The 54532-nt window shown below is 73.0% G+C and carries 55 protein-coding genes and 3 pseudogenes (1 of these 58 running past the window's edge); 27 read left to right on the forward strand and 31 right to left on the reverse strand.

Annotated elements, in window-relative coordinates; all coding sequences use genetic code 11:
- Positions 1–1111, reverse strand: partial view of an alpha/beta hydrolase gene (locus CG719_RS26645; protein WP_100571228.1) — the 5' portion only. It extends 497 nt beyond the left edge of the window; 1111 of the gene's 1608 nt are visible here — the first part of the coding sequence; the start codon lies at positions 1109–1111; its stop codon lies off the left edge, out of view.
- Between the two features lie 272 nt (positions 1112–1383).
- Here CG719_RS26645 and CG719_RS37435 point away from each other — a divergent pair, with 272 nt between their 5' ends.
- Positions 1384–2049 (forward strand): chaplin family protein, encoded by a 666-nt coding sequence (locus CG719_RS37435; RefSeq protein WP_100571229.1) that lies wholly within the window; start codon positions 1384–1386, stop codon positions 2047–2049.
- Between the two features lie 134 nt (positions 2050–2183).
- Positions 2184–2960, forward strand: coding sequence for a GNAT family N-acetyltransferase (locus tag CG719_RS26655; RefSeq protein ID WP_100571230.1), 777 nt, complete (start codon positions 2184–2186; stop codon positions 2958–2960).
- Between the two features lie 40 nt (positions 2961–3000).
- Here the strand turns inward: CG719_RS26655 and CG719_RS26660 are convergent, their stop codons facing one another.
- The 4 genes from CG719_RS26660 to CG719_RS26675 all read right to left on the reverse strand — a co-directional run bounded on the left by CG719_RS26660 (position 3001) and on the right by CG719_RS26675 (position 7120).
- Positions 3001–3267 carry a GlsB/YeaQ/YmgE family stress response membrane protein gene (locus tag CG719_RS26660; RefSeq protein WP_100571231.1) on the reverse strand — a complete coding sequence of 89 codons (267 nt, stop codon included), beginning with the start codon at positions 3265–3267 and terminating at the stop codon, positions 3001–3003.
- Positions 3268–3369: 102 nt separating this feature from the next.
- Positions 3370–3942: a sigma-70 family RNA polymerase sigma factor gene (locus CG719_RS26665; protein ID WP_100571232.1), complete on the reverse strand. Its 573-nt coding sequence runs from the start codon at positions 3940–3942 to the stop codon at positions 3370–3372.
- A gap of 124 nt (positions 3943–4066) precedes the next feature.
- Positions 4067–5440, reverse strand: a complete 1374-nt coding sequence (locus CG719_RS26670; protein WP_100571233.1) for a cryptochrome/photolyase family protein — start codon at positions 5438–5440, stop codon at positions 4067–4069.
- A gap of 147 nt (positions 5441–5587) precedes the next feature.
- Positions 5588–7120, reverse strand: coding sequence for an SDR family oxidoreductase (locus tag CG719_RS26675; protein WP_100571234.1), 1533 nt, complete (start codon positions 7118–7120; stop codon positions 5588–5590).
- A gap of 265 nt (positions 7121–7385) precedes the next feature.
- Here CG719_RS26675 and CG719_RS26680 point away from each other — a divergent pair, with 265 nt between their 5' ends.
- From CG719_RS26680 to CG719_RS26690, 3 genes are all read left to right on the forward strand, one after another.
- Complete coding sequence (locus CG719_RS26680) at positions 7386–7742, forward strand: YciI family protein (protein WP_100571235.1); 357 nt, start codon at positions 7386–7388, stop codon at positions 7740–7742.
- Positions 7743–8070: 328 nt separating this feature from the next.
- Complete coding sequence (locus tag CG719_RS26685) at positions 8071–9447, forward strand: RICIN domain-containing protein (protein WP_100571236.1); 1377 nt, start codon at positions 8071–8073, stop codon at positions 9445–9447.
- Between the two features lie 55 nt (positions 9448–9502).
- The gene (locus CG719_RS26690) at positions 9503–10435 is read left to right on the forward strand and encodes an oxidoreductase (RefSeq protein ID WP_199836788.1); all 933 of its coding nucleotides are present in this window, start codon (positions 9503–9505) and stop codon (positions 10433–10435) included.
- A gap of 63 nt (positions 10436–10498) precedes the next feature.
- Here the strand turns inward: CG719_RS26690 and CG719_RS26695 are convergent, their stop codons facing one another.
- Complete coding sequence (locus CG719_RS26695; RefSeq protein WP_100571238.1) at positions 10499–11206, reverse strand: dienelactone hydrolase family protein; 708 nt, start codon at positions 11204–11206, stop codon at positions 10499–10501.
- A gap of 335 nt (positions 11207–11541) precedes the next feature.
- Here CG719_RS26695 and CG719_RS26700 point away from each other — a divergent pair, with 335 nt between their 5' ends.
- The 4 genes from CG719_RS26700 (at position 11542) to CG719_RS26715 (ending at position 14477) form a co-directional block, all read left to right on the forward strand.
- A complete protein-coding gene (locus CG719_RS26700) occupies positions 11542–11916 on the forward strand; it encodes a BlaI/MecI/CopY family transcriptional regulator (protein WP_100571239.1) in 375 nt (124 codons plus the stop codon).
- Positions 11913–12848 carry a M48 family metalloprotease gene (locus CG719_RS26705; RefSeq protein ID WP_100571240.1) on the forward strand — a complete coding sequence of 312 codons (936 nt, stop codon included), beginning with the start codon at positions 11913–11915 and terminating at the stop codon, positions 12846–12848. Before CG719_RS26700 ends, CG719_RS26705 begins: the two co-directional genes overlap by 4 nt.
- Before the next feature lie 101 nt (positions 12849–12949).
- On the forward strand, positions 12950–13348 hold the full coding sequence (locus tag CG719_RS26710; RefSeq protein WP_100571241.1) for a VOC family protein: 399 nt from the start codon (positions 12950–12952) through the stop codon (positions 13346–13348).
- A gap of 58 nt (positions 13349–13406) precedes the next feature.
- Positions 13407–14477, forward strand: a complete 1071-nt coding sequence (locus tag CG719_RS26715; RefSeq protein ID WP_100571242.1) for an adenosine deaminase — start codon at positions 13407–13409, stop codon at positions 14475–14477.
- Here CG719_RS26715 and CG719_RS26720 read toward each other — a convergent pair.
- On the reverse strand, positions 14459–14974 hold the full coding sequence (locus tag CG719_RS26720; protein ID WP_100571243.1) for a mycothiol transferase: 516 nt from the start codon (positions 14972–14974) through the stop codon (positions 14459–14461). The genes CG719_RS26715 and CG719_RS26720 overlap by 19 nt on opposite strands.
- Positions 14975–15026: 52 nt before the next feature.
- A complete protein-coding gene (locus CG719_RS26725; protein ID WP_100571244.1) occupies positions 15027–15920 on the reverse strand; it encodes a LysR substrate-binding domain-containing protein in 894 nt (297 codons plus the stop codon).
- Between the two features lie 130 nt (positions 15921–16050).
- On the opposite strand from CG719_RS26725, the gene mgrA reads away from it, so the two are divergent.
- Complete coding sequence (gene mgrA / locus CG719_RS26730; protein WP_100571245.1) at positions 16051–17043, forward strand: L-glyceraldehyde 3-phosphate reductase; 993 nt, start codon at positions 16051–16053, stop codon at positions 17041–17043.
- 129 nt (positions 17044–17172) lie between these two features.
- Here mgrA and CG719_RS26735 read toward each other — a convergent pair whose 3' ends face one another.
- A complete protein-coding gene (locus CG719_RS26735) occupies positions 17173–17556 on the reverse strand; it encodes a nuclear transport factor 2 family protein (RefSeq protein ID WP_100571246.1) in 384 nt (127 codons plus the stop codon).
- A gap of 303 nt (positions 17557–17859) precedes the next feature.
- Here CG719_RS26735 and CG719_RS26740 point away from each other — a divergent pair, with 303 nt between their 5' ends.
- Positions 17860–18270: a hypothetical protein gene (locus tag CG719_RS26740; protein ID WP_100571247.1), complete on the forward strand. Its 411-nt coding sequence runs from the start codon at positions 17860–17862 to the stop codon at positions 18268–18270.
- Here the strand turns inward: CG719_RS26740 and CG719_RS26745 are convergent.
- Entirely contained in the window at positions 18254–19435 is a 1182-nt protein-coding gene (locus CG719_RS26745; RefSeq protein ID WP_234375779.1) for a streptophobe family protein, read from the reverse strand. The two genes, CG719_RS26740 and CG719_RS26745, sit on opposite strands and share 17 nt — an antisense overlap.
- 268 nt (positions 19436–19703) lie before the next feature.
- On the opposite strand from CG719_RS26745, the gene CG719_RS26750 reads away from it, so the two are divergent.
- On the forward strand, positions 19704–20159 hold the full coding sequence (locus CG719_RS26750; RefSeq protein WP_100571248.1) for an ATP-binding protein: 456 nt from the start codon (positions 19704–19706) through the stop codon (positions 20157–20159).
- Positions 20160–20185: 26 nt separating this feature from the next.
- Here the strand turns inward: CG719_RS26750 and CG719_RS26755 are convergent, their stop codons facing one another.
- The gene (locus tag CG719_RS26755) at positions 20186–21070 is read right to left on the reverse strand and encodes an RNA polymerase sigma factor SigF (RefSeq protein WP_100571249.1); all 885 of its coding nucleotides are present in this window, start codon (positions 21068–21070) and stop codon (positions 20186–20188) included.
- A gap of 346 nt (positions 21071–21416) precedes the next feature.
- On the opposite strand from CG719_RS26755, the gene CG719_RS26760 reads away from it, so the two are divergent.
- A complete protein-coding gene (locus tag CG719_RS26760) occupies positions 21417–21845 on the forward strand; it encodes a helix-turn-helix domain-containing protein (RefSeq protein WP_100571250.1) in 429 nt (142 codons plus the stop codon).
- Positions 21846–21930: 85 nt separating this feature from the next.
- Here the strand turns inward: CG719_RS26760 and CG719_RS26765 are convergent.
- From CG719_RS26765 to CG719_RS26775, 3 genes and pseudogenes are all read right to left on the reverse strand, one after another.
- Positions 21931–22501: pseudogene (locus CG719_RS26765) on the reverse strand (ClpP family protease).
- 1 nt (position 22502) lies between these two features.
- Positions 22503–23159 carry a ClpP family protease gene (locus CG719_RS26770; RefSeq protein WP_100571251.1) on the reverse strand — a complete coding sequence of 219 codons (657 nt, stop codon included), beginning with the start codon at positions 23157–23159 and terminating at the stop codon, positions 22503–22505.
- 111 nt (positions 23160–23270) lie between these two features.
- Complete coding sequence (locus CG719_RS26775; RefSeq protein WP_100571252.1) at positions 23271–24473, reverse strand: epoxide hydrolase family protein; 1203 nt, start codon at positions 24471–24473, stop codon at positions 23271–23273.
- A gap of 121 nt (positions 24474–24594) precedes the next feature.
- On the opposite strand from CG719_RS26775, the gene CG719_RS26780 reads away from it, so the two are divergent.
- Entirely contained in the window at positions 24595–25077 is a 483-nt protein-coding gene (locus tag CG719_RS26780) for a VOC family protein (protein WP_100571253.1), read from the forward strand.
- Between the two features lie 84 nt (positions 25078–25161).
- On the opposite strand, the gene CG719_RS26785 is transcribed toward CG719_RS26780, so the two are convergent.
- Positions 25162–26169, reverse strand: coding sequence for a zinc-binding alcohol dehydrogenase family protein (locus tag CG719_RS26785; RefSeq protein ID WP_199836793.1), 1008 nt, complete (start codon positions 26167–26169; stop codon positions 25162–25164).
- A 158-nt stretch (positions 26170–26327) separates the two neighbouring features.
- On the opposite strand from CG719_RS26785, the gene CG719_RS26790 reads away from it, so the two are divergent.
- From CG719_RS26790 to CG719_RS26800, 3 genes are all read left to right on the forward strand, one after another.
- Complete coding sequence (locus CG719_RS26790; RefSeq protein ID WP_100571255.1) at positions 26328–27125, forward strand: VOC family protein; 798 nt, start codon at positions 26328–26330, stop codon at positions 27123–27125.
- Between the two features lie 44 nt (positions 27126–27169).
- On the forward strand, positions 27170–27874 hold the full coding sequence (locus CG719_RS26795) for a ribonuclease H family protein (protein ID WP_100571256.1): 705 nt from the start codon (positions 27170–27172) through the stop codon (positions 27872–27874).
- 81 nt (positions 27875–27955) lie between these two features.
- Positions 27956–28939: an aldo/keto reductase gene (locus tag CG719_RS26800; protein ID WP_100571257.1), complete on the forward strand. Its 984-nt coding sequence runs from the start codon at positions 27956–27958 to the stop codon at positions 28937–28939.
- Positions 28940–29068: 129 nt separating this feature from the next.
- Here CG719_RS26800 and CG719_RS26805 read toward each other — a convergent pair whose 3' ends face one another.
- The 7 genes from CG719_RS26805 to CG719_RS26835 form a co-directional block, all read right to left on the reverse strand.
- Positions 29069–29494: an SsgA family sporulation/cell division regulator gene (locus CG719_RS26805; RefSeq protein ID WP_100571258.1), complete on the reverse strand. Its 426-nt coding sequence runs from the start codon at positions 29492–29494 to the stop codon at positions 29069–29071.
- A 122-nt stretch (positions 29495–29616) separates the two neighbouring features.
- A complete protein-coding gene (locus tag CG719_RS26810; protein ID WP_100571259.1) occupies positions 29617–30576 on the reverse strand; it encodes a threonine/serine dehydratase in 960 nt (319 codons plus the stop codon).
- A 116-nt stretch (positions 30577–30692) separates the two neighbouring features.
- Positions 30693–31370 (reverse strand): AIM24 family protein, encoded by a 678-nt coding sequence (locus CG719_RS26815; protein ID WP_100571312.1) that lies wholly within the window; start codon positions 31368–31370, stop codon positions 30693–30695.
- 38 nt (positions 31371–31408) lie between these two features.
- Entirely contained in the window at positions 31409–32641 is a 1233-nt protein-coding gene (locus tag CG719_RS26820; RefSeq protein ID WP_100571260.1) for a serine hydrolase domain-containing protein, read from the reverse strand.
- A gap of 251 nt (positions 32642–32892) precedes the next feature.
- Complete coding sequence (locus CG719_RS26825) at positions 32893–33243, reverse strand: UBP-type zinc finger domain-containing protein (protein ID WP_100571261.1); 351 nt, start codon at positions 33241–33243, stop codon at positions 32893–32895.
- Complete coding sequence (locus CG719_RS26830) at positions 33240–34727, reverse strand: ATP-binding protein (protein ID WP_376492056.1); 1488 nt, start codon at positions 34725–34727, stop codon at positions 33240–33242. The genes CG719_RS26825 and CG719_RS26830 overlap by 4 nt, the downstream gene beginning before the upstream one ends.
- A gap of 11 nt (positions 34728–34738) precedes the next feature.
- Complete coding sequence (locus tag CG719_RS26835) at positions 34739–36415, reverse strand: FAD-dependent oxidoreductase (RefSeq protein ID WP_100571263.1); 1677 nt, start codon at positions 36413–36415, stop codon at positions 34739–34741.
- 469 nt (positions 36416–36884) lie between these two features.
- Here CG719_RS26835 and CG719_RS26840 point away from each other — a divergent pair, with 469 nt between their 5' ends.
- On the forward strand, positions 36885–38849 hold the full coding sequence (locus tag CG719_RS26840) for a HelD family protein (RefSeq protein ID WP_100571264.1): 1965 nt from the start codon (positions 36885–36887) through the stop codon (positions 38847–38849).
- 182 nt (positions 38850–39031) lie between these two features.
- A complete protein-coding gene (locus CG719_RS26845; protein ID WP_100571265.1) occupies positions 39032–39904 on the forward strand; it encodes a universal stress protein in 873 nt (290 codons plus the stop codon).
- Between the two features lies 1 nt (position 39905).
- Here the strand turns inward: CG719_RS26845 and CG719_RS26850 are convergent, their stop codons facing one another.
- The 3 genes from CG719_RS26850 to CG719_RS26860 all read right to left on the reverse strand — a co-directional run bounded on the left by CG719_RS26850 (position 39906) and on the right by CG719_RS26860 (position 42258).
- Complete coding sequence (locus tag CG719_RS26850) at positions 39906–41144, reverse strand: DUF4032 domain-containing protein (protein WP_100571266.1); 1239 nt, start codon at positions 41142–41144, stop codon at positions 39906–39908.
- A 10-nt stretch (positions 41145–41154) separates the two neighbouring features.
- The gene (locus tag CG719_RS26855) at positions 41155–41901 is read right to left on the reverse strand and encodes an MBL fold metallo-hydrolase (protein WP_100571267.1); all 747 of its coding nucleotides are present in this window, start codon (positions 41899–41901) and stop codon (positions 41155–41157) included.
- A gap of 99 nt (positions 41902–42000) precedes the next feature.
- Positions 42001–42258, reverse strand: a complete 258-nt coding sequence (locus CG719_RS26860; RefSeq protein ID WP_159024963.1) for a hypothetical protein — start codon at positions 42256–42258, stop codon at positions 42001–42003.
- On the opposite strand from CG719_RS26860, the gene CG719_RS26865 reads away from it, so the two are divergent.
- From CG719_RS26865 to CG719_RS26875, 3 genes are all read left to right on the forward strand, one after another.
- Positions 42251–42817: an LCP family protein gene (locus CG719_RS26865; protein WP_159024964.1), complete on the forward strand. Its 567-nt coding sequence runs from the start codon at positions 42251–42253 to the stop codon at positions 42815–42817. The genes CG719_RS26860 and CG719_RS26865 overlap by 8 nt on opposite strands.
- A gap of 188 nt (positions 42818–43005) precedes the next feature.
- Entirely contained in the window at positions 43006–44373 is a 1368-nt protein-coding gene (locus tag CG719_RS26870) for a hypothetical protein (protein WP_100571270.1), read from the forward strand.
- Positions 44374–44452: 79 nt separating this feature from the next.
- Complete coding sequence (locus CG719_RS26875) at positions 44453–44719, forward strand: hypothetical protein (RefSeq protein WP_100571271.1); 267 nt, start codon at positions 44453–44455, stop codon at positions 44717–44719.
- A gap of 125 nt (positions 44720–44844) precedes the next feature.
- On the opposite strand, the gene CG719_RS26880 is transcribed toward CG719_RS26875, so the two are convergent.
- Entirely contained in the window at positions 44845–45297 is a 453-nt protein-coding gene (locus CG719_RS26880) for a hypothetical protein (RefSeq protein ID WP_100571272.1), read from the reverse strand.
- Positions 45298–45590: 293 nt separating this feature from the next.
- Between CG719_RS26880 and CG719_RS26885 the strand changes: the two are divergent.
- Positions 45591–45698, forward strand: a pseudogene (locus CG719_RS26885) (LLM class F420-dependent oxidoreductase); the annotation flags it as partial.
- A gap of 31 nt (positions 45699–45729) precedes the next feature.
- On the opposite strand, the gene CG719_RS37440 reads toward CG719_RS26885, so the two are convergent.
- The gene (locus CG719_RS37440) at positions 45730–46854 is read right to left on the reverse strand and encodes a glycoside hydrolase family 15 protein (protein ID WP_324838728.1); all 1125 of its coding nucleotides are present in this window, start codon (positions 46852–46854) and stop codon (positions 45730–45732) included.
- A gap of 260 nt (positions 46855–47114) precedes the next feature.
- A pseudogene (locus CG719_RS37445) lies at positions 47115–47684 on the reverse strand (trehalase-like domain-containing protein); the annotation flags it as partial.
- On the opposite strand from CG719_RS37445, the gene CG719_RS26895 reads away from it, so the two are divergent.
- Positions 47683–48309, forward strand: coding sequence for a TetR/AcrR family transcriptional regulator (locus CG719_RS26895; protein ID WP_100571273.1), 627 nt, complete (start codon positions 47683–47685; stop codon positions 48307–48309). The pseudogene CG719_RS37445 and the gene CG719_RS26895 overlap by 2 nt on opposite strands.
- Before the next feature lie 17 nt (positions 48310–48326).
- Positions 48327–50000 (forward strand): FAD-binding dehydrogenase, encoded by a 1674-nt coding sequence (locus tag CG719_RS26900; protein ID WP_100571274.1) that lies wholly within the window; start codon positions 48327–48329, stop codon positions 49998–50000.
- A 45-nt stretch (positions 50001–50045) separates the two neighbouring features.
- On the opposite strand, the gene CG719_RS26905 is transcribed toward CG719_RS26900, so the two are convergent.
- Together CG719_RS26905 and CG719_RS26910 are read right to left on the reverse strand one after the other, a co-directional pair.
- On the reverse strand, positions 50046–50399 hold the full coding sequence (locus CG719_RS26905; RefSeq protein WP_100571275.1) for a DUF488 domain-containing protein: 354 nt from the start codon (positions 50397–50399) through the stop codon (positions 50046–50048).
- Between the two features lie 117 nt (positions 50400–50516).
- On the reverse strand, positions 50517–51731 hold the full coding sequence (locus CG719_RS26910; protein ID WP_100571276.1) for a saccharopine dehydrogenase family protein: 1215 nt from the start codon (positions 51729–51731) through the stop codon (positions 50517–50519).
- A 111-nt stretch (positions 51732–51842) separates the two neighbouring features.
- Between CG719_RS26910 and CG719_RS26915 the strand changes: the two genes are divergently transcribed.
- Both CG719_RS26915 and CG719_RS26920 read left to right on the forward strand, forming a co-directional pair.
- Complete coding sequence (locus tag CG719_RS26915) at positions 51843–52598, forward strand: TetR/AcrR family transcriptional regulator (RefSeq protein ID WP_100571277.1); 756 nt, start codon at positions 51843–51845, stop codon at positions 52596–52598.
- 39 nt (positions 52599–52637) lie between these two features.
- Positions 52638–53945, forward strand: a complete 1308-nt coding sequence (locus CG719_RS26920) for an MFS transporter (RefSeq protein WP_100571278.1) — start codon at positions 52638–52640, stop codon at positions 53943–53945.
- Between the two features lie 16 nt (positions 53946–53961).
- Here CG719_RS26920 and CG719_RS26925 read toward each other — a convergent pair whose 3' ends face one another.
- Complete coding sequence (locus CG719_RS26925; RefSeq protein ID WP_100571279.1) at positions 53962–54414, reverse strand: cyclic nucleotide-binding domain-containing protein; 453 nt, start codon at positions 54412–54414, stop codon at positions 53962–53964.
- Positions 54415–54532 lie beyond the last annotated feature (118 nt).

Consider the following 54532-nt stretch of genomic DNA (forward strand, 5'->3'; position numbering starts at 1 on the left):
GACGCGGCGCGCTCCGCCGTCCCGGCAGGGTGCCGCCACCGGCGGAGAAGGCCTCGACACCGTGTGTGTCGCCGTCCTCCACCAGGGAGGCGATCGCCCGTTCCAGCGAGGGCCACAACCGCTTGCTGTAGAGCGCCTGCCCGATCGCCCGGGCGAGGTCCTGGCCGGTCAGCTTCCCGCCGGCCCCGTTCGGCACCGGGTTCTCGTCGAGCGAGCGGACGAGCCGTACGACCTGGTCGCCGGCCGCGCGGCGGTCGTCGCCCCACGGGCAGGCGATGTCCCGCACACACCAGTCGAGGAAGTGGTCGAGCGCCGTCTGCTGCGCCTCGGCGGCGACCAGCCCCTGCCGCGCCGGCGGCTCGGTCAGCGTGTCGACTCCGTCGAGGGCCATCCGGCCGACCCTGCCGGGGAACAGCGCCGCGTATACGGCGCCGAGCCGGGTGCCGTATGAGAAGCCCAGGTAGTCGAGCCGGTCGTCGCCGAGTGCCTGACGCATCACGTCCAGGTCCCGGGCCGCGTCGACGGTGCCCATGTGCGCCTGGACCGGGCCCGAGCGCCGGGCGCACTCGGCGGCCGTTCGCTGCCAGGCCGTGAGTTTCTCGCGGGCGACCTTCGGGTCGCCGAGGTCCCCGTTCCCGCCGATCGCCCGTGTGGCCCGGTCGTCGGTGCCCAGGCCACAGCCGACCGGAGAGGACCGGCCGACGCCCCGCGGGTCGAAGGAGACCACGTCGTAGCCGTTGGTCAGGTCCAGGAACCGCTTGCCGTCGGTGGTCAGCCGGGGCACGCCCGCGACGCCGGGACCGCCGAAGTTGAGCAGCACCGAGCCCCGGGAGGGGCCGGTGGCCCGGTAGCGGGCCAGGGCGAGGGCGAGGGTGCCCGCGCCGGGGTGCGCGTAGTCGAGGGGAACGGTGACCCTGCCGCACTGCATGTCCTTCGGGGCGCCCGCCTCGCACGCCGACCAGGCCACCTTCTGGCGGTAGAACCGGCTCAGGCCGCTCGGCGAGCCGCCGTCGTCCTTCGCGGGCAGTCCCGCGCCGAGGAGGACGAGCGTGACGGCCCCGAAGCACGCGCCGCGCCGGGCCGCGCGCCGCGTCGACAGCTTGGCCGGCATGGGCGCCTCCAGCAACGTTCCGCCGCGGACCGGGAACAGGCCTCGGCTCACCCTAGGCGGACCGTCCGGCCGCCGCCTCCCAGAGGGCGCGGGCCGCCGCACGGGTACCGCCCGCAGGGCCCACCGCCCCCGCGTCGGCGGCTTCGCGCGCCGTTCGATAACAGGCCCCCCGAAGGGGTGAAAGGGCGGCAGGCCATAACCCTGAACCTTTCACCAGCGTTTTACGGGGTGCGGGTGAGCGCCCGCGACCATGTCTGGAAGGCAGGAAACCTATGAAACGGGTCACGCGGAACAGTGTGATCGCCGTGGCCGCCGCCTCCGGCGCGATGGCGATGGCGATGCCGGTGTCCGCCTTCGCGGCGGACGGCGGCGCCGTGGCGGAGGGTGCCGCGGCCGGCTCGCCCGGTGTGCTCTCCGGAAACACCGTCCAGCTGCCGGTGGACGTTCCGATCAACGTGTGCGGGAACACCGTGGACGTGGTGGGGCTTCTCAACCCCGCGGCGGGCAACCGGTGCGCCAACGCGTCCGCCGGGAGGGATCGGACGCCGACGACCGACGGTGCGGTGGCACAGGCCACCACGCACGACTCCCCCGGGGTGGTCTCCGGCAACACCATCCAGTTGCCGGTGCACGTTCCGGTGAATGTCAGCGGCAACAGCGTGAACGTGGTGGGCATCGGCAACCCGGCCTCCGGCAACACGTCCACGAACACGCCGGGCGACCACGTCACCCCGACGCCTCCGCCGCCCGTGCGGTCCTTGCCGCAGCCGGTGCCGCGGCACGTGACGCATCCCCGGCCCGTGTCCGTGCCCCGGACGCAGGTGTCGCTCGCCCACACCGGCGCGGACCAGACCGCGCCGGTGATGGCCGCGGGCGCGGCCCTGGTGCTCGGCGGAGCGGTCCTGTACCGGCGTTTCCGGCCCGCCGCGCTTCGCTGACGGATCCGCGCCCGCGGCGGAGGCCCACCGGACACGTGTCCGGTGGGCCTCCGCCGCGGTGCGGGCCCGACGGCCGCGGACCCCGCACCGAAAACCTGTTGCCGAGGACGTCCGCGCTTTGGTCCAGTTGGCGTATGGATCACGCTGCGGTACTCGCCCTGTACGACCGGGACCTGCGCGAAGGCGCCGAACCCGACGGTTCCGGCTCACGCGTGGAGCGCGCCGGGAAGGTGGTGCGCCAGATCGGCTCGGCCCAGGACTGGAACGGCGTGCTGTGGTCGGACCTGGACGAGTCCTCCGCGGACGCCGCGATCGCCGAGCAGACAGCCCGCTACGGCGAGTCCAGCCTCGCCTTCGAGTGGAAGGTGTACGGGCACGACCAGCCCGCGGACCTCGGCCGGCGCCTCCTGGCCGCCGGCTTCGCGGCCGAGCCGCAGGAGACGCTGATGGTCGCCGAGATCGCCGAGCTGGACCTCGGTACCGAGCCGCCCGAGGGCGTGCGCCTGCGCACGGTCACCGACGAGGCGGGTGTCGATCTGCTGGTCGGCGTGCACGAGCAGGTGTTCGGTAGGGACGGCTTCCGTCTGCGCCACCGCCTGCTCGCCGGGCTCGCCGCCGAACCGGACACGCTGGTCGCCGTCGTCGCCCTCGCCGGTGACGTGCCGGTGAGCGCGGCCCGGATGGAGCTGCTGCCCAGGACGGGGTTCGCGGGCCTGTGGGGCGGTGGCACCCTCGAGGGCTGGCGGGGCCGTGGCGTCTACCGCGCCCTCGTCGCCCACCGCGCCCGTGTCGCCGCCGACCGTGGCTGCCGCTACCTCCAGGTCGACGCCTCCAGCCGCAGCCGCCCCATCCTCGAACGCCTCGGCTTCACCGCCCTGACCACCACGACGCCGTACGTGTACGAGCCCTAGAGAGGTCCTGAGCCCGGCGGTCCAAGCGGGGCCGCCGGGCTCAGCGGTGCCCTGCCTTCGCCCGGTCCAGCATCGACACACCCAGCGCGGCGAGGGCGATCTGGATGAGCCATTCGATCCAGTCGACGCCCTTGGTGTCCGCGACGCCCAGCGCCGAGGCGATCGCCGCGCCGACCAGCGCGGCCACGATGCCGATGAGGATCGTCCAGAGAACGCCTATGTGCTGGCGTCCGGGAACGACGAGCCGTCCCAGGACACCAATGATCAAGCCGATGACGATGGCACTGATGATGCCCGTGATCTCCATCTTCCGCCCCTCTGCGTCGTGACCCCCGCGCCCTTTCGCATTCCCGCTGGAACCGGAGCCACACCGGTCGGGTTCCGCCGCCCCGCCCGGCACCGTCCCTTCTCAGGTCCCCCGTGGCATGGCGTACGGCTCCTCACCGCACGCCTGCTGCTGGAGGCGGCGCCGCAGCTCGTGCAGGCCCCGGCGGGAGTGGCTCTTGACGGTGCCCAGCGGCCAGCCGGTGCGCGCCGCGATCTGGGTCTGGGTGAGGTCCTCGAAGAAGGCCAGCCGCAGCACACGGCGCTGGGCCGCCGGGAGCCGGTCCAGCTCGTACCCGACCAGGACGCGGTCGAGGGCGGCCTCCGGCCGGCCGTCGGCCGGATCGGCGGAGCCCAGGGCCGACCCGGCGGCGGCGACCAGCTCCCCGCGACGGGTCCGGGCGGCCAGCGCGTCGGCGATCCTGCGCCGGGTGATGCCGACGATCCACCCGGCGAGCGGGCCGCGCTCGGGCCGGTAGCCGTGCCTGCCCCGCCAGACGCCCAGGAAGACCTGCTGGGTCACGTCCTCCGCCTCCTTGGCGTCTCCCAGGGACCGCCAGGCCAGCGTGTGCACCAGCGCCGACCAGCGGTGGTAGACGGCGGCGAGGCAGGCGTCGTCGCCCGCCACGAGGCCACGCGCGAGGTCTTCCGGTGTCATGACGACGGCTCCTGTGACGGCTCCCCGGGGCACGCCCCCGTACCACCATCGTGTGATCGCCGGCCGCTCCCCTCAACTCGCATCGCTTCCGCACCGTTTTTCCCAGGGCGCCGAGCGCGGCTCCTCAGCCGCGGTCGCGGGCGCGTTTGAAGCGGGCCAGCCCGTCGGACAGTTCCACCACCGGGTCCGGGTAGTCGAGGGCGGCCCGGGCCGCTCCCTGGAGCTTCCACGGCTCGTGCACGGCCGGCCCGTCCAGCCCGGAGAGCTCAGGCACCCAGCGGCGTACGAACGTGCCGTCGGGGTCGTACCGCTTGGCCTGGGTGACGGGGTTGAGCACCCGGTTGGGCCGGGTGTCCGTGCCGGTGCCCGCCATCCACTGCCAGTTGAGCTGGTTGTTGGCGAGGTCGCCGTCGACCAGGTACCGCAGGAAGTGCCGCGCACCCACCCGCCAGTCGACGTACAGGGTCTTGGTGAGGAAGCTCGCGGTCAGCAGACGGCCCCGGTTGTGCATCCAGCCCTCGTGCAGCAACTGGCGCATGGCCGCGTCGATGATCGGATAGCCGGTGCGGCCCCGGCGCCACGCCTCGACGTCCTCGCGCGCGGACCGCTCGGACCGCCACCGGTCGTGCTTGGTTCGGTAGTCGGCACTCGCCGCCGCGGGCCGCGCCGCGAGCACCTGGCGGTGGAAGTCGCGCCAGGCGAGCTGCCGTACGAAGGCCTCCGCGCCCGGACCGCCCGCGCCGCGCGCCCGGTGCACGAGTTCGAGCGGGGAGAGGGTGCCGAAGTGCAGATGGGGCGAGAGCCGGGACGTGGCGTCGCCGGCCAGGTCGTCATGGCGCTCCTCGTAGGCGGCGACACCCGAGCGCAGCCAGGCCGCCAGCCGCCTGCGGCCCTCCGTCTCGCCGCCCGGCGCGAGGGCCGCCGACAGGTCCGCGGCGGGCGGCCGGGAGGGCAGCTCACCGGAGACGACGCCGTCCGGGACGCGGACCGTGCGGGGCGCGCCCAGCGGAGCGCGCAGCCCCTGCCGCGACCACTGCCGGAAGTAGGGCGTGAAGACGGCGAAGTGGTCCGAGGAGGACGGCGTCAGCGTGCCGGGGGCGACGGCCGTGGTCACCGTGTCGTGCACGTGCAGCCTGCGCCCGTCCGCCGCCAGGGCGCGCCGCAGCCGCTCCTCGCGGTGGTGGGCGAAGCGGCTGACGTCGGCCGCCAGGTGGACCTCGTCGGCGTCGGCCTCGCGGGCCACCTGACACACCCGCTCGACGGGGTCGCCGCTGCGGACGACAAGCCTGCCGCCGCGCCGGCGCAGTGCCGCGTCGAGGTCGTGCAGGCAGTCGGCGAGGAACGCCAGCCGGTTCGGGGCGGCGAATCCGGCCCCGTCCACCGCCGGGTCGCGCACGAACAGCGGGACGACGTGCCGGGAGCCGTCGAGAGCGGCGCGCAGCGGCGGATGGTCGTGCACCCGCAGGTCGGCGGTGAACAGGACGACCGAGACGTTCATCGTGGGGTCTCCGTGGAGGGGACGGGACGGGGAAGGCTGGACGGACCGCTCCGGACGGTCCGGGACGCTCCGGTCGCCCCGGATCACTGCGGACGCGCTGGGCGCTCCGGATTGCTTCCCGCGCGGGGCGTCCGGCGGATGCGGGCGTCAGCGGACGGAGGTGCGTTCCCCCGAACGGGTGAGCCGGGCCTGCTCGGCCGCCGCCCCGGCGATGTTGCGGGCCATCCCGCCGAACACGACCGCGTGGAAGGGCGAGACGCTCCACCAGTAGGCGTGCCCCAGCAGCCCGTGCGGATGGAACACCGCGCGCTGGCGGTACAGCGTGCGGCCCTCGGCGTCGGTGCCGACGCGCATCTCCAGCCAGGCCAGGCCCGGCAGCCGCATCTCGGCCCGCAGCCGGAGCAGCCGTCCCGGTTCGATCTCCTCCACGCGCCAGAAGTCGAGCGAGTCACCCGCCCGCAGCCGCTGCGCGTCACGGCGCCCCCGGCGCAGCCCGACCCCGCCCGCCAGCCGGTCGAGCCCGCCGCGCAGCGCCCAGGCGAGGGGGAAGGAGTACCAGCCGTGGTCGCCGCCGATGCCTTCGACGACCCGCCACAGGGCCTCGGGCGGCGCGTCCACCGTGCGTTCCCGCCGGTCCGTGTAGAGGCTGCCGCCGGCCCAGTCGGGGTCGGTGGGCAGGGGATCGCTGGGCGCGCCCGGCACCGAGGCGGACGACCACCGGGTCGTCACCTGCGCCTCGCGGACCCGTTGCAGTGCCAGCCGTACGGCCTCGTCGAAGCCGATCGGATGACCGGGCGGGTCGGGCACGTACCGCAGGATGTCGTGCTCCCGGCAGACGACCTCGTGGCGCAGCGACTCGGCGAGCGGGCGCGCGATGGCCGCGGGCACGGGGGTGACCAGGCCGATCCAGTGGCTGGACAGACGGGGGGTGAGGACCGGGACGGGGACGATCACCCGTCGGGGCAGGCCCGCCACCGCCGCGTACCGCAGCATCATGTCCCGGTACGTCAGGACGTCCGGCCCGCCGATGTCGAAGGCCCGGTTCACGTCGTCGGGCATCCGCGCGCCGGCCACCAGGACGCGCAGGACGTCGCGCACGGCGATCGGCTGGATGCGGGTGCCCACCCAGCTGGGAGTGACCATCACGGGCAGGCGCTCGGTGAGGTAGCGCAGCATCTCGAAGGAGGCGGATCCCGAGCCGATGATGACGGCGGCGCGCAGGACGGTGGTCGGCACCCCCGAGGCCAGCAGGATGCGGCCGACCTCCGCGCGCGAGCGCAGATGCGGGGACAGCTCCCGCTCCGGCACACCGGCCGGGGTCAGGCCGCCGAGGTAGACGATCCGCCGCACGCCCGCGGCCCGGGCCCGTTCCCCGAAGACGCGCGCGGCCCGGCGGTCGGTCTCCTCGAAGTCCTTGCCGGTGCCCAGGGCGTGCACCAGGTAGTAGGCGACGTCGACGTCCCGCAGGGCCGCGGCGACCGACTCAGGGTCGGTGACGTCGCCCCGCACCACCTCCGTACGCGCCGCCCAGGGATGGTCGCGCAGCTTGCCCGGGGAGCGGGCCAGGCAGCGCACCCGGTTGCCGGCGTCGAGCAGTTCCGGGACCAGCCGGCCGCCGATGTACCCCGTGGCGCCCGTCACCAGGCAGCGCGGGCCGTCGCCCGTGTCCTCACTGTTCATAGGCCTCGGTCCCTCGTGCGTAGGTGCCGTGTGCGTCTCCGGATCACTTCCACCGGGACGGCCCTCGTGGATGCGGGCACGGCGCTTTCCGTGGGCCGATCGCGTGGCCGTGGCTGCCGCGCCGCGAATGGGCCGATCGCGTGGCCCCCGCTGCCGTGCCGTGGCGGCCGGGGAAGGGATCTGGCCGAGGCCGTCGGCGAGGTGCCGGTGCGGGGCCCACCGTTCGAGCGAGAGGTGGGACGACGGCACGACGTCAAGGAGAATCATGAAGTACTACCTGCTCAGCGTGATTCAGCCGGCCGAGGGCGAGCCGCCCGCGGCCGAGGCGCTGGCGCGGATCATGCGCGAGGTCGAGGGGTTCCACCAGGAGCTGCGCGAGGCGGGCGCCTGGGTCTTCGCCGGCGGGCTGCACGGCCCGGAGACCGCCGTCGTGCTGCGCCCCGGGGACGGTGAGGTACGCGTCACCGACGGTCCCTACACCCAGGGTGCCGAGTACCTGGGCGGTCTGTGCCTCATCATGGCGCCCGATCTGGACGCGGCCGTGGAGTGGGGCCGGAAGGCGAGCCGGGCCACCACCCTCCCCATCGAGGTGCGGCCGTTCCTGCACCCGGCCGGGGACTGACACCGGGCGCAGTGGCCATCCGGCTGGTCTACACCCTTGACCGGTACAGACCAGTGCGGTTGAGTGCCCGCACCCCCCACCGCGGCCGCCCCCACAGGTGCCCGGTACCACCGGCGCGTGCGCGCGAGAACCGGCTCCGTCCGGCCTCGCGGGGGTGCGGCCGCGCTTCGCGGATTCTCGAACTCCCGCCGGGCGCCGACCGGTTCCGCTGACGTCCGGCCGTCCCCCGTGGTGTCATGCCCCTGACCATCCTGGCCGACGGTGTCATCGGCCGCCGGGGCGCGGCCCCGGGGCGACGGCCACCGTCCGGACGAAGGGCAACACCGCCATGCGCACCCCCCACGCGCTGCTCGCCACGACCGCGGCGCTCGCCGCCGTCGTGGCGTCCCTCGCATCCGCTCCCGCGAACGCCACGGCACAGGCTCCCGCCGCCGGGGCGTACTACGTCCAGAGCGTCACGACCGGCCTGGCCGCGGCGGCCGCCGGTGCCGGCGCCGTGGAACAGCACAACCCCAGGGGCGACGAGGACCACCAGCAGTGGAACCTGAGGGCGAACGGACCGTCGTACGTCCTGGAGAGCGCCGACCTGGCCGGCACCTGTCTCGGCCGCTCGGGCGACCGGGCACGCACCGTCGCCTGCGCCGACGCGGAGGCGGCCTGGGAGATCGCCCCGGCCGGGGACGACCAGTACACGCTCAAGTCGCCCGGCGCCGACCGCTACCTGACCGTCGCCGCCAAGCCGTCCGGCGCCAACTACCCCGCCCCGCTGGCCGTCGGACCCGCGGGCGACCTGGCCCGCTGGTATCTCACGCCGGTGACACCGGCCACCCGGCCCATGCCGCCGGCGGACCAACGCACCCTCGACCAGGTCACGTTCCTCACCGCTCACAACGCCTACGCCAACGGGGTCGACGGCGGTTTCGCCCCGCCGTTCGTCAACCTCTTCCCCAACCAGAGCCGTGGCATCGACCAGCAACTCGCCGACGGCGTACGCGGGTTCATGCTGGACATCCACCAGACCCCGGACGGCGCGATCCTCTGCCACAACAGCTGCACGCTGGTCAGTAGGCCGGTCGCCCTGTGGGTGGACCTCCAGCGCATGGTGGACTTCCTGGCATCGCACCCCGACCAGTTCGTCACCGTGTTCCTGGAGGACTACGTCGATCCGGGCGTCCTGCGCGCCGAACTCGCCCGTGTGCGCGGCCTTTCCGACGTGCTCTACCGGCCCGACCTGACCGGCGTCCGGAACAACGGCTGGCCCAGGATGGCCGACCTGATCGCGGACAACCACCGGCTGCTGGTCCTCACCGACCACAGCCGCTCGGCCGACGAGGCGGCGGGCCTGACCCGGGACGGCTTCGGCGTGATGTACCAGCGCGAGTGGACGGTCGAGAACTACTGGTCGATGGGCGCGGGCCTCGGCACGTCGGACTGGTCCTGCTACAGCCGCTGGTACGGCGCCGACCTCAACATCCCGCTGACGCACACCGAACCGCGCTTCCGGCCGCTGTTCGTGATGAACCACTTCCGGGACAGCACGAGCAGCGCCACGACACAGACCGACAACGGCAAACTGGCCGACCGCGCCCGGCGGTTCTGCGAGCCCGCGGCACGCAAGAAGCCCAACTTCCTGGCCGTGGACCGCTACGACCTCGGCGACCCCGCGGCCGCCGTGAACGCGCTGAACACCCACACATATCCGTGACATTCGGCTGTACGGCGCACGCGATCGCGACACGCGGGTGTGCGAGACTCCGCCGATGACCTCCGAAACGATCACCGCGGACGCCGCGGGCACCTGGGAACTCGGCGACCTGCCCGTCCACCGCATCGGCCTCGGCGCGATGCGGCTGACGGGCAGCGCCGCCTTTCACCTCGGTACCCCGAGCGACCGCAACCGCTCGATCGCCGTCCTGCGCCGGGCGGTCGAGCTCGGCGTGAACCACATCGACACGGCGGCCTTCTACTTCTCCGCCCGGCGCTCCGCCAACGAACTGATCAACAGCGCCCTGTCGCCGTACCCGGACGATCTGGTCGTCGTCACGAAGGTCGGTCCGTTCCGGAACTGCTCGGGGGAGTGGGGCCCCTCCGCGCGCCCCGACGACCTGCGCGGCCACGTCGAGGAGAACCTGCGACAGCTCGGCCGCGACCACCTGGACGTGGTGAACCTGCGCCGGATGGGCCAGGACTCCATCGCCCAGCACTTCGGCGCGCTCGCCGAACTGCGCGAGGAGGGACTGATCCGCCACCTCGGCCTCTCCGACGTGGAGCCGCGCCACCTCGAGGAGGCCCGCGCCATCGCGCCGGTGGTGTGCGTGCAGAACCGCTTCGGGCTCGATTTCCGCGACCCCGGCAGCGACGAAGTGCTGCGGGTCTGCGGCGAGGAGGGCATCGCCTTCGTCCCGTTCTTCGCCATCGCCGGCGAGGGCGGCTCCAAGGGGGCGGCGGACGGCGCCCACGACGAGGAGGTCGCGGCCGTCGCCCGGGCCCACGACGCGACACCCGCACAGGTACGGATCGCCTGGACCCTCCAGCAGGGCCCGCACGTCCTGGCCATCCCCGGCACCGGCAACCCCGACCACCTCGTGGAGAACGTGGCCGCGGGCGCCCTGCGCCTCACCGACGAGGAGATGGCCGGGCTCGACGCGCTGCACACCGGGACCGGCGACGGGACGGGCGAGGGGACCGGCTGAGCGGCGTCCCGTACCGCACGCGGGGACTGTCCGACCGGCCCCCGCGGCGACATCCGGTCCCGGTCAGTCCAGCTGCCCGTGCAGGAACGCGACGGTGCTCTGCCACGCGCGGGACGCCGAGTCGGGGTCGTGGCTGGGGCGGCGGTCGTTGAAGAAGGCGTGGCCGGCCGGGTACAGGCGGAAGTCCGCGCTGACGTCCGACTGCCGCCGGATCCTCTCGCGCAGCTCCTCGACCTGCTCCAGCGGTACGCTCCGGTCCTGCTCCCCGTAGTGGCCGAGGAGCTGGGCGCGCAGCCCGGAGAAGTCGGGCAGTTCGCCGCGGATGACGCCGTAGAACGGCACGGCGGCGCTCACCCGCGGATCGACGGCCGCGAGGTACAGCACGAACCCGCCGCCCATGCAGAAGCCGACCGCGCCGACCGTGCCGGAGGTGACCTCGGGCAGGGACAGCAGGTGGCCGACGGCGCCGGAGAGCAGTTCGACACCGCGCAGGACCGGCAGGGCCTTCACCATGCGCTGGGCCTCGTCGGAGTCGTGTGCCACGCTGCCGCCGTACAGGTCGGGCGCCAGGGCGACGAAGCCCTCGGCGGCGAGCCGGTCGGCGACGTCGGCGATGTGGTCCGTCAGCCCCCACCACTCCTGGATGACGAGGACGCCCGGACCGCTTCCCGACGGGGGCAGCGCGAGGTAGCCGTGCGCGGTGCCTCCCGCGCTCGGGAAGGTGACGTTCTGTCGGGCGGGCGTCTCGGCGGGCCTGGGCCGCTCGGACATGGTGCTCAACTCCTTGCCGGATTGCGGATCGGCGCCCCGCCGGGGAGTGGCGGAGGGGCCTTTGCGGATTCTTGCCGCGTTCGCCGTGCCGCCGCCGCCGCCCGCCGTTCACGGTCCGGTTCGCCCCCCTTCGTAAGCTACTGCCGGCGGTCCGGTCGTGCAGCGGGCCGCCGGAGCGCACCGGGGCGCGGGTGCGCGCGATCCCGCGGTCATTCCCGGCGGCTCCTTCCATAATGGGCGGGCGGGCGCGCCCGCGGGCGGACCACGGTGCCGGACTGACTACAATCATGTAGACGATCTACGACTGTGGGCGACAACGGGGTGAGGACGTACCCATGACCGACGACGACAGGGACGAGCGCAGGCCGGCCGGTGAGCTCGAAGCCAGCGTCATGGCCGTCCTGTGGGCCGCCGGCGCGCCCCGCACCCCCGGTGAGGTCCAGCTCGGCCTCGGCAGCGGCCTGGCCCGCACCACGGTCACCACCATCCTGACCCGGCTGCACGACAAGGGCGTCGTCCAGCGCCGCCGCCAGGGCCGCGGATACGCCTACTATCCCGTCCAGGACGCGCACGGGCTGACCGCCCGCCGCATGCACTCCGAGCTCGACCGCGACACCGACCGCGAGACGGTACTCGCCCGCTTCGTCGCCCAGCTCAGCCCGGACGACGAGCGCGTCCTGCGCGATCTGCTCGAATCCGGTGAGCGATGACCGCGGCCCTGCTTCTGCTCCTGTCCCTGCTGCTGCCGTTCGCCGCGCCGGCCCTTGCCCGGCGCGCGCTCGACCGCCTCGCCCCCGTCACCGCGCTGTGGATGATCACCGGCTTCGCGGTCGTGCTCGCCGGCTGCTCGCTCGCCGCACTCGGCGCCTTCGTCCTCACCGGCCTGCTCAAGCTGCCCCTCGTCGCGGCGCTGGGCAAGCTCGTGCACCCCGTGTCCATGCCCTCCGACCTGGTGGTCGTCCCGGCGGCCGCGATCTCCGTCGGAGCGCTCGCCGTGTGCGCGGGCACGCTGGGGCGCGCCGCGCTGCGGGAGTTCCGCGCCTTCCGCAGCGCGCACACGGAGGCCGGCCGCAGGCCCGCCGCCGGCGACCTGTGCGTGGTGGACTCCCCGCACCCGGACGCCTACGCGCTGCCCGGCCGCCCGCACCGCATCGTCGTCACCACCGCGATGCTCCGCAGCCTCGACGCGGCCGAGCGCGAGGCGCTGTTCGCCCACGAGCGGGCCCACAACCGGGGCGGCCACCACTACTTCCTGGCCGCCGCCGAGCTGGCCGCCCACTGCCATCCCGCGCTGCGGCGGGTCCGCGGGGCGATCCGCCTCGCGGCCGAGCGCGCCGCCGACGAGGCCGCGGCCGCGGCCGTCGGCGACCGCCGCCTGACCGCCCGCGCCATCGCGCGCGCCGCCCTGGCCGGCCAGGAGGCCCGCTCCGTGCGCCCGGAGTTCGCCCCCGCCGCCACCTCGGGACCGGTCCCGCACCGCGTCAAGGCGCTCCTCGCCGCCCCGCACGTCCCGCGTCGCGCCGCCACCCGGATCGCCGCGCTGCTGACGGCCTGCGCCGCGCTCTCCTTCGCCGCCTCGGCGACCGGCATGATCGACGTCCATCACCGGGTCGAGGTCGCCCAGGGCGACACCTCCCGCTGATCCCCTGCCGATCCGCGTCCGGGATGACTGGCGTCATGCACGTTTTACGTATAACCTCACCCGACGATCGCTCCTCGCGATCGCTGTTCCGAAAGGCCCCGATGAGACGCATCGCCCTGGTCACCCTCGTCGTCGACGACTACGACGAGGCGATCCGCTTCTACACCGGAGCGCTCGGCTTCCGGCTCGCCGAGGACGCCCCGCGCCCGGACGGCTCCCGGTGGGTCGTCGTCGAACCGGGTGACGGGACCGGGACCGCACTGCTGCTCGCCCGCGCCCGGACCGGGTCCCAGCAGGCCCGGGTGGGCGACCAGACCGGCGGACGCGTCGGGTTCTTCCTGCACACCGGCGACTTCGCCCGCGACCACGCCCGGATGCGGGCGGCCGGAGTCACCTTCCTGGAGGAGCCGCGGCAGGAGCCGTACGGCACGGTCGCCGTCTTCGAGGACCTGTACGGCAACCGCTGGGACCTGCTCCAGCCCGCCCCCGACGCGGGCTGACCACCGAACACCGCCACCGCGGACACCACTACCGCTCGACTGCCCTAGGAAACGCCCCATGACCGCGCCCCGCATCGACACCGACACCCTCCGCCGGCTCCCCAAGGCCGTGCTGCACGACCACCTCGACGGCGGCCTGCGCCCCGCCACCGTCGTCGAACTCGCGGACGCGGTCGGCCACACCCTGCCCACCACCGACCCCGCCGAACTCGCCGCCTGGTACTACGACGCGGCCAACTCCGGCGACCTGGTCCGCTACATAGCCACCTTCGAGCACACCCTCGCCGTGATGCAGACCCGCGAGGGCCTGCTGCGCACCGCCGAGGAGTACGTCCTGGACCTGGCCGAGGACGGCGTCGTCTACGGGGAGGTGCGCTACGCCCCCGAACTGATGGTCAACGGCGGGCTGACCCTCACCGAGGTCGTGGAGACCGTCCAGGAGGGCCTCGCCGCGGGCATGGCCAAGGCCGCCGCCCAGGGCACGCCCGTCCGGGTCGGCACGCTGCTGTGCGGCATGCGGATGTTCGACCGCACCCGTGAGGTCGCCGACCTGGCCGTCGCCCACCGCGACGCCGGTGTCGTCGGCTTCGACATCGCGGGCGCCGAGGACGGCTTCCCGCCCGCCGACCACCTGGACGCGTTCGAGCACCTGCGCCGAGAGAGCGTGCCGTTCACCATCCACGCCGGCGAGGCGCACGGCCTGCCCAGCATCCACCAGGCCCTCCAGGTGTGCGGCGCCCAGCGCATCGGGCACGGCGTGCGCATCACCGAGGACATCGTCGACGGCAAGCTCGGCCGGCTGGCCGGCTGGGTGCGCGACCGCCGGATCACCCTGGAGATGTGCCCCACCTCCAACCTCCAGACCGGCGCCGCCACCTCGATCGCCGAGCACCCCATCACGGAGCTGAAGGACCTCGGCTTCCGGGTCACCCTCAACACCGACAACCGCCTGGTGTCCGGCACCACGATGACCCGCGAGATGTCCCTGCTGGTCGAGCAGGCGGGCTGGACGGTCGAGGACCTGCGCACGGTCACGGTCAACGCCGTCAAGAGCGCGTTCCTCCCCTTCGACGAGCGCGTGAGCCTGATCCGGGACGTGGTCCTGCCGGGCTACGAGTCCGCGCTCTGAAGCAGCCCCCCGACATAGGCGGCCTGTCCGGCGTGCTGGAGATCGTCGGACAGGACGCTGACCAGGCGCACGCCCAGCGTGACCGGCGGGTCCCAGCTCTCGTCGACGACGCGTTCCAGGTCCTTGGCGGTCAACCCGCGCAGGGCGGTCAGGGTCTGCTCGTGCACGGCGTCGTAGTAGCCGGTCAGCAGTTCGCCGTCGTCGACCCGCACCTCGGCGACCTTCGCCGGGGTGTGCCCGTAGCCGGTGTCGTGCCGGTCCAGACGGAGCCCGAAGCGCTTCTGCCAGTCCCGCGCGAGCCATACCTGGTCGAGGCCGAACGCGTCGGCGACGTGGTCGTCCTGCACGCGCGTGAGGTGCCAGACGAGCCAGGCGACGGAGTTGGCGTCGGTCGCGGGACGGGCGTTGAGCAGTTCGGACGGCAGGCCGTCGACGACGGCATGGACCTCTTCCCGGATGCGGGCATGGCCCTCGATGAGGATGTCCTTCGCATGCATACGTCCACCTTGGCGCATCGCCGGCCGTCCCGCGTCCGGAATCCGGCCGGCGTCAGGCCGTGCCCGGCTCTTCCGGTCCGAGCAGGGTGATCAGGGCGCGGGCCGCCGGGCTGGTGGCCTGTTCGGGCGGCAGCAGGGCGACGGTCTCGTACTCCGTCTCCGTGGCGCCCTTGAGCGGCAGCGCGGTGAGCGAAGGCCGCTTGTGCCGGAAGTGGCGCGGGACGACGGCGATGCCCAGGTTCTCGTCGACCAGGTCGAGCAGGCTGTGCACGTCGTTGACCTCCAGGGCCACCGTGCGCCGGACACCCGCGGCGGCGAAGGCCGCGTCGGTGGTCCGGCGCGGCCCCCAGTCCGGATGGAAGTCGACGAAGACCTCGCCGTCCAGGTCCCGCGGTGTCAGGACGGCCTGGGCGGAGGCGAGCCGGTGGCCCGGGTGGCACAGCACCGTCATCGGCTCGCCGGCCAGGGACACCGAGCGCAGCTGGTCGGTGTCCGCGCGGGTCCGGTAGGCGAACGCCAGGTCGAGCCGGCCGGCCGCGACCTCCTCCGCCAGCGCGCCCGAACCCGTCTGCCGCAGCCGGATCTCCACGTCCGGGTGCCGCCGCCGGAACGCCGCGAGCAGCCCGGCCACATGCACCCCGGCGATGCACTGCTCGGTGCCGAGCGAGAGCGTGCCGCGCAGCACGCCCTGCACCGCCGCCACCGCCTCGTGCGCCGCCCGCACCTGCGCCAGGATCCGCTGCGCCTCGCCGAGCAGCGCGCGCCCCGCCTCCGTGAGCGTCACCCGGCGCGTGGTGCGCACGAACAGGGAGGTCTGCAACTCACGCTCCAGCGCGCGGATCGACGCCGAGAGCCCCGACTGGGAGACCATCAGGCGCTCCGCCGCCCGGGTGAAGTGCCGGTCCTCGGCGACGGCGACGAAGTGCTGGAGATGACGCAGTTCCATGATTGAGCAGCGTAGTCGTTGAATCCCATCGGATTCTCCTGTTGGACTGCTGCCGCCGGGGCGCGCGAGAGTTGGGGACACTGGTTCCGCCGGAACCGTTCACCTTCGTGCCAACCCCGATGGAGTCGCGTTGTTCACCGCCCACCCCGACCGCTACGCGGACATGCCCTACCGGCGCACCGGACGCAGTGGCCTGAAGCTCCCCGCGCTGTCGCTCGGCCTGTGGCACAACTTCGGCCCGGACCGCCCGGTCGACACCCAGCGCGCGATCCTGCGCCGCGCCTTCGACCTCGGCGTCACCCACTTCGACCTGGCCAACAACTACGGCCCGCCGCCCGGCGCCGCCGAGTCCGCCCTCGGCGACGCGCTCCGGGCCGACTTCGTGCCGTACCGGGACGAGTTGGTCATCTCCACCAAGGCGGGCTACCTTATGTGGCCCGGCCCGTACGGCGAATGGGGCTCCCGCAAGTACCTGCTGTCCTCGCTGGACCAGAGCCTGAAGCGCATGGGCCTCGACTACGTCGACGTCTTCTACTCGCACCGCCCCGACCCGGACACCCCGCTGGAGGAGATCATGGGTGCCCTGCACTCGGCGGTCCAGCAGGGCAAGGCGCTCTACGTCGGTGTCTCCAACTACTCCGCCGAGCAGACCCGCGAGGCCGCCCGGATCCTGGGCGAACTGGGCACCCCGCTGCTGATCCACCAGCCCCGCTACTCGATGCTCGACCGGCGCCCCGAGGAGGAGGGCCTCCTGGACGCCCTGGACGAACTCCAGGTCGGCTCCATCGCCTACTCCCCGCTGGAGCAGGGCCTGCTCACCGCCCGTTATCTGGACGGCATCCCCGAGGACTCCCGGGCGGCGGGCGACAGCCCGTTCCTCGACTCCGCCGCGGTGACCGGCGAACTGGTGGGCAGGCTGCGCGCGCTGGACGAGATCGCCAAGTCCCGTGGGCAGTCCCTGGCGCAGATGGCGCTGGCCTGGGTGCTGCGCGGCGGACGGGTCACCTCGGCCCTGGTCGGCGCGAGCAGCCCGCGGCAACTGGAGGACAGCGTCGCCGCGACGCGTTCCCTGGACTTCGACGCGGAGGAGCTGGCCCGCATCGACGCGGCCATCGCGCTGTAGCACCGCGTGGCCGGCCCGTGGCCCGAACCGGCCGCGCGCCCGCACCGGCCCCGGCGGACTCCCCGCCGGGGCCGGACCTCTGTCGCGACGGGGATGGGTCCTGCTCCGGTGGGACGGTGGGACGGCGTCTCAGGCCGCCGCCGGCACCCGGTCGAGGAAGCCGAGGACTGCCCGGATCCCGCCCTCGTCGTCCAGGGTGATCACGTCGGAGCCGGCGACCGGGGCGGTACCCCCTGTCTCGTTCACGAGTTCCCAGGAGAAGCGGGCCGTGTCGTGGTGGCCGTCGACGGTGCCGGTGAGCCGGAAGGCGCACCCGGGGAACTGCTCGCGCGCGGCACTGATGGCGGCGGTGATCTCCTCGTGGCCGCCGGCGTCGGCCAGGGGGTCGGTGTAGGTGCCGTCGGGGCTCCAGGCGTCGGCCACCGCCTTCGCCCGGGCCTGGGCGTCCGGGGCGTTCCAGGCCTCGAAGTAGCGGGTGACGGCGATCGTGTACCGGTCGGTCTGCGCGGACATGCTGAATCAGCCTCCATCGAGGTCGTAAACGCTGGTCGGAGCCCGGGTCCCGGTCCTCGGCGACCCGATGGGACCACCCTGCCGCGCGGGCGCCGCCGGGGTCGATTACCTAGCGGGTCATGCCGTGCGATCACGGAACGTCGCGTTTCGGCCACCTGGCGTGAGGAATATGCCCGGAGACTGGCCGGAAAGTCGTGGTGACAGTGGTTCAGTAGTGAACATACTCGAATTCAGGGGCACTTCACCGCATAAAAGCCGCACGGACCGGGGCCGACCGGGCGGCGAGGCCACGGGGGAGGAGCAGTGCACGACGAATTCCTGTGCCATGTCACCGCGTACGGTGTGTGCGGCGGCCGCCGCATCGGCGTACCGCTCGGCACCTACCGGGCGCCCACCCTGGCCCTGGCCCTGTGGTGGCTGCGCGACCGCGCCTCCTGGATCGCCGAGAGGCTCGACCCCGGACCCGACACCCCCCATGTCCCGTCCGGCGCGCTGGTCCCGGTGCCGGACTCCGTGCCCGACGTCCCCGCCATCCTGCGCGCCTGGTGTGCCGACGTGGCCCAACAGGAGATCGTGGCCGACGAGTTGACCGAGGGAAGGCTGGTGCGGATCGCCGCCGGCGACGAGACCACGGAGTACGAGCTGCTCGCCGAGTCGGTGGACGCCCTGCGCATGCACCGCACCCTGCCCGCGCTCGTCATGCCCATGGCCTGACCGCCCGGCGCCGTGACCGGGACGCCGCCAGAGCACCCAGGAAGCCCGTGACCAGACCCCACAGGACGGCGAGGCCCAGCGCCCCCCAGAACCGGGGACGCAGCAGCACCTCTCCGGAGAGGCCGCCGCCCACGTCTCCGATGCCGAGGAGCGACAGACCGTAGTGCGCGGAGATCCGGCCGACGGCACAGACCGCCAGGACCGTCAGCAGCAGGGCGACGGCCATGCGGACGGCGTGCCGCCAGGCCGGCGTCCCGGCCGGGGAACGTGCCGCCATCAGGAACGCGGCGCCCAGCAGCAGCAAGGCGTCCACGACCACCAGCCACCACACCCGGCCGTCGTGCTCGGCGAGCGTGCCGAGGTTGAGCGTGGAGACGTCCGGGGTGCGCAGCACCTCGTCGAGCAGACGCGGCATCGGCAGCCCGAACGGGCCGTCCACCCGGCCGTTCCAGGTGGCTCCAAGGCCGATGGTGAACATCGGCCAGACCACGTTGGGCAGCCCGAGCAGGATCACGGCGAAGTGGTCCGCCGGGCGCCCGCGGGTGGCCGCCGTCACCAGCGCGACGACGAGGCCCACGACCACGCACGCGAGCAGCAGGACCACCATGGCGTACGCCGCCGGACGCACCGGCTCCCGCCATCGCAGCAGCCGCGCGGGCAACGGCGCCCCGGGCGCCACCAGGAGGGCCAGCACCATTACGCCCGCCAGCCACAGCAGCCCGAAGAGCACGGTGAGCGGCACCCGCGCGGCGAAGCCGACCTCCGGCGCGGCGCCGAACAGCCCGCCGATGGCGCCGAGCACCCCGTTGCCGAGGTCGACGGCGAAGGTCTGCCGGGCAACCAGCGCCAGGCCGATCAGCACGAGCAGCCACAGGGCGGCGATCCGGGCGGCCCACCCGGCCAGTTCGCGCGCCCCGGCCACCGCGCGGTGCCGCAGCGGCCGCAGAAAACACGCGGCCACGACGAGCGTGCCGACCAGCGTGACCGACAGCGGCATCACCGTGATGCCCGCGTGGGTCCGGGCGAGGGGGCCCGCGTCGCCGGACAGGTCGACGCTGCCGCCGACGGCCGTCACCACGGTCGCGGCGACCACCCGGGGAAAGGCGTTGCCGGGAAGACGCGCCGCACCGGCCGCCCACAGCCCGAGTGCGGCCATCGCGCCCATGCCCGCCACCCCGGCCAGTACTGTGGCCAGGGCCTGTGCCCAGCCATGCCGGGCCGTCGGCGGTGCCGGGGGACTCGGCGGGACCGGGAGGCTCGGCGGGACCGGAGGGCTCGCGGGGCTCACACCGCCACGCTATGCGGGGCCGCGGCGCCGCGCCTGCCGGAGGGTCCGTCCGCGTCCGCCGACGGGTGGGACTGCCGGGCGCGGCTCGGGGTAACAGCACAGGTGCAGCAGTGTCCGGCCTGGCCGGCTTCCGAGAGAGACACGCATGACCGACCATCTGGACGGGGCAGTGATAACGACTGGTTTCGACGTTCCCGTGGAACCGCTCCGGCGGGCGACGCACTACACCGGCGAACCGGGTTGCATCGCCGAGGCGCGGTCCTTCGCCGCGCACTTCCTGGACCAGCTCAGGAACGAGTGGTGCGCCGAGATCGGCCGCCGCTGCGGTGACGCGCTCCTGCTGGTGGTCAGTGAACTGGTCACCAACGCCGACCGGCACAGCGACGGGCCGTACATCCTGGAGCTGGAGGGCACGGACAGCACGGTGAACGTGTGCGTGTACGACAGCAGCGCCGTACTGCCCCGGCGCTTCCCCCGGGATCCGCGGCGGGTGGGCCGGCACGGCCTGGAGATCGTGCACGCGCTGGCGCTCGAGGTGACCGTGGAACGCGTCCCCGTGGGCAAGCGCGTCCGCGCGCTCGTCGAACTCGGCAGCGAGTGACAAGCGCGCGGACGGAGTGACAGACCCTAGGCGCAGCCCAGTTCGCCGAGCATGCCCTGGCGGAGCTGGGTGATGATCCGCTTGATCAGCCGGGAGACGTGCATCTGCGAGCAGCCGAGCCGTTCACCGATCTCCGCCTGGGTGGCCTCCTCCACGAACCGCAGATGGATGATCTGCCGGTCGCGTTCACTGAGCCCGGCCACCAGCGGCGCGAGGGCGTGGAAGTCCTCGACCAGCCTGATCCCGTCCTCCTCCACGCCGATGAAGTCGGCGAGCACCGCCTCGCCGTCCTCCGCTCCCTCACCGGTGAGGGCGGCGTCCAGCGACGCGGAGTTGTAGCCGTTTGAGGCGATCTGGGCCTCCACCACCTGGTCCTCGGAGATGTTCATGAGCGTGGCGAGTTCGCCCAGGGTCGGGTCCCGGTCCAGGCGGCTGGACAGCTCCTCGCGGGCCCGGGCCAGTTCGACCCGCAGCTCCTGGAGCCGCCGCGGCACGTGCACCGCCCAGGTGGTGTCCCGGAAGAACCGCTTGATCTCGCCCACGATGTAGGGCAGGGCGAACGAGGTGAACTCCACCTCGCGCGCCAGCTCGAACCGGTCGATCGCCTTGATCAGGCCGATCATCCCGGTCTGGACGATGTCCTCCATGTCGTCGCCGCGGTTGCGGAACCGCCCGGCCGCGAACCGCACCAGCGACATGTTCATCTCGATGAGCGTGTTGCGGGCGTACTGGTACTCGTGCGTGCCCTCGTCGAGTTCGGTCAGCCGCCGGAAGAAGTGGCGGGACAGCTCGCGCGCGTCACGCGGAGCGACCGACCGCGGGTTCTCCACCCCCGGCAGCGACCCGCCACCCGTCTCGGCCTTCCGCGTCTTCCCGACCGCTGCCCCGGACCGGATCACGGTGGTGTCCATCGCCTCTCCCACGTAAGTCACGGTTCGCCCTCTGCCTCGTCGGCCTGCGTACTTCTGCTCCGGCGCTCCGGCACCGAGCGGTTGTGCGACCCCCGGGTACCCGGGCCGCCGGGATGTATGCCGCCGCCGTCCCCGGGGGTCGCGCTCCGCTCCTTGCCTGCCCGGCCGTTGGAGCTGCGGATACCCGCAGTCACCGAGGGCATGCCCTTCGTGCGCCGGGGCGGCGCGAATTCGCCGGTGCGGAGAGGGCGGACGCGGCTGAGGGGCGGGAGGACCCGGCCGCGGATTCACCCAGGGCGCAACCGCCCTCCCTTACGCCCGAGTCCGGGACTTCTAGGCTGGGAGGATGAGCGAACGAGCGCCGAACCGAGCCCCCGTCATCCCTCTGCGCCCGCCGGCCGCGCGCCCGGCGCCGTCCCGCCCGGCACCCGAACGTCCCGCCCAGGGCCGCACCCCGGCGGCCGCGCCCAGGGAACCCCTCTGGCGCGATCTCGTCGGCGACGTCCTGCGCCGTGAACGGCAGGCGCAGGAGCGCACGCTCCAGGACGTCGCCGACGCGGCGCGGATCTCGATGCCGTATCTGTCGGAGGTCGAACGCGGCCGCAAGGAGGCCTCCTCGGAGATCCTCGCGGCCGCGGCGCAGGCGCTCGGCATCGGCCTCGGCGACCTGCTCTCCCTCGTCCAGGACGAGCTGGCGCGCACCGCGGCGCGCGGTGCCGTCCGCGGCCGGGGCACCCCCGTCCCCCGCCACGGCGGACTGTGCCTGGCCGCCTGACATCCGCACCGGGCCGGCGCCTCGGAGCCGCGAGAAGCGCCGGCCCGCGTGCGTCGGCCCTGTGCGAGGCGCCGGCCCGTGTGTGTCAGACCTGTGCGAGGCGCCGGCTCAGCACCTCGTCGGCCAGCCCGTACGCCACCGCCTCCTCGGCGGTGAACACCTTGTCGCGGTCCATGTCCGCGCGCAGTGTCGCCGGGTCGTGGCCGGTGTGCCGGGACAGCACCTCCTCGACCTGGGAGCGGATCCGGCTCATCTCCCTGGCCCGGAGCGCCAGATCGGAGACCGTGCCCTGCTGCCCGCCGGTGGCCGGCTGCCCCAGCAGCACCCGGGCGTGCTCCAGCATGAACCGCCGCCGTCGAGGCCGCCTGCCCCACGCAGAACGTGGAGATCGGCGCCTGTACGAACGTCATCGTGTCGTAGATCGCCATCAGCGAAGTGAACGAGCCGCCGGGCGAGTTGAGGTAGATCGCGATCTCCTGGTCCGGGGCCGCCGACTCCAGGTGGAGCAGCTGGGCGATGACGACGCCCGCCACACCGTCGTCGATCTCGGTGCCGAGGAAGACGATGCGTTCGTTCAGCAGCCTGCTGAACACGTCGTAGGACCGCTCACCCTGCGCGGTGCGCTCGATGACGTACGGAACCGTGTACGACCCCATGTCAGAGCCCCATCCGACGGCGCGAGTCGGCCGGGCGGATGCCGGCGACCGACTCCACCACCCGGTCCACCATCCCGTACTCCCTGGCCTGTTCGGCGGTGAACCAGCGGTCCCGGTCGCCGTCCCGCCGGATCGTCTCCTCGCTCTGCCCGGTGTGCTCGGCGGTGAGCCGCTCGATGGTGCGCTTGGTGTGCTCCAGGTTCTCCGCCTGGATCTCGATGTCCGCGGTGGTGCCGCCGATGCCCGCCGACGGCTGGTGCATCATGATCCGTGCGTTCGGCAGCGCGAACCGCTTGCCGTGCGTGCCCACCGCGAGCAGGAACTGGCCCATGCTGGCGGCGAATCCCATCGCCAGTGTCGACACGTCGTTGGGGATGAGCCGCAGCGTGTCGTAGATGGCGAGCCCCGCGGTGACGGATCCGCCGGGGCTGTTGATGTACAGGGCGATGTCGGTGCGCGGGTCCTCCGCCGACAACAGCAGCAGTTGGGCGCACACCCGGTTGGCCGACACCTCGTCGACCTGGGTGCCCAGGAACACGATCCGCTGGGCGAGCAGTCCGGCCGCGAGATGGTCGTCGAACCGGCTGGGCGTGGTGTCGTGCTCCTCGGCGCGCGGCGCGAGCGCGCCGGACGGGAGCAGTGCGGTCGGTGGCGTCATCGGGTCTCCTTGTCGTGGCACGGATGCCGTCGACCCCACTGTCGGCCCGGTGCCACCGCCGCGTACGTTTTCTCTGCCCGTGGCAGATTCGCCACGGGCGGAGCGGCCCGGTCAGCCCTTCTCGCGGAGCTGCCGGAAGAACGCCCGTACGTCCGTGACCAGCAGGTCCGGCTCCTCCATCGCCGCGAAGTGGCCGCCCCGGTCGAACTGCGTCCAGCGCACGATGTTCTCGGTGCGCTCCGCCCTGTGCCGCAGCGGGAGTTGCAGCTCGGCGGGGAAGACGGCGAGCGCGGTCGGGGCGGTCGACGGCTCCGCGGGCGCGGCAGCGCGGCCGGAGGCGTGCGTCCGCTCGTAGTAGATCCGCGCGGACGAACCGGCCGTCCCGGTCAGCCAGTACAGCATCACGTCGGTGAGCATCCGGTCCCGGTCGACGGCCTCCTCGGGCAGGTCGTCGCAGTCCGTCCACTCACGGAACTTCTCGACGATCCAGGCGAGCTGGCCGACCGGCGAGTCGGTGAGCGCGTACGCCAGGGTCTGCGGGCGGCTGGCGTTCAGCGCCGCGTAGCCCGCGCCCTCCCGCTGCCAGGCGTCCCAGCGCCGCCACGATGTGAGCGTCCGCTCCCGCTCCTCGGCGCCGAGCCCGGCCAGCTCCTCCCCGGTCGGCTCGGTGGTCTGCTGCGCGCCCGGCAGCAGATTCAGGTGGACGCCGATCACCCGGCCGGGGTGGGCGCGGCCCAGCTCGCGGGAGATCGCCGCGCCCCAGTCGCCGCCCTGCGCGCCGAACCGCTCGTAGCCGAGCCGCCGCATCAGCCCGGCCCACGCGTCGGCGACCCGGCCCGCCTCCCAGCCCCGTTCGGTGGTGGGCCCGGACAGTCCGAAGCCGGGGATGGTCGGCAGGACGAGGTGGAAGGCGTCGGCCGGGTCGCCGCCGTGGGCGGCCGGGTCGGTGAGCGGACCCACGATGTCCAGGAACTCGACGGTCGAGCCCGGCCAGCCGTGCGTGACGACCAGCGCGGTGGCGTCCGGCTCCGGCGAGCGGACGTGCGCGAAGTGCACGTTCGCGCCGTCGATCGTGGTCGTGAACTGCGGCCACCGGTTCAGCCGCGCCTCGGCCGCCCGCCAGTCGTAGTCGTGCCGCCAGTACCGCACGAGCTCGCGCAGGTAGTCGACGGGGACGCCGTGGTCCCAGCCCGCGCCGGGCAGCTCGTCCGGCCAGCGGGTGCGGTCGAGGCGGTCGTGCAGATCGTCGAGGTCGCTCTGCGGGACGCTGAGCCGGAAGGGCCGGATGCCGTCGGCGGGCGGTGACGTCGTCATGCCCGCGATGCTAGTTCCGGGCCGGTGCGGCGCCCCGGGAACTCCCGCCGGAGCACCGATGAGTTTCGCGGCGCGGGCCGGTCGATACACATGACCGCGTCGCACACTCCAGGAGGAACCCGTGGCCACCGAAGGATTCACCACCTGTCTCTGGTTCGACGGCCAGGCCGAAGAAGCCGCCCACTACTACGTCTCGGTCTTCAAGAACTCCACCATCGGGCGGATCGGCCGCTACACGGAAGCCGGACCCGGCCCGGCCGGATCCGTGATCGCGGTCGACTTCGTGGCGAACGGCCAGAAGTTCGTCGCGCTCAACGGCGGTCCGCAGTTCACGTTCAACGAGTCGGTCTCCTTCCAGATCCACTGCGAGAACCAGGAGGAGATCGACCACTACTGGACCGGGCTCACCGAGAACGGCGGCGAGCCGGGCCCCTGCGGCTGGCTCAAGGACAGGTACGGCGTCTCCTGGCAGGTGGTCCCGGCCAAGCTCATCGACATGATCGGCGACCCCGACGCCGAGAAGGCTGCCCGCACCACGCGGGCGATGCTCGCCATGGGCAAGCTCGACATCGCCGCCCTGGAAAGGGCGTACGCGGGCGAGTGACGGCGGGCGACGGGGCCGGTCCACCCGTCCGGGGGAGTGGACCGGCCTCCCGTTCCGGTGCCGGGGCGAAGGAGCAGGCTCCGGTCAGGGCAGGTCGTTCACCAGCACCGCGGCCCCGTCGAAGCGGCCTGCCTTGAGGTCCTCCAGCGCCTGCGGGGCCCGCGAGAGCGGATAGGCGTGCGTGGTGGCGCGCACCCCGTGCCGGGCGGCCAGGGCGAGGAAGTCCCGGCCGTCCTCGCGTGTGTTCGAGGTGACGCTGCGCAGTTCCTTCTCGTAGAACAGCTCGCGCTCGTAGCGCAGCGGCGGTGTGTCGCTCAGGTGGATGCCGGCCACGGACAGCACGCCGCCCCGGTCGAGGGCCCGCAGCGCCACGGGGACCAGGTCGCCCACGGGGGCGAACAGGATCGCGCTGTCCAGCGGCTCGGGCGGGACCGCGTACGCGTCCTGGGCCGAGGCCGCGCCCAGCTCCAGCGCGAGTCGCCGCGCGGCTTCCCCGCGGGTCATGACGTGCACCCTGGCGCCCTCCGCGAGGGCCACCTGCGCGCACAGATGGGCGCTGCCGCCGAATCCGTACAGGCCGAGGCGTCCGCCGGGCGGCAGCGCGGCCCGGCGCAGCGCCCGGAAGCCGATGATCCCCGCGCACAGCAGGGGCGCGAGCGCCACGTCGTCGACCTCGCCGGGCAGCCGGTAGGCGAAGGCGGCCGGGACGGTCGTGTACTCGGCGTAACCGCCGTCGGCGTCCCAGCCGGTGTACCGCGAGGCCGGGCACAGGTTCTCCGCGCCGCGCAGACAGTACGCGCAGGTGCCGTCGGTGCGGCGCAGCCAGGCCACGCCCACCCGGTCGCCGGGCGCGAAGCCGTTCACCGCCCGCCCCCGGCCCGCCACCACGCCCACGACCTCGTGACCGGGCGTGACCCCGGTCCGGTGCACCGGCAGATCGCCCTCGGTGACGTGCAGATCGGTGCGGCACACCCCGCACGCGCGTACGTGCACCAGCAGCTCGTCGTCCCCCGGCTCGGGGACCGGCTTCACCGTCAGCCGCAGCGGCCCCTCCTCCACGGGCCGGGGGCCGGTCACCGTCCACGCCCGCATCGTGCCGTCCGTCATCTCGCGTCCCGTCCGCCGTGACCACCCGGTTCCTCGCCGTCCGTCCCAGTGTGGGACAGGCGGGCCCGCTCGGCGCGCGACCGCACCCGGGAGTCACTAGCGTGAGGACGGAACGAGTCACCGAACGGAAGAGGGCGGCGGTCATGGCGGTACGACCCGAGGGAACCCCCTGCTGGGCGGATGCGATGTTCAGCGACGTCGAGGGTGCCAAGAGCTTCTACGGCGACGTCCTCGGCTGGACCTTCGGGGAGTCCTCGTCCCAGTACGGCAACTACACCCAGGCCTACGCGGACGGAAAGGCGGTGGCCGCCGTCGTACCGCCCATGCCCGGGCAGGAGGGGCAGTCGCAGTGGTGCCTGTATCTCGCCTCGCCGGACGCCGCCGCCACCGCCGGCAGGATCCGCGACCACGGCGGTGAGGTGCTGATGGAGCCCATGCAGGTCGGAGACTTCGGCACCATGTGCCTGGCCCGGGAGCCCAGCGGCGCCGTGTTCGGTGTGTGGCAGGGCGGCATCCACGAGGGCTTCGAGGCGGTCGCGGTGCCGGGCGCCTACTGCTGGGCGGAGCTGTTCACCCGCGAGCCCTCGAAGGCGGACGCCTTCCTCTGTGATGTCTTCGGCTACACCGCCAAGCAGCTCCAGGACGAGGCGATCGACTTCCGTGTGTTCGACGTGGGCGGCGATCCGGTCCTCGGCCGCATGAGGATGTCGGAGGACTTCCCGCCCGAGGTGCCGTCGTACATCAACGTCTACTTCACCGTCGCGGACTGCGACGACGCGGTCGCCACCGCGACCCGGCGGGGCGGTGTGCTGCGGTTCGGCCCGCACGACAGCCCCTTCGGCCGGCTCGCGGCGCTCACCGACCCGCAGGGTGCGAACTTCTCGGTGATCGACGTCACCACGACCCAGGGTGAGAGGCCGCAGGCCGCGGACGTGTCGTAGGACGTGTCCTGGACGACGGTCCGGAGGATGCGTCCGGCCGTGGCATGATCGAGCCCATGCGTGAACGTGTGGTGGCCGCCTGCGACGGGGCGTCGAAGGGAAATCCGGGTCCGGCGGGCTGGGCGTGGGTCGTCTCGGACGACGCCGTCAGCCCGGTCCGCTGGGAGGCTGGAGCGCTCGGCACCGCCACCAACAACATCGCCGAACTCACCGCGTTGGAGCGGCTGTTGACTGCGACCGACCCGGACGTGCCGCTCGAGGTGCGGATGGACTCGCAGTACGCGATGAAGGCCGTGACCACCTGGCTGCCCGGCTGGAAGCGCAACGGCTGGAAGACGGCCGCGGGCAAGCCGGTCGCCAACCAGGAGCTGGTCGTGCGGATCGACGAGCTGCTCCAGGGCCGCTCGGTCGACTTCCGCTATGTGCCCGCCCACCAGGTCGACGGCGACCCGCTCAACGACTTCGCGGACCGGGCGGCCAGCCAGGCGGCGAGCGCGCAGCAGTCCGCGGGCAGCGCCCTCGGCTCGCCGGAGCCGCCGCCCTCCGCGCCCGTGTCCGCCGCCCCGCGCCGTCGCACGAACGGGACCAAGACGGAACGGCCGCGCACCGGCGGCTCGTCGTCCCGCACGATCAAGGCGAAGTTCCCCGGCCGCTGCGTGTGCGGCCGCCCCTACGCGGCCGGCGAGTCCATCGCCCGCAACGACCAGGGCTGGGGTCACCCGGAGTGCCGCGCGGCGGCCGCCGGGTAGCCGTGCCGGCCGCGCACACGGGGCACCGGCCCCGGAGCGGCCCGCTCCGCGCGGGTGGACGCCTGATGACAGACTGTCGTCATGGACGAACGTGAATTCGGCAGGTCGCACCAGCACGCGTCGGTCGTCGGGCTCGGCACCTGGCAACTGGGCGCCGACTGGGGCGACGTGGACGACAAGGAAGCCCTCTCCGTCCTGGAGGCGGCCGCCGAGTCGGGGGTGACCTTCCTCGACACCGCCGATGTCTACGGCGACGGGCGCAGCGAGTCGGCCATCGCCACCTTCCTCGGCAGCCGGCCGGACCACCACGCGCTGGTCGCCACCAAGATGGGCCGGCGCGTCGAGCAGACCCCGGAGAACTACGTCCTGGACAACTTCCGCGCCTGGAACGACCGTTCCCGGCGCAACCTGGGCATCGACCGCATCGACCTGGTGCAGCTGCACTGCCCGCCCACCTCCGTGTACTCCAGCGACGCGGTGTTCGACGCGCTGGACACCCTGGTGGAGGAGGAGCGGATCGCCGCCTACGGCGTCAGCGTGGAGACCTGCGCCGAGGCGCTGACGGCGATTGCCCGGCCGAACGTGGCCAGTGTGCAGATCATCCTCAACCCGTTCCGCATGAAGCCGCTGCGCGAGGTGCTGCCCGCGGCGCGGGCGGCGGGCGTCGGCATCATCGCCCGGGTCCCGCTCGCCTCCGGGCTGCTGTCGGGCAAGTACACCAAGGACACCGTCTTCGCCGCCGACGACCACCGCACCTACAACCGGCACGGCGAGGCCTTCGACCAGGGCGAGACCTTCTCCGGCGTCGACTTCGCGACGGGCGTGGAGGCCGCGGCCGAGTTCGCCGCGCTCGCCCCCGAGGGCTGGACCCCGGCCCAGCTCGCGCTGCGCTGGATCATCCAGCAGCCCGGCGTCACCACGGTCATCCCGGGAGCCCGCTCCCCGGAGCAGGCCCGCGCCAACGCCGCCGCCGCGAAGCTGCCCCCGCTGGGCGAGGAGACGCTCGCGGCGATCCGGGACCTCTACGAGCGGCGGATCAAGGACCAGGTGGAAGCCCGCTGGTAGCAGCGGGCGGCCGCGGGAATCCGCGGGACACAGGCGCCGGCCCGGCGTTCGGGCCGGCCCCGGCCGCCGGGAGCCGGAGCGGACCCGGCGTCGCCGCATCATCCGGTGCGGCGGCGACGGCGGCCTCGCTCAGCTTCCGGTGAGCACCTCCGCGAGGAAGTCGTCGACACCGGCGTCCTCCTCGCCCGGCGTCACCAAGGCGTAGGTCTCCCGCAGGAACGCCCCGACGGCGGCGGCCCACACGAACACCGTCGCGTGCTGCCGCCCTCCGTCGGCGTGGGCGTCGCCGAAGAACTCCATGCGCAGTTCCTCCGACAGGCCGTCGGAGACGGGGCGGAAGCGGACGTCGCCGACGCCGACCGGCTCTCTCAGCCCCTCGTCGAGCATGCCCCGGTCCACCTTCCACCGGGCCAGCACCCGCCCGTCGTGCGCGAAGACGATCGTGACGGCGAACGGGTCGTCGGCCTCGTAATCCAGGTGAGCCAGCACGGGGAAGCGTTCCATGCCGTGCGCCTGCAACTGCACCACCAGACTCTTGCGCACCATGGCGTTCACGAATTCGGCCCTCCGAGGACGACTGCGGGACGTAGACCCCTCTGGTACCCCTGATCCGTGCGAGATGCCCGGCCGTTCGAAGTGATCTCCCCGTGCCGCGACGGCCGGACCGCCGGCGCTGGTCAGCGCAGTCCGAACCGGTCCGCCCAGGACATGACGTCGGCGACCGCCGCGTTGCCCCCGCACACCACCAGGCCGAGCCGGACGTCCGGGCCCATCCGCTCCCGTACCCGCCGGGCGGCCGGCAGCAGGGAGCCCGCGGCGGGCTCGGCCCAGACCTTGGCGTGCTCGGCGAGGTCGAGGCTGCCTCGCACGGCCTCCCGGTCGGCCACCACGAGCACCTCGTGCACGAGGGCGCGGACATGGTCGTACGTCAGCCTCGACACCGTCGGGGCGCTCAGCGTCGTCACGATCGAGGAGAGGGCGACCGGGACCGGGCCGCCGGACGCCAGCGCCTCGGACATGGCCTCGGCTCCCTCGGTCTCCACGCCCCAGATCCGTACCCCGGGCCGCAGGGCGTGCAGTGCCGCGGCGACGCCCGCGATCAGCCCGCCGCCCCCGATGCTGACGAGCACGTCGGTCAGCTCCCCGGCGTCGGCGCCCAGCTCCAGACCGACGGTGCCCTGTCCGGCGACCACCACTTCGTCGTCGAAGGGGTGGACCAGGGTGAGCCCCTCGTCCCGCAGCCGCGCGGCCGTGGCGAACGCCTCGTCCATGCCGTCGGTCAGCCGCACCGACGCCCCGGCCGCCTCGGCGATCGCGACGGACCGGGCGGGCGCCGAGCGCGGCATGACGACGGTGGCCTTCACATGCAGCGCGGCGGCCATCACGGCGAGCGCGATCCCGTGGTTGCCACCGCTGACCGCGACGACGCCCGCGGCACGCTCCGCCTCGTCGAGCGACAGCAGTCGCGCCGTGGCGCCGCGCGCCTTGAAGGAGCCCGTGCGCTGCAACAGCTCCAGCTTCGCGGTCACCGGGGCGCCGAGCAGCGCGGACAGGCCGGGGCTCGGCACGGTCGGGGTGCGCACGACGTGTCCGGCGATCCGCTCGGCGGCGGTTTCGATCTCCGAGATGCCGATCAAGGCAGTCCACCTTTCCGGCGCGGCTGGTGATCCGCGCCGCCCCGACCCTCACCTGCTGGGGTCGCGCAGGTCAACAGGTCCGCCGCATCCGGTCCGCGAGGAGGGCCTGCTTTCCCTCAGTGCTGCTGGGGCCGGTGCGGCGTCGCCTCGCTCGGCCGGACGACGACGTAGCCCTCACCCTCCAGCATGAGCTGCACCGCCTCGCCGGACCCGCCGCGCAGCATCGAGCCGAACGACTGCGAGCGGTGCAGCGACGTCCTCAGGTGGGCGGTCCAGCCGACGACCGCGTCCGTGTCGACGTACACGGGCTGCTGCGGCGTGACCGGTATGACCAGCGGGCTGCCCTCGCACACCAGGCCCAGCAGGCCCTGCCCGGTGAACACGCTGTTGAACAGCCCGCCGCCCGCGATGCCCGAACCCTTCACCGTCCTGATCCCGTACGACAGGGTCGCGTCGAAGCACAGCACGTTGCGGCCGTTGACGGTGAACTCGTCACCCGGGTCGACCTCGACGACGAAGCAGTTCAGGGCCTCCTGCGCGAACCAGGCCTCGCCCTGCCCGCGCACGGTCATCAGCGGCAGCCCCTCCCCGGTGACCGCGCGCTTGAGCATGCCGCCGACGCCCTGGCCCTTGCGCTCGAACCGCAGGTCGCCGCGGTACGCCACCATCGAGCCCTGGCGGGCGAACATCTCGCCGTCCACCGTGTACTTGACGCACTTGGAGTTCTCGACGGTCATGCCGGGCGCGGTCGCGGGGCCCACCACGTACTCACTGGAAAACAGGTCACCCTTCATGCGGGCATCCTGGCCCGGAGGCAGCCGTTCCGCCAAGATCACTGCGCGAGGTCGTTCTCCATCGCCGTGCCCGGCACGCGGGCGGCGCCGCGCGCCTTCGTCTGCTTGCCGCAGAACGCCGACTCCAGGGTGCGTAGCATCGTCAGCTGCACCGCGCCGTTGTTGGAGGTGTTGGCGAGTGCGGCCATGCTGCGCCTGCCGTCCTTGCTGGTGAACGCGTAGGTGTAGTAGCCCTGTACGGCGCCGGTGTGCCCGTACACCGACACCCCGCACGACAGGTCCCGGCGGCGCAGTCCGAGTCCGTACGCCTGGCCGGTGCCCGCGGGGATCCACCGCTCCATCTGGTCCAACTGGGCGGGCGGAAGCAGCTGTCCGCCCAGCAGCGCCGAGAAGAACGTGTTGAGGTCGCGGGTGCTGGAGATGAGCGCGCCCGCGCTCTGCGCCCACGACATCGTCTGCTCGGTGGCGTCCACCGGGGCTGACGCGGCCTCGTCGGGGGTGAGGTAGCCGCGCGCGTGCCGGCCGGGGATCGTCGTGGCGGGGTGGACGTAGAAGGTGTCGCTCAGCTTCAGCGGCTTGATGACGCGGTTCTCGTAAGCGGTGCGCACCGGGTGGCCGGTCAGCTTCTCGATGAGCAGGCCGACGACCACGAAGTTGGTGTTGGAGTAGGCGTAGGCGGCGCCGGGCGCCTGGGTGCGCGGGTGCTCCAGGGACAGGGCGAGCAGTTGACGGTACGTGAAGACCTTGGTGCGCACGGCCTCGAAGCCGGACACGGTGCCGGCGAACAACTCGTTCGTGTAGTCGTACAGACCGCTGCGGTGGCTGAGCACGTGCCGCACCGTGATCCGGTCGTCCGGCAGGAGCCCCGGCAGGTAGCGGTTGACCGGGTCGTCGAGTCTCACCCGGCCCTCGGCGGCCAGTTGCAGCAGTACCACCGCGGAGAAGGTCTTCGTGACGCTGCCGATGCGGAACCGGTCGGCCGTGCTGATCCAGTCCCCGGTCCCGCGGTCGGCGACGCCCTCCATGGCCTTGTACACCGTCGCGTGGTCGTCGTAGGAGGCGCGGTGGTCGTCGATCCGCGCCATCGCCCCCGGCGCGCCGTGCTTCAGCGCCGTGCGCAGGAGGGTGCCGAGTGCCGCCGTGTCCGGGGCGGGCAGCGCGTCCGGCGCTGCCGGGCCGGGCCGGTGGTGCACCGCCTGCGCCGGACCCGCCAGCAGGGCCGGCACCAGCGCTCCGAGTACCGCGCCACTGCACACCGTTCGTGAGGCCATCCGATTCCTCTTCCGTCTCCGTCCGCGCGGCGAACCGTGCGAGTGCGGCCACATCCGGGCAGAGCAACCCTCTCCCATCCGGTCACGTCTCCCCGGCCGACACACAGTTGCCCGCCCGCCGATCACTGAGTGGGGTGGATGGGGAAAGCGCCGTCAGCCAGGGGGACCGGGCTCGCCCACCGGCACCGTCAGGGCAAAGCGGATGCCCCGCCTTCCGGCAGGGCATCGGGGCATGCGGCAGGGCGCGTGGTTCAGCGCAGTGTGTCCGCCCAGTCGGCTGGGACGCGGCCCGCCGGGCCCGGGGTCGGCTGGTCCTTCGGGTGGCTCTCGGGCGGGGCGAGTTCGGGGCCGGACTCGTAGAGCTCGTTCGTGTCGTAGTTCCAGAACCAGCCCTCGCCCGGCTCGTAGCTGCGGATCACCGGGTGCCCGGTGGCCCGGTGGTGGGCGGTGGCGTGCTTGCTGGGGGAGTCGTCGCAGCAGCCGATGTGGCCGCAACGGGCGCAGCGCCGCAGATGGAACCACCAGCCGCCGGCCGCGTCGCACTCGGCGCAGCCGGTGCCGCTGGGCGGCACACGGGGGTCGATACCGGTGTCACGGGTCATGTCGGCTCCTCGGAGGTCGGGCGGTCCGCGGCGGTGAGCGGCGATCCGGCCGCCGTCGGTCCGTCGTCTTCACCGGCGGTCAGTGGCAGCAGCACCTGGAACCGGGTGTCGCCGGGCACCGACTCCACGTGGATGGCACCGTGGTGCTTGTTGGCGACGATCCGCCAGGAGATGTCGAGACCGAGTCCGGTGCCCTGGCCGACCGGCTTGGTGGTGAAGAACGGGTCGAAGATGCGGTCCCGGATCTCCGGCGGCACCCCCGGCCCGGTGTCCCGGAACTCGACCAGCAGCCGGTCGTCGTGGAGCGCGGTCCGCACGGTCAGGGTGCCCTCGCCGCCCGCGCCGTTCATGGCGCACACCGCGTTGTCGATCAGATTGGTCCACACCTGGTTGAGTTCGGCCGGGTAGGCGGGGATCCGCGGCAGCGTACGGTCGTACTCCCTGACGACCTCGATCCGCGGCCCGATCTTGCCGGACAGCATCAGCAGGGTGCTGTCGAGGAGTTCGTGCACATCGGCGACCTGGTAGGGGGCGCGGTCCAGCTGGGAGTACTGCTTGGCGGCGTCCACGAGCCGGGAGATCCGGGTGGTGGAGTCCGCGATCTCGTCCATCAGCAGTTCCGTCTCCACCGTGTAGTTGAGCCACCCCACCGCGCCCGGCAGGATTTCCTCGTCGACGGCCGCCGCGACCTGCTCCAGCCAGTCGACGTCGAGGCCCGCCTGCACGAACGTGGGCGCCAGTTGCGGGCCCTGGTCGATGCCGTGGTCCTCCAGCCAGTCGGTGAGGGCGTCCTCGCGGTCGGCGGCCTGGAGCGGGCTGAGATCCGGGGCCTTGGCGACCCGCTCGGCCGTACGCTCCTGGATCTCCATGAGGCTGGTCAACTGGTCCCGGGTGAAGGGTCCTTCGGCGATCACGGCGAGCTTGCGCCGCATCTTGGCCACCCGCTCCCGCAGCGTGGCGGTGGCCCGGACGGCCGCCGCCGCGGGGTTGTTGAGCTCATGGGTCAGTCCGGCGGACAGCGAGCCGAGCGCCAGCAGCCGCTCACGCTGCCCGACAGCCGCCTGGGTGCTCTTCGACCCGAAGAACAGCCCCTCCAGCAGGTGCACCGCCATCGGGAACCATTCCCGCATGATGTCCGCGAACGCGTCGGCGGGCAGCACGAAGAACCGCGTCGGCTCCGTGACCCGCATCGAGTTGATGTAGACCTGCCGCAGCCGGTCCCCGAGATACGCCTGCATGGCGCCCGAGTACACCCCGCGCTGCGAGGTCCGGCTGACCTCCACGTCGTCGCCGCCGACCCGGCGGGAGAGCACCACCGTGCCCTCGATCATCACGTAGAAGCAGGTGGCCGGCTCGCCCTCGGTGTACACCGGGCCGGGCTCGTACCTCTCCACCCGACCCTCGGCGCACAGCCGGCCCAGCTGCTCGGGCCGGAGCTTCTCGAACAGGAACAGCGAGCCGATCTCACCGGCGCCGCACGGCATCCGCCTGCCGCTCACGACTGCTCCAGGTAACGGTGGACGAGCAACACGGCCATGGCTCCCTCTCCGACGGCGGACGCGACCCGCTTGGCGGACTCCGCCCGCGCGTCACCGGCGACGAACACGCCGGGCACGTTGGTCTCCAGGTGGTACGGCGGCCGGTCCAGCTCCCACCCCGGGGGCGGCCGGCCGTCGGCGGTGAGGTCGGGCCCGGACAGGATGAACCCGCGCTCGTCCCGCAGCACCGTGCCATCCAGCCAGTCGGTCCGCGGCGCCGCGCCGATGAACACGAACATCCACTGCGCGTCGACGAGTTCACTCTCCCCTGTGACGGTGTCGCGCAGGGCCAGCTTCTCCAGGTGGCCCGAGCCGTGCGCGGCGTCCACGACGGTGCCCGTGCGCACGGTGATGTTGGGGGCCTCCTCGATCTGCTGGATCAGGTAGTACGACATCGACGCCGCCAGCGACGCCCCGCGCACCAGCAGCGTCACCGACTTCGCGCCCCGGGACAGGTACATCGCGGCCTGCCCCGCGGAGTTGGCGCCGCCGACGATGTAGATGTCCTGCCCCTGGCAGGAGGACGCCTCGGTCAGCGACGAACCGTAGAACACCCCGCACCCGGTCAGCTCCTCCACGCCGGCCGCCGGAAGCTGCCGGTAGGACACGCCGGTCGCCAGGATCACGCTGTGCGAGGCGACCGCCGAACCGTCGGAGAACCGCACGATGCGCGCCGCGCCGCAGACCTCGAGGCCGGTCACCTCGCGCGCGGTCAGGATCTCCGCGCCGAACCTCGTCGCCTGCCGACGGGCCCGGTCGGTGAGCTGGGCACCGGAGACGCCGTCCGGGAATCCGAGGTAGTTCTCGATCCGGGAGCTCTGCCCCGCCTGCCCACCGGTCGCCGAGCGCTCCACGAGCACCGTCCGCAGCCCCTCGGAGGCCCCGTAGACGGCCGCGCCGAGCCCGGCCGGGCCGCCGCCGACCACCACCAGGTCGTAGAAGTCGGCCGCCGGTGTCGTCGCGAGCCCCACGTGGGCCGCGAGTTCGGCCGGCTCCGGCTCGAGCAGTGTGGTGCCGTCCGGGGTGACCACCAGCGGCAGCCGCTGACCGTCCTGCCCGGCCGCGGCCAGCAGCCGCCCGCCCTCCGGCTCGTCCGAGGAGTACCAGCGGTACGGCACCTGGTTGCGGGCCAGGAACTCCCGCACCTGGGAGGACCGCGCCGACCAGCGGTGCCCCACCACCTTCGTGCTCGGCACCGGCCGGTAATCGCTGCTCCGCCAGACCTGGAGCAGGTCGTCCAGGACCGGGTACAGCTTCTCCTCGGGCGGGTCCCAGGGCTTGAGGAGGTAGTGGTCGAGGTCGACCACGTTGATCGCGTCGATCGCCGCGTCGGTGTCCGCGTACGCGGTCAGCAGCACCCGCCGGGCGCCCGGATGGATGTCCAGAGCCCGTTCGAGGAACTCGATGCCGTTCATCCGCGGCATGCGGAAGTCGGCCAGGATCACGGCGACGGGATCGCCCCGCAGCTTCAGCTCGCGCAGCGCGTCCAGCGCGGACTCACCGGACTCGGCACGCACGATCCGGTACGCACCGCTGTAGCGCCGCCTGAGATCCCGGGCGACGGCGCGGGACACCCCCGGATCGTCGTCCACGGTCATGATGACGGTCCGCGCCTGCTCCTGGGCCTGTGTCATGCGGCTGTCACCCCGCGTTCTCGGGGATGGGCGTCCCGGTGCGCCCCCGTCGCCACCGCGCCGGCTCCTGCCCATCGTATGTGCGCCCGTCCCGTTTCGCTGCCTTGCGCCGGGCCGGGAGCGCCGGTGCCGCCGGGCCCCGTAAAGCCCGGGTTTATTGGACGCCCCACGCACCCGTCGTCATTCAGTGGGCAGAGCGATCAGCGATATACGGAACGGCGGAATGCGTGATGCGCCATACGGCCAGCCGTCATGAATTCGGTCGTAAGGACATGGCTTCACCAAGTAAGTCAAGACTTATCTTGAGGGAATTCTGACCGTATGGTGTGGCTCGAATCGAAGGAGCCCCCTGTTGTCGGAAATGAATGATTCCGCTGTGCGTGCGGTTGAATCGGAGCAGGATTATGTGTCCTCCTTGTATGAGTTGCTCACCGAGCGGATTTCCGAGGCGCGAGTACACCGAGCGAGTGTGCTGAAGGCCCCTGCGGACAGCGCCGGTGAGGCATACGAGAGAGAAATCGCCGCCGAGCGTCTGACCAAGGAAATCGGCCGGCTGGAGAGCGCCGAAAAGGGGCTGGTCTTCGGGCGCATCGACTGGACGGACGGCCCGGCCCTGCGCATCGGGCGGATCGGACTGCACACGGAGGAGGATGACCTGCCTCTGCTCGTGGACTGGCGCGCGAACGCGGCGCGCCCCTTCTACGAGGCGACACCGGTCCACCCGATGGACCTGCGGCGGCGCCGGCACCTGCGCCTCGAGGAACGCACGGTCATCTCGGTGAGCGACGAACTGCTGGACGGGACCGCGCCGACCGACGAGGACGTCGTGGGGGACGGCCCGTTGACCGAGGCTCTGTCGGCACGGCGTACGGGCAGGATGCACGCGGCCGTCGCGACGCTGCAGGCCGAGCAGGACGAGATCGTCCGCTCCGCCCACCGCGGGGTGACCGTGGTGCAGGGCGGGCCCGGCACCGGCAAGACAGTGGTGGCCCTGCACCGGGCGGCCTATGTCCTGTACGCGTTCCCGCGCGCCGCGGAGGAGGGTGTCCTGGTGGTGGGCCCGAACGCCCGGTTCCTCGACTACATCTCCCAGGTCCTTCCCTCGCTCGGAGAGAACGACGTCGTTCTGGCGACCTGCCGGCAACTGGCCGGAGTGTCCACGGACACGGTGGACCCGTTCGACACGGCGCGTCTCAAGGGCAGCTCCGACCTCGCCGACGCCTTGGCCGGCCTGCTGTGCGTCCACCAAGCCCCCGCCGGTGACTTCACCGTGCGGGTCGGACAGGAACTGGTTCACCTGTCCGGCGAGGAAGTCGCCACGGCACGCGACGCCGCCGTGGCAGCCGCACCCGGGCACAACCCCGCGCGCCAGGTGTTCAAGGAGCTCCTGGTCGACGCCGTCACCGACGCGATGCGACGAGACATGGGCGACCTCCTGGAGCAGATCGACGCCGATGCCGAAAGGATGACGGGCATGGACCTCGACCGGTTCACGGGAGCCGCCCAGCGCCGTGCCGAAGGTGCGGCCGACCCAGGTCCGGTCCACGAGCTGGACCTGGACGCCGTCCGAGCCGATCTCCTCGACGACGCCGGCGTCGACCGGGCGGTCGAGGTGCTGTGGCCGCGGCTGGTACCCGGCGACCTCGTGAAGGCGCTCCTGACGAACGCCGGCGCTCTCGCCGAGCACCTGACCCGCCTGACCGCGCGGGAGCGATCCCTTCTGCTGCGCGGTCCGGACGACCCGTGGACCGATGCCGATGTGCCGTTGCTGGACGAGGCGGCGAGCCTGGTCGACGGCCCCTTTGAGCGGACGTACGGGCACGTCGTCGTCGACGAGGCGCAGGAACTGACCGCCATGCAGTGGCGGATGATCGTCCGCCGCTGCCCGGCAAGGGCGATGACGCTGGTGGGTGACTTCGCCCAGGCAGGCCCGGTCGCGACAGCACGCGACTGGAAGGAAGCACTGAGCCCCCACGTCGGACCGCGGTTCAAACTGCACAACCTGACCGTCAGCTACCGCACCACGCAGGAGATCCTGGAGAGCGTCCGGGACCTGCTCACGCGGATCGCTCCGGACCAGAAACCCACACGGTCACTGCGAAGCGGTGAGCGCCCTCGCACCGTGACCACACCTCCGGACGGGTTGGTCACCGCCGCCGTTCAGGAACTCCGCGCCCAGAGCACCGCGCACCCGGGCGAGCTTCTGGGAGTGATCTGCGCGGACACCAGGGTGAGCGAGCTGACGGCCCGGGGCATCGCTCACCACGCACGCATCGTGCCGGCGTCCGAAGCACGCGGCCTGGAATTCGACGGGGTCGTCGTGATGAACCCCGAGGAAATCATCACGGCCCGCCCCGGTGGGGAAAGGGACTTGTACGTAGCCCTGACCCGGGCCACCAAACGCCTCTGCACAGTCACCGTCCAGCCCGCCTGACGACTCGGCGCCCGCGCCGTCGCCACGAGCGCACCCGGCGCGGTACAGACACCGGCCGGCCCGCGCGCACGGGGCTGCTCGCCGCCTCACCGCTCGTGGCGGCACCCACCGCCCGCTCCGGTGATCGGCCGGTGGGGGAGACTGGACCGGGAACCGGCTCACGACACAGGGAGGAACACGGCATGACGCGCCCGATCACGGCAGGGGTGGACGGATCGGAGGAGAGCCTCGCCGCACTGGCGTGGGCGGCACGGGAGGCCGAGCGACGCGGGCTGCCGCTGCGCGTGGTGCGGGCCTGGCGCCACGAGGTGCACGACGCCTTCGACGTGGGCGACCGGGACACCCAGCAGGCGTGGGTGCGTGAGTCGGTCGCCGAGGCCGCCAGGACCGTCACCGAGCGCCACCCGGGCCTGGACGTGACCGCCGACGCCGTGGAGGGCGATCCCGTGCCGGCTCTGCTCGGCGCCGCGGCCGAGTCGGAGACGCTGGTGCTCGGCTCGCGCGGACGGGGTGTTCTCGTCGGGTTCCTGGTCGGCTCCGTGGGACAGCAGGTGATCGCCGGCACCGAGCGGCCGGTCCTCCTGGTGCGCGCCGGGGACCGCCCCGCCGCCGAGGCCGCGGGCCGGGAGGTCGTCGTGGGCCAGCAGGGCGCCCCCGAGGACAGCGCGGCGGCCCTGGAGTTCGCGTTCACGACCGCCGCCGCGCGCGGCGCCGGGGTGCGGGCGGTACGGGCCTGGACGCTGCCGCCGGTCTTCGCCTACAGCCCTGGCTCGCTCCGGCTGCTCGACGAGGCCGGCGGCCTGGAGCCGTACGAGCGCAAGGCGCTGGGCGCGGCGCTTCAGCCGTGGCGGGAGCGCTTCCCGGATGTCCCCGTCGTCGAGCACGTGGAGATGGGCAGCGCGGGCCAGGTCCTGCTGGCCGCGGCCGGGAACGCCCAGCTCCTGGTCGTGGGACGCCGGGCACGCCGGACGGCGGTGGGAGCGCGCATCGGCTCCGTCGCGAGCGGGATGCTGCACCACGCCGGCTGCCCGGTGGCGGTCGTCCCGCACCCGTGACTCACCCGGACGTCGTGTCCGGGGCCTCGCGCGCCCCGGGCAGGACGTTGCTGACGTAGTCCTGCACGGCGGTGCCCAGGCCGATGTCGTGCTGCGCCCGCTCGGACAGGTACCAGCGGTGCTCCAGCAGCTCATGGTAGAGCTGGGCCGGGTCCATGGCGCCGCGCAGCTCGGACGGCACCGCCCGCACGGTGGGGCGGAACACCTCCCGCACCCAGCGGTGCGCCAGCACCTCCGGGCGTGCGGCGTGCGGACGCCCGGCGCCGGGAGCGTAGTCGTCCTGGGTGGCCATCCAGCTCTCCAGGTCGTTCAGCAGCCGCCGCGCCTGGTTCTCCTCGGTGTCCAGGCCGGTCAGGCGCAGCAACTGCCGCTGGTGGTGGCCGGCGTCGACGACCTTGGGCACGAAGGTGACCGTGTCGCCGGTGGCGGAGCTCTCGATCTGCATCTCGGCCACGTCGAAGCCGAGGTCGTTCAGCCGTCTGATCCGGCGCTCGATGTAGTGGTACTTGCCGGCCGGGTAGACCGAGGTACGGGTCAGCTCCTGCCACAGCCCCCGGTAGCGGGCGCAGATCTCGGTGCCGAACTCGATCGGGTCCACCGAGGGGTGCAGCGCCCCCGACGCCTCCAGGTCCAGCAGCTCGCCGCTGATGTTGACGCGGGCCAGGTCGAGGTCGTACTCCCGCTGCCCGGGGCTCAGCCGCCGGTGCAGCTCGCCGGTCTCGGCGTCCACCAGATAGGCGGCGTACGCGCCGGCGTCGCGCCGGAACAGCGTGTTGGACAGCGAGCAGTCCCCCCAGGCGAACCCGGCCAGGTGCAGCCGCACCAGCAGGACGGCCAGGGCGTCCATCAGACGGTGCATGGTGGCCGGGCGCAGCGTGGTCTCGAACATCGAGCGGTACGGCATCGAACCGCCCAGGTGCCGGGTGATCAGCACCGGTTCCAGCGGCTCGCCCGCGCCGTCGGTGCGGCCGGTGACCACGCCCAGCGCGTCCACCGCGGGGATGCCGAGCCGGTCCAGGTCGCGCAGCAGCTCGTACTCGCGCAGCGCCGGGCGTTCGGCGAGTTCCTTGACGGCGATCACCTCCTCTCCGGCGCGGGCGTAGCGCACGACGTGCCGGGAGATGCCGCGCGGCAGTGGCACGAGGTACTCCGCCGGCCACTCCTCCAGCGGTGTCCGCCACGGCAGTTCGAGCAGGAGCGCGGGGTGCTCCGGGTTGGTGGCGCTGATCTGCAAGCCCATGGCAGGAACCCTAGAGGGCGCGTTCCCGGGCCCGCAGCGCCGCCTGCCGCACCGGACCGCGGTGCACGGGGCCGTGGCCGGGCAGCAGCAGGTCCCCCTCCAGGTGTTCGAGCCGGTCCAACGAGTCCAGTGCCTGGGCGCGTTGGTGGTGGAACATGTCGGGCAGCAGTTGCGGTCCGGTCAGCCGCGAGGTGGGGTGGCCGCTGACCAGGGCGTCGCCGGAGACCACCACGCCGGTGTCCGGCAGGTGGAAGACGGTGTGGCCCTGGGTGTGGCCGGGCGTGTGCACCGGCACGGGCCGCCCCGGCAGGTCCAGCGGTCCCTCGGCCGGGAACGGCTCGGGCGCGGCGACCGGGACGTGGGCGGTGCCGCCGAGGCGCAGCGCGTGCACGGCCCAGGGCAGCACGCCGGGCCGCCAGCCGTTGCGCAGCACCTGCCCGACGGTCACCTGATGCAGGAACTCCCGCCGGGCGTGCGGCAGTTCGGCCTCGTGCAGATGCACCGGGGTGCCGTGGGTGAGGCGCAGGTACTCGGCGGAGCCCAGGTGGTCGTTGTGCGCGTGGGTGAGCAGCACGGCCGCGACCGCCTGGGGCGAACTTCCCACCGCTGTCAGTGAGTCGAGCAACTGCTGCCGGTCGGCGGGGTAGCCGGTGTCGATCAGCGTGGCGGCGTCGCCCTCGGTCAGGATCACCCAGTTCGTGCTGCTGCCGTGCACCAGATAGGTGCCGTCGGCGACCTGTTGGACGTCCGCGCGCATCTCGCTCCTCGTTCCCGGGTGACTGCCCGACGGGGGACAGCCAACCAGATGGGTCCGGGGGCAGTGCAAGCGCGGACGCGCACAGTGCCGGTGGGCAGGTCACAGCCAGCTGTCGAACCGCCGGATGAACCAGGTCTTCACCAGCTGGGTGAGGACGCAGTACGCCAGCAGTGTGCCGATCAGCCACGGGAAGCAGCTCATGGGCAGCGGCTGCAGGCCGATGGACGCGCCGAGCGGGGTGAAGGGCAGTGCGACTCCGAAGGCCATCACGGCCGCCGTCATGACCATCACCGGCACGGACGCCCCGGACTGGATGAACGGGATCCTGCGGGTGCGGATCATATGCACGATGGACATCGTCCTCGACAGCTCCTGGAACGTCCTCGACTTCGCCCAGCAGGCCACCAACCTCACCGGCGGGAACGTCGTGTTCCACACCCTGCCCATCGAGGCCTTCGCGACCCGCGACGGCCAGGAAGTCAACCTGGTGGACCCGGAGAAGATCAAGGCGATGGTGCGGCAGGAGTTCGGCGCGACCCCGTCGCCGACCGCCACCGCGGCGGGCGCCGCCACGGTCGCCCCCGCCACCGTCGACGTACACAACGGAAACGGCGCCGAGGGCGAGGCCCCCGCCGCGCTGTCCTACCTGGCCGGCCTCGGCTACACGGCCGGTACGACCGGCAACGCGGCGGCGCGGCCCGCCACCACTGTCGCATACGGCCCCGGTGCTCAGCAGGCGGCGCAGCAGATCGCCGGTCGGTTCAAAGCCGCTGCCCGGCCGCCGCTTCGGCTCTGCCCGTCGGCCATGTCCTGGTCACCCTGGGCGAGAACTTCGCGCTGCCCGGTCCGCGGGCGTCGTCACCCGCCGCGACGGAGTCCGGCTCGTCGTCGCCCGCCGACTCGGGTCCCGCTGTGAAGGCGGGCGGCGTGCCGTGCGTCAACTGAGTCGCTGACGCTCGTGCCGAACTCGGCCTGCGCGCAGTACCGTCTGACATACTTACTCTATTGCGCAATTGAACAAGTGTTGGGGTTCGCTCGTTCCCTCCGCACACCGACGTGGTTCCGGAGGCGGGGCGGTCGCTCCCTCGCAAGGAGGTCTCATCCATGCCTGTTTCGCCACGGTCTCGCTTCGCCCGGGCCCTCGCCGCCGTGGGTGTGACAGCTCTTGTGGGGCTCGCCCCGCCGGCCTTCGGCGCGCCGTCGGCCGCGGACGCTGGCACGGGGGCCGTGGCGGACGCGTTCAAGAAGGGGCCGGTGTACGTCGATCCGCGGGCCGCGGGGGAGTTGCCGAAGTCCGCCGCCGACAAGCTCGCTGCGAAGATCGAGGCCGCGGACAAGCCGGTCTTCGTCGCGGTGCTGCCCCGGTCCGCCGACTACCCGCAGGCGTCCCTGATGCCGGACCTGCGCTCACTCACCGGCATCAGCGGCGTGTACGCCGTGCGCCTGGGCGAGTTGTTCAACGCCAAGGCGGACCATCAGGTGCTGTCCCAGAGCGCCGTCGACAACCTCCGGGGAGCGGTGCAGCGTTCCTACGCCTCGGACGCGGAGACACAGCTGAACGTGTTCGTCGACCAGGCCGTCAAGCAGGCGAAGGGCCACGCCCCTGCGTCCTGGAAGGACAGCGGTGAGGGCGGCTCCGGCAGCGGCGGACTGATGGTCGGCGGCCTGCTCGCGGCCGGGGCGGCCGGGGGCGGATACGCGCTGTACCGGCGGGCGAGGAAGCGGCGGGAGACGGAGCAGAGGGAGTTGGAGGCGCTGCGGGTGGTGGTGGACGAGGACATCACCGCCTTCGGCGAGGAACTGGACCGGCTGGCCTTCTCCCCGTCCGAGCCAGGGGCCACCGACGAGATGCGCAACGACTACTCCCACGCGCTCGACGCCTATGAGCTGGCCAAACAGCAGATGGCCGCCGCGGTCAGGCCGCAGGACGTGCAGCCGGTGACCGCCACGCTGGCCGACGGCCGCTTCGCCCTGGCCACCCTGGCCGCCCGCCGCGGTGGAACCCCCCTGCCCGAGCGTCGTGTGCCCTGCTTCTTCGACCCCCGTCACGGTCCCTCGGCCGACGATGTGAACTGGTGCCCGCCCGGCGGCGTGCCGCGGATGGTCCCCGCCTGTGCGGAGGACGCCGCCCGTGTCACTCAGGGCGGGCAGCCGATGACGCGCATGGTCGACACCGGCCAGGGCGCCCAGCCGTACTGGAACGCCGGCCCGGCGTACGCGCCGTGGGCCGGCGGCTACTTCGGCGGCGCGGGCGCGGTGGTCGGCGGCCTGCTCGCCGGCACGCTGCTGGGCAGTCTGCTCAGCGCGCCCTCCGCCGTCGCCGGCTCCGGCGACGGCGTCCCGTCCGCCCCCGATCTGCCGGACGGCGGCGAGTTCTCCGGGGCGGACTTCAGGGCCTCCGACTTCGCGGGGGGATTCGACGGCGGTTTCGGGTCGGACGGCGGGAGTGACTTCGGCGGCGACTGGGAGTGATCACGCGACCCCCTCGGGGGACAGGCGGTCACTTGCCCAACAGGGCGACAGAGGTGAGAGATTCGGGAGGAGCGGAGCCGTGCCGTACACGACCACTGCCGAAGGCCTGCTGGAAGAACTGGCCAGGGGATGCCCGTCGCCGCCGGAAGAGCAGGTCCGGACCACCTACCGGCCGGTCGAGGTGGGTGACGGGGCCGGGTGGACGTGGCCGGGCACCGTCACCGGATGGTGGACCAGCCCCGAGGGGGGCACCATGTGCCGGCTGAGACTGTCGGGGTGCGCCTCTTCACGCTGGGCGGACTTCGACCCCGACCGGATCGCCCTGCTGGTCCAGGGCGGCACCTGACGCCTTCCGCCGCGACCGGCGGCGAGTTCCGCTGTCGCTTCCGCCGGTCGAAGGCGCTCCGGGGTGCCGCGTCCGGATCCCGCGGGCGCTGCTGATCCCTCACAGGACGGCGCCGGCGGCCGTGGTCAGTCCCGCGGGCGGGCGGCAGCGGCGTCGGTCAGCAATCGGGCCAGATCCGCGGACAGACCGAGGTGGCGTACGAGCCAGGCGGTGTCATGGCCGCGGGCGGCGTAGGCCCACGCGATGTAGAGGTGGTTGAGGGAGGGCGCGCTCGGCCCCAGCAGACGGGGCCGGACCGCTTCCATGGGGAAGCCCTCCAGGGCGCGGGAGGTCAACGACGACCCGTCCATCACCTCCAGAACGCGGCGGCGAGCTTGCCGAGTGGCCTTGCGGTCCGCGCGCAGCACCACTGCGAGCAGGGCGAACGCCGTGACGGCCGCTCCCAGCAGGGCACCGCTGATGACCGGACGGTACGCCGCCGGGGCGGTGGCCAGTACGGTCATCTCCAGCGTGGTGAATGCGAGCACGCCGAGGACGGCGGTGCCGGCGCCGTCGCGCGGGTGAGGCAGAGCCTTCATCACCAGCCCTCCTTCCCTCTTTCCGTGCGACGGAGGCATGCGGCAGTGCGCACTTCGGCGCGCTGGAGCGCATGGGACGGGACGACGAGGCGCCTCCTGCCGCCGTCCAGCAGCATAACCCCGTACTTGCGTGATCGCGCAAGTATGGGGTGCTGGGCTTCCTGCTGGGCAGGGCGCCGGGCCGGTGGCACCGCCGTCCTGGCGGTTCCTGCGGCCACGACGTGCGCCACGGCCCGTTCCGGGTACTCGGGAACACCGTCGCAGAGCCGAGGAACGATCGGTCAGGAGCACTGATGGCTGACTTCGGATACTTTCTGTCGTCCGAGGAGCACAACCCGGCAGAACTCGTTGAACAGGCCAGGATGGCCGAGCAGGCCGGTTTCACCTCCCTGTGGATCTCGTGAGGAGGGGGCGGGCGTGGTCGTGGACGGCTCAGCCCGCCCCGGCCAGCGTGGTGGCGGCCTCCAGGAGCAGCGCGTGGACGAACGCCTGCGGCAGGTTGCCGCGCATCTGGCGCTGGGCCACGTCGAACTCCTCCGCGTACAGACCAGGGGGGCCGCATGCGGCACGGTTGCGTTCGAACCAGCGCACCGCCTCCACGGCGTCGCCCTGCTGGTGCTCGGCCAGGGCCATGACGAACCCGCAGAGCAGGAAGGCCCCTTCGGCGTCCTGGAGCGGTCGCGTGCCGTGGCGGAAACGGTAGGCGAAGTGGTCCTGGACGAGGTCGGCGCGTACCGCGCGCAGGGTGGCCGTGGTGCGGGGGTCGTCGGCAGGCAGGGCGCCGCGGATGGCGGACAGCAGGAGCGCCGTGTCGACACGGGGATCGGACGGGGAGCGTTGCCAGCGGCCGGACGGATGCAGGCTGTCGGCGGCGGTCTCGGCGACGATCCGGTCCGCGAGCGCCGCCCACCGCGCTGCCGCCCCGGCGCTGCCCGCGGGCGCCGCCGCCGCGGCGGCACGCAGCCCTGCCGCGCAGATCAGCCGGCTGTGCGCCCAGCGGTCCTTGTGCAGTTCCCAGATCCCGGCATCCCCGTCCCGGTAGTGGGCCTCGATGGCGTCGGCGGCGATGAGCGCGGCGCGCCAGGCCTCGGCGCCGATGCGGTCGTGGCGGACGCCGGCCGCGATCAGCAGCAGACTCTCGCCGAACACGTCCAGCTGGAACTGGCGGTTGACCCGGTTGCCGACCACGTCGAAGCCGCCCGGGTAGCCGGGCAGGTCGAGGGTGCGCTGGTCGGGCACCGGCCCAGCGGTCGCGGTGTAGGCGGGCGCGAGGCCGGGCCCGTGTTCGATCAGGCGCTCGGTGACGAACCGCAGCGAGCCGTCAAGGAGTTCGTACGGGCCGGTCGCCGCGGCGGACTGGCCGATGTAGGCCTGGTCGCGGATCCACACGTACCGGTAGTCGTAGTTGCGGCCCTCCTCGGCCCGCTCCGGCAGACTGGTCGTCGCGGCGGCCACGGTGCCGCCACCGGGCCCGACATGCCGCTCAGCACCGCGTACGCGTGCCGGGCGTCGCGCACGCCCAGCGCGCCGCGCAGGTCGGGCACGCGCGCCGCCCATCCGGTCCCGGTGGCCCGCCACAGCCGGTCGGCCGGCTCGGGTGCGGGAAGCGGCCGGTCCGAGAGTTCCAGGACCAGGTCGTGGTGGGTGCCGGCGGCCAGGCGCAACTCCGCGTGCAGCCCCGGGTGGTCCGGGCCCGCCGGTTCGGCGCCGGGCGCGCCCGTGAACCGGACGTACAGCTCGCCCGCCCGGCCCGTCCACCGGCCCTCCTCGTCCCGGCGCGGCTCGCTCAGCGGACGCCGGCCGAACCCCGCCGCCGGGTACAGCCGTACGCCGACCCGGGCGTCCCCGTCGACGGCCATGACCCGGCGCAGCACCGTGACGCGGTGCGGATCGCCGGGGAGGGCGAGGGCCTCGCGGCACTCGACGATGCCGCCGGTCGTGATCCAGCGGCTGCGCCAGATGAGGCCGCCCTGCTCGTAGTAGCCGCCGTGCACGAACGGCTCGGCGGGCGTGACGGTGTACCAGCCGGGGCCGCCGATCAGGGCGGTGAAGACGGCGTCGCTGTCCCAGGCGGGCGCGCACATCCACACGATGTCGCCGCGCGGTCCCACCAGGGCGCCGCGCTCGCCGTCCGCGAGCAGGGCGTATTCGCGCAGCGTGTGCGGGGCGGGTACGCCGCCGGACGAGTTCACTGTTCCCACTCCTTCCCGGTCCCGGCGCGCCCGCGGTACCCGGTCGGCCGCCGTGACGTGAACACGGCTCATCGGCCCGACTGACCACGGACGCCGCGGCGAAACCTCGCTCCCCTCCAGAGGCTCCCTTCCGCGAACCTTTCGATACATCGATGCATCGGATACATTCATGTATCGAACAGGGGGTGGCGGCATGGCGGTCGAGGGTACGGAAAAGCGCGTCACCCGGCGCCGGCAGCGGACACGGGCCAACCTGCTCGACGCCGCCTTCACGGTGTTCGCCGCCAAGGGCTTCGGCCGGGTGTCGATCGAGGAGGTCTGCGAGGCCGCCGGCTACAGCAGGGGCGCCTTCTACTCCAACTTCGCCACCCTCGACGAGCTGTTCTTCGCCCTGTACCGGGACCGGGCCGAGCTGATCGCCGACCAGGTGGCCGGGGCGCTCGCCCTCGACGGCCCGGACCTCGACGTGTCCGCCGCCGTCGACCGGGTCACCGATGTGTTGCTCCTTGACCGGGACTGGCTCCTGGTCAAGACGGACTTCCTGGTGCACGCCGCCCGCGACACCGCCGTGGCGCAGACGCTGCTTGAGCACCGCGCGCGGCTGCGCCGTGCTGTCGCCGACCGGCTCTCCCGCGCCCGCACCCCGCTGCCCTCCGTCCTCGGCGGCGCCGACGGCGCCGCCCACGCGGTCGTCGCCGCGTACGACGGAGTCACCACCCAACTGCTGCTCGACAGGGACGTCGAGGGCGCCCGCGCCTGGCTCGGACAACTGCTCACGGCGCTGCTCACCGACGGCGGCACCCCCGTACGGACGAACTGAGGAAGGGAACGGTCGCCATGGACGTGGACGTCATCGTCGTCGGAGCCGGCCTCGCGGGCCTGGTCGCGGCGCACGAACTGACCAGCCGGGGCCGCAGGGTCGCCCTCGTCGACCAGGAGAACGCAGCCAACCTCGGCGGGCAGGCGTACTGGTCCTTCGGCGGGCTGTTCCTCGTCGACACCCCGCAGCAGCGCAGGCTCGGCGTCAAGGACTCCTTCGAGCTGGCCTGGAACGACTGGCAGGGCAGCGCCCGGTTCGACCGGCTGGGCGACGAGGACTCCTGGGCGGTGCGCTGGGCGCGCGCCTACGTCGAGTTCGCGGCGGGGGAGAAGCGGTCCTGGCTGGAAGGGCACGGCATCACGCTGCTGCCCACGGTCGGCTGGGCCGAGCGCGGCGATCTGCGCGCCGACGGCCACGGCAACTCCGTACCCCGCTTCCACATCGCCTGGGGCACCGGCACGGGCGTCGTGGAACCCTTCGCCGCGTACGCCCTCCAGGCCGAGCGCGACGGACTGCTCACCTTCCACCACCGTCACCGGGTCGACGAACTCGTCGTCCAGGACGGCGCCGTCCAGGGTGTGCGGGGCACGCTCCTCGCCGAGGACGACGCGCCCCGCGGCGCCGCCTCCAACCGCGAGGAGACCGGCGCGTTCGAGCTCACCGCGCAGGCCGTCGTCGTCACCACCGGCGGCATCGGCGCCGACCACGGCCTCGTGCGCCGCCACTGGCCCGAGCGGCTGGGCACCCCGCCGTCGCGGATGGTCACCGGCGTCCCGGCGTACGTCGACGGCCGGATGCTGGACATCAGCGAGGAGGCCGGCGTACGGCTGGTCAACCGCGACCGCATGTGGCACTACACCGAGGGCCTGCGGAACTGGAACCCGGTCTGGCCCGGCCACGGCATCCGCATCCTGCCCGGCCCCTCCTCCCTCTGGCTGGACGCCCTCGGCCGCCGGCTGCCCGACCCCTGCCTGCCCGGCTACGACACGCTCGGCACCCTCAGGCACCTGCGCACCACCGAGGACATCGCCGGGTACGACCACTCCTGGTTCGTGCTGACCCGCAGGATCGTCGAGAAGGAGTTCGCCCTGTCGGGTTCCGAGCAGAACCCCGACATCACGGCCAGGGACCGCAAGGCCGTGCTGCGCGACCGGCTGCTCGGCAAGGGAGCGCCCGGACCCGTACGGGACTTCCTGCGGCACGGCGAGGACTTCCTGATCGCCGGCACCCTGGAGCAACTGGTCGAGAAGATGAACCGGTCGACCGGCAAGCCCCTCCTGGACGCCGCCGGGGTGCGGCGCCTGGTCGAGGCCCGCGACCTCCAGATCGCCAACCCCTACAGCAAGGACTCCCAGGTCCAGGGCATCCACAACGCCCGCCGCTACATCGGCGACCGCCTCGGCCGGGTGGCCGCCCCGCACCGCATCCTGGACCCGGCGGCAGGACCGCTGATCGCCGTCAAGCTGCACATCCTGACCCGCAAGACGCTCGGCGGCATCCAGACCGACCTGGACTCGCGCGCCCTCGGCCGTGACGGGCGGGTGATCGACGGCCTCTACGCAGCCGGTGAGGTCGCCGGCTTCGGCGGCGGCGGCCTCCACGGCTACAACGCGCTGGAGGGCACCTTCCTCGGCGGGTGCCTGTTCTCCGGGCGCGCGGCGGGGCGTGCCGCCGCACGGCAGACCGCCTGAGCGAGTGTCACGGCCCGCTCCCGCACGGCGCGGAGGCGGGCGGGCTCACTTCTTCTTCAGCAGACCGGCCAGCACCGAGGCCTGGCTCTGCTCCGGCTCCTTGGACGCGGTCAGCAGCGTCACATGGCCACGGCGGGTCAACTTCCTGATGTGGTCGAGGAGTTCGGCGGCCTCCGGCTCGGCCAGTTCGGCCTCGTAACGGCGCCGGAACTCCTCGTACGACCCCTCGCCGCCGTGGAACCAGCGGCGCAGCTCGGTGGACGGCGTCATGGCCTTCGGCCACTCGTCGATGTGCGCGTCCTCCTTGGAGACCCCGCGCGGCCAGAGCCGGTCGACCAGGACCCGCACACCGTCGTCGGACTCGGGCGGATCATAGATGCGGCGCACACGGACGCTCACGGTCGGGCCTTCCTCGGGTGCGGGGACTGGTGTCCGGAGCGTACTGCGGTACGCCCCGGACCCGGCCGCACTCCGCGGGCGAGCGGGGCCGTACGACCCGAACGGCGCCGGACCCGGTCACTGCTCGCGGATGCCCCACGGGGAGCCGTACTCCGTCAGCAGGTCAAGGAAGGGGCGGGCCGGGAACGCCTCGGGGCCCAGCACGCCCGCTCCCGACCAGGCGCCGGTGGCCATCAGTTCCAGGGCGACCACGGGATTGACCGCCGTCTGCCACACCACCGCCTGGCACCCGTACTCGGCCATGGACCACTCGTTGTCGACCACGTGGTACAGGTACACCTCGCGCGGCGCGCCGTCCCGGGTGCCGCGCACCCAGGTGCCCGCGCAGGTCTTGCCGCGCATCCGCTCGCCCAGGGTCGCCGGGTCGGGCAGGCAGGCGGCGACGACGTCCCGGGGCGAGACGGCGACCGGCCCGTCCGGGCCCGGCACGGTGACCGGCTCCGTACGGTCCAGACCCAGCAGGTGCAGTGTCTTGAGGGTGTCGATGAACTCGCGGCCCAGACCGTACTTGAAGGTCACCCGCCGCGCGTCGACCCAGCGCGGGACCAGCAGCACCTCCTCGTGCTCCACGTTCACGCACTCGACCTCGCCGATGCCCTCCGGGAAGTCGAACACCTCCGGCTCGCTGAACGGCTCGGTGGTGAACCAGCCGCGCCCGGCCTCGTAGACCACCGGCGGGTTCAGGCACTCCTCGATGGTGGTCCAGATGCTGAAGGACGGCGCGAAGTCGTAGCCGTCGACGGTCAGGTTCGCACCGTCGCGGACGCCGATCTCCTCGATCTCGTCGAAGAGTTCGTCGGCGGCGTACCGCGCGAACACGTCGGACAGGCCCGGCTCCACCCCCATGCCGACCAGCGCGAGCGCGCCGGCCTTCTCCCAGTCCTCCGCCAGCGCGAACTGCTCGTCGCCCAGCATGACCCCGCACTCCTCGTACGGCCGCTCGGGGTGCGGACGGGACAGGGACATCGCCATGTCGAGGTAGCCGGCGCCGGCCGTGCGGGCCGCGCGGAACAGCGGCATCACGAAGCGCGGGTCGGTCGCGTTCAGCAGCACGTCGCAGCGGTGCCGGGCGAGCAGGTCCGCAACCGCCGCCTCGTCGCTCGCGTCGACGCGCTCGGCGGTGAACCGGCCGTCGTCGACGGCCGCCACGGCGGACTCGGCCCGCCCGCGGTCGTAGTCCGCGACGACCATCGACTCAAGGAACGGACGACGGGCCGCGATCCGGGTGATCGCCGTACCCACACCACCGGCACCCACGAGCAGTACACGCATGACCTGGACTCCCTCTCGGCTCTTCTTCGCTGAGCGTCGATAACATCGCCGCGCGGCACGTAAGGTCAATGGCGTTGGCATAAGGCCGGCGCGGAGTCCGAGGAGGTCGGGATGCCGAAACCGGTGGTCCCCGAGGAGAAGCGACGGCGCCGCCGCCCCACCCGGAGCGGCACCGTGCTGTCCGAGACACTGATCGTCGACACCGCGCTGCGGCTGCTGCGGGAGCACGGCAGCGTGGGGCTGACCGCCCGCCGCCTCGGCCTGGCGCTCGACTGCGACCCGAGCACCCTCTACCGCTACTTCCGCGGCATGGACGACCTCACCCTCGCGATCGGGGACGCCCTCATCGGCCGGGCGCTGGCCGGCTGGGAACCCACCGGGCGATGGCGGGCCGACCTGCGCGAAGTGGGCCTGCGCATCCACTCCGCGTACACCGCGCATCCGCAGGCCGCGGTGGTCACCGCCAACCGCGTCTCCGGCCGGACCCACGAGCTGGCCGCCGACGAGGCCGTCCTGGGCGTGCTGCGCGGTGCCGGTTTCCCGCTGCCCGACACGGTGCGGATCTACCACGCCTTCGTCGACCAGACCCTCGCCTTCGCCGCGCTCGACGCCGCCTCCCTGGCCCTGCCGAGCGCCGCCCTGCGCGCCGACGAGGAGATGTGGCACTCGACCTACGCCCGGCTGCCCGCCACCACGCATCCGCGCATCGCCGAGGCGGCGCCCCTGCTCGCCACCCGCATGGTCACCAGCGCCTACCCGACCGCCCTCGACATGCTCCTCGACAGCGCGGCCGCCCGGCTGGAGCGCGTGCGCGCAGACGGTCCGGATCCGGGGGGTCCGGGGACCCGGCCGCTGCTGCGACACTGAACACCGCACCGATAGATGTAACGAGCAACCAGGAAGCCCGTGGACACCAGCGAGAGCACCGGCAGCAGCACCGCACCGCAGAGCGACGCCCCCGACCCGTCCAGAGCCGCCCGGCGCGGCTGGCGCCGCTGGGCCATGGACACCCGGCCGCTGCGCCGCCCCGCCTTCCGCCGGCTGTGGTCCTCGACCATCGTGACCGCGGTCGGCAGCCAGCTCACCGCCGTCGCCGTGCCCAAGCAGATCTACGACATCACCGGCTCCTCGGCCTGGGTCGGCTACGCCAGCCTCGCGGGCCTGGTCCCGATGGTCGTGTTCGCGCTGTGGGGCGGCGCGGTGGCCGACACGGTGGACCGCCGCAAGCTGCTGCTGATCACCAACAGCGGTATCGCCGTCACCTCGGTGCTGTTCTGGCTGCAGGCCGCGGCCCGGCTCGACTCGGTCGTGGTGCTGATGGTGCTGCTCGCCGTGCAGCAGGCCTTCTTCGGGCTGAACTCCCCGGCCCGCAACGCCTCCATCGCCCGGCTGGTCCCGGCCGGGGAACTGCCCGCCGCCAACGCCCTCGGGTCGACCGTCATGCAGACCGGCCTGGTGGCGGGCCCGCTGCTGGCCGGCGCGCTCATCCCCGTCATCGGGCTGCCCGAGCTGTACCTCATCGACGCCGTGGCGCTGTGCGTCACCGTGTGGGCGGTGTGGCGCCTGCCCGCGCTGCCGCCTTTGGCCGGAACCGCCGTGCGCCGCGCGGGACTGCGGGAGATAGCCGACGGCTTCCGCTACATCTCCGGGCACAAGGTGCTGCTGCTGTCGTTCCTCGCCGACATCATCGCCATGGTCTTCGGCATGCCCCGCGCCCTGTTCCCGCAGCTCGCCGCCGAGACGTACGCCTCCTACGGGCAAGGGCACGCGCTCGGCCTGCTGTTCGCGGCCATCCCGGTGGGCGCCGTGGTCGGCGGGCTGTTCTCCGGCGCCTTCTCCCGGGCGCGCCGGCACGGCTGGATGGTGATCGGCGCGGTCACCGCCTGGGGAGCGGCCGTCACCGGGTTCGGGCTGAGCCGCAGCCTGTGGTTCGCGGTGGTGTTCCTGGCGGCCGCCGGAGTCGCCGACATGGTCTCCATGGTGTTCCGCGGCGCCATCCTGCTGTCCGCCGCCACCGACGAGATGCGCGGCCGTATGCAGGGCGTGTTCACGGTCGTCGTCGCGGGCGGTCCGCGCCTGGCGGACGTCCTGCACGGCACGGCCGGCTCGGCCTTCGGCCCGCGCGCGGCGGTGGCCGGCGGCGGCCTGCTGGTGGTCGTCCTGATGCTGGGCCTGGCGGCGGCCGTCCCCGCGCTGCGCCGCTACCGGATCTGACCCACCGGACGACGGGTCAGTGGGTGCGCCGGGGGATGGTGTACTGCTCCAGGAGCTTGCCCCGGGTCAGCTCCAGCCGGTGGGCGAGGACCTCGGCGACGGTCCGCACCAGCGACAGCCCGAGCAGCGGATCCTCCACGGACAGCGCGAGGACCGCCGAGGCGTCGAACTCGTAGGCGCGGACCTGGCTGAACGCCGACGCCCCGAAGTCCCACTGGTACGGCGGGAACAGCCAGGACCAGCCGAGCAGGTCGCCCGCGCCGAGGGACGCCACCGTCACCCGGCGGGTGGGCGTCACCTGCTGGGACAGGTGCACGGCGCCGGAGCGGATGACCCAGAAGCGGTCGGCCGTGCCCCCCGCCTCGAAGATCCTCGTGTCCTCGGGGAAGGAGACTTCACGCGCGACCTCCATCAGTCGCTCGCGTTGTTTCTGGGGGAGGGCGGTCAGCAGTTTTATCGCTTTGGTCATGACCCGAAGCTCCTCGCCGGCGATGGGTTCCCCGCATGTGCCTCCTCCCCATTTCAGCCGCTGCGGATCCCCCGGGCACCTCGGCGGAGGCGACTTCTCACCGTCCTCACGCGCGGGG

It is taken from the genome of Streptomyces sp. CB01373 (assembly GCF_002803075.1).
In the GTDB taxonomy this organism is placed as follows: domain Bacteria; phylum Actinomycetota; class Actinomycetes; order Streptomycetales; family Streptomycetaceae; genus Streptomyces.

Excerpts from the sequence above, each read along its gene's own strand:
- CG719_RS37435 (WP_100571229.1), top strand. The coding sequence starts at position 1,384 with ATGAAACGGGTCACGCGGAACAGTGTGATCGCCGTGGCCGCCGCCTCC.
- CG719_RS26655 (WP_100571230.1), top strand. The coding sequence starts at position 2,184 with ATGGATCACGCTGCGGTACTCGCCCTGTACGACCGGGACCTGCGCGAA.
- CG719_RS26660 (WP_100571231.1), bottom strand. The coding sequence starts at position 3,267 with ATGGAGATCACGGGCATCATCAGTGCCATCGTCATCGGCTTGATCATT.
- CG719_RS26665 (WP_100571232.1), bottom strand. The coding sequence starts at position 3,942 with ATGACACCGGAAGACCTCGCGCGTGGCCTCGTGGCGGGCGACGACGCC.
- CG719_RS26670 (WP_100571233.1), bottom strand. The coding sequence starts at position 5,440 with ATGAACGTCTCGGTCGTCCTGTTCACCGCCGACCTGCGGGTGCACGAC.
- CG719_RS26675 (WP_100571234.1), bottom strand. The coding sequence starts at position 7,120 with ATGAACAGTGAGGACACGGGCGACGGCCCGCGCTGCCTGGTGACGGGC.
- CG719_RS26680 (WP_100571235.1), top strand. The coding sequence starts at position 7,386 with ATGAAGTACTACCTGCTCAGCGTGATTCAGCCGGCCGAGGGCGAGCCG.
- CG719_RS26685 (WP_100571236.1), top strand. The coding sequence starts at position 8,071 with ATGCGCACCCCCCACGCGCTGCTCGCCACGACCGCGGCGCTCGCCGCC.
- CG719_RS26690 (WP_199836788.1), top strand. The coding sequence starts at position 9,503 with ATGACCTCCGAAACGATCACCGCGGACGCCGCGGGCACCTGGGAACTC.
- CG719_RS26695 (WP_100571238.1), bottom strand. The coding sequence starts at position 11,206 with ATGTCCGAGCGGCCCAGGCCCGCCGAGACGCCCGCCCGACAGAACGTC.
- CG719_RS26700 (WP_100571239.1), top strand. The coding sequence starts at position 11,542 with ATGACCGACGACGACAGGGACGAGCGCAGGCCGGCCGGTGAGCTCGAA.
- CG719_RS26705 (WP_100571240.1), top strand. The coding sequence starts at position 11,913 with ATGACCGCGGCCCTGCTTCTGCTCCTGTCCCTGCTGCTGCCGTTCGCC.
- CG719_RS26710 (WP_100571241.1), top strand. The coding sequence starts at position 12,950 with ATGAGACGCATCGCCCTGGTCACCCTCGTCGTCGACGACTACGACGAG.
- CG719_RS26715 (WP_100571242.1), top strand. The coding sequence starts at position 13,407 with ATGACCGCGCCCCGCATCGACACCGACACCCTCCGCCGGCTCCCCAAG.
- CG719_RS26720 (WP_100571243.1), bottom strand. The coding sequence starts at position 14,974 with ATGCATGCGAAGGACATCCTCATCGAGGGCCATGCCCGCATCCGGGAA.
- CG719_RS26725 (WP_100571244.1), bottom strand. The coding sequence starts at position 15,920 with ATGGAACTGCGTCATCTCCAGCACTTCGTCGCCGTCGCCGAGGACCGG.
- CG719_RS26735 (WP_100571246.1), bottom strand. The coding sequence starts at position 17,556 with ATGTCCGCGCAGACCGACCGGTACACGATCGCCGTCACCCGCTACTTC.
- CG719_RS26745 (WP_234375779.1), bottom strand. The coding sequence starts at position 19,435 with ATGGGCGCGATGGCCGCACTCGGGCTGTGGGCGGCCGGTGCGGCGCGT.
- CG719_RS26750 (WP_100571248.1), top strand. The coding sequence starts at position 19,704 with ATGACCGACCATCTGGACGGGGCAGTGATAACGACTGGTTTCGACGTT.
- CG719_RS26755 (WP_100571249.1), bottom strand. The coding sequence starts at position 21,070 with ATGGACACCACCGTGATCCGGTCCGGGGCAGCGGTCGGGAAGACGCGG.
- CG719_RS26760 (WP_100571250.1), top strand. The coding sequence starts at position 21,417 with ATGAGCGAACGAGCGCCGAACCGAGCCCCCGTCATCCCTCTGCGCCCG.
- CG719_RS26770 (WP_100571251.1), bottom strand. The coding sequence starts at position 23,159 with ATGACGCCACCGACCGCACTGCTCCCGTCCGGCGCGCTCGCGCCGCGC.
- CG719_RS26775 (WP_100571252.1), bottom strand. The coding sequence starts at position 24,473 with ATGACGACGTCACCGCCCGCCGACGGCATCCGGCCCTTCCGGCTCAGC.
- CG719_RS26785 (WP_199836793.1), bottom strand. The coding sequence starts at position 26,169 with ATGCGGGCGTGGACGGTGACCGGCCCCCGGCCCGTGGAGGAGGGGCCG.
- CG719_RS26790 (WP_100571255.1), top strand. The coding sequence starts at position 26,328 with ATGGCGGTACGACCCGAGGGAACCCCCTGCTGGGCGGATGCGATGTTC.
- CG719_RS26795 (WP_100571256.1), top strand. The coding sequence starts at position 27,170 with ATGATCGAGCCCATGCGTGAACGTGTGGTGGCCGCCTGCGACGGGGCG.
- CG719_RS26800 (WP_100571257.1), top strand. The coding sequence starts at position 27,956 with ATGGACGAACGTGAATTCGGCAGGTCGCACCAGCACGCGTCGGTCGTC.
- CG719_RS26815 (WP_100571312.1), bottom strand. The coding sequence starts at position 31,370 with ATGAAGGGTGACCTGTTTTCCAGTGAGTACGTGGTGGGCCCCGCGACC.
- CG719_RS26820 (WP_100571260.1), bottom strand. The coding sequence starts at position 32,641 with ATGGCCTCACGAACGGTGTGCAGTGGCGCGGTACTCGGAGCGCTGGTG.
- CG719_RS26825 (WP_100571261.1), bottom strand. The coding sequence starts at position 33,243 with ATGACCCGTGACACCGGTATCGACCCCCGTGTGCCGCCCAGCGGCACC.
- CG719_RS26830 (WP_376492056.1), bottom strand. The coding sequence starts at position 34,727 with ATGCCGTGCGGCGCCGGTGAGATCGGCTCGCTGTTCCTGTTCGAGAAG.
- CG719_RS26835 (WP_100571263.1), bottom strand. The coding sequence starts at position 36,415 with ATGACACAGGCCCAGGAGCAGGCGCGGACCGTCATCATGACCGTGGAC.
- CG719_RS26845 (WP_100571265.1), top strand. The coding sequence starts at position 39,032 with ATGACGCGCCCGATCACGGCAGGGGTGGACGGATCGGAGGAGAGCCTC.
- CG719_RS26850 (WP_100571266.1), bottom strand. The coding sequence starts at position 41,144 with ATGGGCTTGCAGATCAGCGCCACCAACCCGGAGCACCCCGCGCTCCTG.
- CG719_RS26855 (WP_100571267.1), bottom strand. The coding sequence starts at position 41,901 with ATGCGCGCGGACGTCCAACAGGTCGCCGACGGCACCTATCTGGTGCAC.
- CG719_RS26865 (WP_159024964.1), top strand. The coding sequence starts at position 42,251 with ATGGACATCGTCCTCGACAGCTCCTGGAACGTCCTCGACTTCGCCCAG.
- CG719_RS26860 (WP_159024963.1), bottom strand. The coding sequence starts at position 42,258 with ATGTCCATCGTGCATATGATCCGCACCCGCAGGATCCCGTTCATCCAG.
- CG719_RS26870 (WP_100571270.1), top strand. The coding sequence starts at position 43,006 with ATGCCTGTTTCGCCACGGTCTCGCTTCGCCCGGGCCCTCGCCGCCGTG.
- CG719_RS26880 (WP_100571272.1), bottom strand. The coding sequence starts at position 45,297 with ATGAAGGCTCTGCCTCACCCGCGCGACGGCGCCGGCACCGCCGTCCTC.
- CG719_RS37440 (WP_324838728.1), bottom strand. The coding sequence starts at position 46,854 with ATGGGCGGCGCGCGTGCCCGACCTGCGCGGCGCGCTGGGCGTGCGCGA.
- CG719_RS26895 (WP_100571273.1), top strand. The coding sequence starts at position 47,683 with ATGGCGGTCGAGGGTACGGAAAAGCGCGTCACCCGGCGCCGGCAGCGG.
- CG719_RS26900 (WP_100571274.1), top strand. The coding sequence starts at position 48,327 with ATGGACGTGGACGTCATCGTCGTCGGAGCCGGCCTCGCGGGCCTGGTC.
- CG719_RS26910 (WP_100571276.1), bottom strand. The coding sequence starts at position 51,731 with ATGCGTGTACTGCTCGTGGGTGCCGGTGGTGTGGGTACGGCGATCACC.
- CG719_RS26915 (WP_100571277.1), top strand. The coding sequence starts at position 51,843 with ATGCCGAAACCGGTGGTCCCCGAGGAGAAGCGACGGCGCCGCCGCCCC.
- CG719_RS26925 (WP_100571279.1), bottom strand. The coding sequence starts at position 54,414 with ATGACCAAAGCGATAAAACTGCTGACCGCCCTCCCCCAGAAACAACGC.